Source organism: Azohydromonas australica DSM 1124, assembly GCF_000430725.1.
Lineage (GTDB): Bacteria > Pseudomonadota > Gammaproteobacteria > Burkholderiales > Burkholderiaceae_C > Azohydromonas > Azohydromonas australica.
This window is the reverse complement of record NZ_KE387205.1, coordinates 28436-85529: the sequence shown is the minus strand read 5'-3', so window position 1 is coordinate 85529 and position 57094 is coordinate 28436. Positions and strand designations below refer to the sequence as shown.

Here is a 57094-nt window from a genome sequence, read left to right as displayed (position 1 = left end):
GGCGCCGGATGGCGCCGCTGCTGGCGCAGCAGCACCGCGCCGGCGGCCAGGCAGGTCAGCACCAGCGCCACGCTGGTGGCCGACAGCCAGTGGAAGCGGTGCCCCGCCAGGCTGAACCACAACAGCGCCGTCACGGCGGTGAGCACGAACAGCAGCACGCCCCAGGGGTCGGTGGGCGCGCCGCGCAGCGCCCCGTGCGGGCCGGACGGCAGCCGCCACACGCGCCAGGCCGCCAGCGCGCACAGCGGCACGTTGGCCAGGAACAGCCAGCGCCAGTCAGCGTGGTGCACCACCAGCCCGCCGATCACCGGCCCGCCGACGCTGGACGCGGTGAAGACGATGGCGAAGTAGGCCTGGTAGCGCGGGCGCAGGCGCGGCGGCACCAGCTCGCCGATGAGCGCCTGCGACAGCACCATCAGCCCGCCACCACCCAGCCCCTGCAGCAGCCGCGCCGCCACCAGTGGGCCCATGCCCCGCGCCAGCCCGCAGGCCAGCGAGCCCAGCGCGAACACCGCCAGCGCGGCCAGCAGCATGTTGCGGCGCCCGAAGCGGTCGCCCAGCCGGCCGTACACCGGCGCCATCACGGTGGCGGCGATGAGGTAGCCGATGGCGATCCAGGCCGAGTCGCCCAGGTCCCGGAAATCCGCGGCGATGCGCGGCGTGGCCGTGGCCAGCAGCGTCTGGTCCACCGCGGCGAGGAACATGGGCAGCATCACCGCGCTGAACAGCGCCAGCACCGCCTGCCGCGACGGCGCCCCGGCGGGCGCCGCGGGCGCAGAGGGGTCCAGGGCGGGCGGCTGCGGCGGGTCCAGCGTGCGGGGCATGCGGGCGCGGCTGCAAGCCACATGCCGGCCTTGCGGGCATAGGCTATTTCCTGTCACACCGCCGTCATTCAAATGTCCGCAGCTCCTGAAGCCGGGTTGTCCAGGCGTGGTGGCCAAGACAAACCAGCTGCCCGGGCATTTAGCACACAGTTTTCCACTGCACGTGCCGCGATTCGAAAAGGCCCGGGAATGCTTGACGTGCATCAAGAGTGCCGCCCCTGCCGCACTCCAGCATGGAACCGGCCGCACTCCGAGCGGTCGCACGCCTCGCGAGGCCGGCTGCGCAAGCAACCGAATATTCCCGCCGGTGCATATGCCAAGTATTGCACTGCAACATGAAATTGGCGGTATTTGGCGGGCATTTTGACTTTTTGGCCTCCCGCGATGCATTCATAGTGCCGCCACCGACCCTTCGATATTGATCGATGTCCAGACAGCGAAGAACGATGCCCGAACAACAGCTTTCCCCCGGCAGCCATGCCGCCGCGATCGTGCCCAAGGTCCAGGCACCGGCTCCGGTGTCCCTCCCGGCGGCCAAGGCCGCGCCCGCGGTGCAGCCGGCCGGCGCAAGCCCCGGCAAGAGCCAGCTGGCCGCGCAGCAGCTCGACGAGGCGGCACACGCGCTGCTGTCGCGGGCAGCGATGGGCCTGTCGCCCATCAGCTTGGCACTGGCCTGGGCCGACTGGACGATGCACCTGGCCGTCTCGCCGGGCCGGCAGTCCACGCTGGCCCAGCAGGCGATGCAGCTGGCGGCCGACCTGTTGCCGGCGCAACCCGGCACCGCGCAGCCGCCCGAGCGCGACGACCGCTTCCGCGACCCGGCCTGGCAGCAGTGGCCGTTCCAGCAGCTCAAGGCTGGCTACCAGGCCAGCTGCGCGTGGTGGGAGCAGGCGGTGAAGGTCGAGGGCGTGGCGAGCCACCACGCGCATCTGGTGAACTTCTTCACCCGCCAGGCGCTGGACGCGCTGTCGCCGTCCAACTTCGCCCTGACCAACCCGCTGGTGCTGCAGGCCGCGCGCGCGACCGCCGGCGGCAACCTGGCGCAGGGCGCGCAGCGGCTGGCGCAGGACCTCGCGCAGCAGGCCGCCAAGGGCGCGCAGGCCGACGCGCCGCTGCAGCCGCTGCCCTACGGCGTGGGCACAGACGTGGCCGTGACGCCGGGCAAGGTGGTCTACCGCAACCACCTCATCGAGCTCATCCGCTACGAGCCCACCACCGCCACGGTGCATCCGGAGCCGGTGCTGATCGTGCCCTCGTGCATCATGAAGTACTACATCCTGGACCTCTCGCCCGGGAACTCCATGGTGCGCTACCTGGTAGGCCAGGGGCACACGGTCTACATCATTTCCTGGCGCAACCCCGACGCCACCGACCGTGACCTGGGCATGCGCGACTACCTGCGCAGCGGCGTGATGGACGCCATGGCCGCGGTGGCGCACACCAGCGGCGCGCGCCGCGTGCATGCCGCGGGCTACTGCCTGGGCGGCACCTTCCTGGCGATCGTGGCGGCGGCGCTGGCCGGCCACACGGCCGCCGCGCCGGCCGAGGCGCACCCGCTGCGCCGCCAGGGCGACATCGCCGACCTGCCCACGCTGGCCAGCGTCACGCTGCTGACCACGCTCACCGACTTCAGCGAGCCCGGCGAGCTGGGCGTGTTCATCGACGACGACCAGCTGCGCACGCTGCGCGAGGAGATGGCGCGCACGGGCTTCCTCAGCGGACGCCAGATGGCCGGCACCTTCCAGTTCATCGGCTCGCGCGACCTGATCTGGGCGCGCAACGTGCGCCGCTACCTGCTGGGCGAGGAAGACCATCCCAACGACCTCATGAGCTGGAACGCCGACGCCACGCGGCTGCCCGAGCGCATGCACTCGGAGTACCTGCAGTCGCTGTACCTGGGCAACGCACTGGCCACGGGCCGCTACCGCGTGGGCGACGTGGCGGTGGCGCTGTCGGACATCCACGCCCCGCTGTTCGTGGTGGGCACGGCGCGCGACCACGTGGCGCCGTGGAAGTCGGTCTACAAGATCCACCTGCTCACCGACACCGACACGACCTTCGTGCTGGCCAGCGGCGGGCACAACGCGGGCGTCGTCTCCGAGCCCGGGCATGCGCGGCGCAGCTACCAGATGGCCCAGCGCGCCCGCGGCCAGGGCTACGTCACGCCCGAGGACTACGCCGCCACGGCACCCACGCACGAGGGATCGTGGTGGGAGGCGTGGAGCGCCTGGCTGGCCGAGCATTCCGGTCCGCGCGTGGCCGCCAAGCCCATCCCGGCCGACATGGCGCTGGAAGACGCCCCGGGCCAGTACGTGCACCAGCGCTATGCGGACTGAGGCCCACACCGCCCTGCTGGGCGAGCGCCCCGACACCGACCTCGTGCACCGGCTGGAGTCCGAGCTGCGCACGCTGCAGGGGCGCATCCAGCAGCTGGCCCTCGCGCTGCGCGCACCGCTGCAGACCGAGGCCGACGTGGAACGCATCCTGCAACGCCCGCCCACGCCGCCGGTGGCGGTGGAGCGGCGCAGCGAAGGTGGCGGGCACAACTACCGCGGCCCCGAGCGCCGCGCGGCCCACCTGTGGGACGAGCTGCGCGCGCTGCTGGTGCTGCGCTACCAGCTGTGCAGCCGCCTCGCCGTCGCGGTGGGCGCGCCCGCCGTGCGCGACCTGCTGGCCGCCGCCGACGCCCAGCTCCAGCGCGAAGGTTTCAGCGGCACCCCGGCGGGCATGGCGCTGTAGCGCCGGGCCTGCCCCCAACGACCCGGGAACGCCGGCCGCGCGCCGCGCGGGGGCGTTCCTTGTCCGAATACACCGTTTCCTACCAGAAACACTCAACCCAATCTTCAAGAGGACACCATGGACCAAGCCGTCAACACCGCCTCCCTCACCAACGAAGTGACCCAGCGCCTGTCGCGCCTGGGCCTCGCCGGCAAGAAGGGCCTCGTCGTGGGCGTCGCCAACGAGCACAGCATCGCCTGGGGCTGCGCCGAGCTGGCCAAGCTGCAGGGCGCCGAGGTGGTAGTTTCCTGCCTCAACGAAAAGGCCACGCGCTTCGTGTCGCCGCTGACCGAGCCCGCGGGCATCCCGCTCAAGCCCTGCAACGTCGAGAACCCCGGCGAGCTGCAGGCGCTGGTGGACTTCGCCATCGAGAAGCTGGGCCGGCTGGACTTCATCGTCCACTCCATCGCCTGGGCGCCGCTGGAAGACCTGCACGGCCGCGTCATCGACAGCTCCTCCACCGGCTTCGCGCGCGCGATGGAAGTGTCCTGCCACTCGCTGGCCGAGCTGGCCAAGCTGTGCGCGCCGCACATGACGCAGGGCGGCGCCATCGTGACCATGAGCTACCTGGGCGCCGACGAGGCCGTGCCGCACTACGGGCTGATGGGCCCGGTCAAGGCCGCGCTGGAGTCGCTGGTGCGCTACATGGCGGTGGAACTGGGCCCGCAGGGCATCCGCGTGCACGCGGTCTCGCCCGGCCCGATCCACACCCGCGCCGCCTCGGGCATCGCCGGCTTCGACGAGCTGATGGCCGGCGCCGTGGCCAAGTCGCCGCTGGCCCGCGCCGTGACGCTGGACGAGATCGCGCAGCTCACGAGCTTCCTGTGCAGCGACGCGGCCTCCGGCATGACGGGCCAGACCATCTACGTGGACGCCGGCTGCCACGCGGTGGCTTGATCGCCCTCACCGACAACACGAACAGAGAATACCAAGTCATGAACGCCCTGCCCGGAACCGAATACATCGAGAACGTCACCTACGACGAGATCAGCGTCGGCCAGACCGCCAGCCTCACGCGCACCATCACCGGCGAGGACATCCAGGCCTTCGCCGCCGTCTCCGGCGACACCAACCCCGCGCACCTCAACGCCGAGTACGCCGCCGACACCCTGTTCCACGGCGTCATCGCCCACGGCATGTGGGGCGGCTCGCTGATCTCCGCGCTGCTGGGCACGGTCTTCCCCGGCCCGGGCACCATCTACCTGGAACAGGACCTGCACTTCACCAAGCCCGTGCGCATCGCCGACACGCTCACCGTCACGGTGAAGGTCGCGTCCAAGGACGATGCCAAGAAGCGCGTGGAGCTGGACTGCGAGGTCGTGAACCAGAAGGGCGCCTGCGTGCTCTACGGCAAGGCGCGCGTGCTCGCGCCCACCGCCAAGGTGAAGCTGCCGCGCGACAAGGCGCCCAAGATCCACCTCTTCGACGCCCAGGCGCGGCTGCGCGCGCTGCTGGCGCTGGGCGCGGACATGCCCGCGGCCAAGTGCGCGGTGGTGCACCCCTGCGACGCCGACTCGCTCTCCGGCGCCATGGACGCGGCCAAGCTCGACCTGATCGACCCGGTGCTCATCGGCCCGGAGCTGCGCATCCGCCACGTGGCGCAGGAAGCCGGCATCGAGCTGGGCGACGTGCGCATCATCGACACGCCCTACTCCGAGGCCGCGGCCGAGGTGGCCGCCGAAATGGCGGCCAAGGGCGAGGTGGAGATGCTGATGAAGGGCAGCCTGCACACCGACGAGCTCATCCACGCCGTGCTGGGTCAGAAGGCGCTGCGCACGGGCCGGCGCATGTCGCACGTGTTCCGCTTCGACGTGCCGCTGTACCGCAAGCCCATCCTCATCACCGATGCGGCGCTCAACATCCAGCCGTCGCTGATGGAGAAGAAGGACATCATCCAGAACGCCATCGACTTCGCGCGCACCATGGGCGTGGACAAGCCCAAGGTGGCGATCCTGGCGGCGGTGGAGACGGTCAACCCGTCCATGCCCTCCACGCTGGACGCCGCGGCGTTGTGCAAGATGGCCGACCGCGGCCAGATCAACGGCGGCCTGCTCGACGGCCCGCTGGCCTTCGACAACGCGATCTCGGCGCAGGCCGCGTCGATCAAGCACATCGCCTCGCCCGTGGCCGGCGACGTGGACATCCTGGCCGTGCCCGACCTGGAGGCCGGCAACATGCTCGCCAAGCAGCTGGAGTACCTGGCCGGCGCCAGCGGCTCCGGCGTGGTGCTGGGCGCGCGCGTGCCCATCGCGCTGACCAGCCGCGCCGACGGCCCGGACGCGCGCGTGGCCTCGGCGCTGCTGGCCAAGCTGGTGGCGCACAACGCGCGGCGCGACCACTCGCGCCAGAACTGGCACCAGGAGGGCTGAAGCGATGGGTGTCCTTTCCGTCAACGCCGGCTCCTCGACGCTGAAGTTCGCCGTCTACCCGCTGAGCGACGGCGAGGTGCAGCCGGCCCTGATGAGCGGCAGCTTCGAGGGGCTGGAGCCCCAGGGGCAGCTGCGGCTGAGCTGGAGCGTGGGCCCACGGCGCCAGCAGCGTGAACTCTCCGCCGGCGCCGACCCGTTCGCGCAGGCGCTGGTCAGCCTGAGCGAGCTGCTGGAGACCGAGACCCGCGACGGCTCCAAGCTGCGCATCGAGGCCGTGGCGCACCGCGTGGTGCACGGCGGCGCGCTCTACCGCGACAGCGTGCTGGTCGATGACAAGGTGATCAAGGCGCTGGAGCCGCTGTGCCCGCTGGCGCCGCTGCACCAGCCGCACAACCTGGCGGGCATCCGCAACTTCATGCGCGTGCTGCCCGGGCTGCCGCAGGTGGCGTGCTTCGACACCGCCTTCCACGCCCACCTGCCCGAGGTCGAGTACAGCTTCGCGCTGCCCGGGGCGCTGCGCGAGCAGGGCGTGCGCCGCTACGGCTTCCACGGCCTGTCGTACCAGTTCATCCTGGGCGAGCTGCTGCGCCACGGCGCACCGGCGCAGGGCCGGCTGCTGATGGCGCACCTGGGCAACGGCGCGAGCCTGTGCGCCGCGCGCGAGGGCCGCAGCATCGCCACCACCATGGGCTTCTCCGCGGTGGAGGGCCTGATGATGGGCACGCGCTGCGGCACGCTGGACCCGGGCGTGCTGCTGTACCTGATGGAGCAGGGCTGGACGCACGACCGCATCCAGAAGCTGCTCTACAAGGAAAGCGGCCTGCTGGGCGTCTCGGGGCTGACGGCCGACATGCGCCGGCTGCACGACAGCGACAGCGCCGACGCGCAGCTGGCCGTCGACATGTTCACCTACCACGTGGTGCGCGAGTCCGGCGCGCTCACGGCCTGCCTGGGCGGGCTGGACGTGCTGGCCTTCAGCGGCGGCATCGGCGAGCACGACGTGCGGCTGCGCGCCAACGTGGCCGACAAGCTGGCCTACCTGGGCGTGAAGCTGGACGCGCAGGCCAACGCCCGCGCCACGGGCGAGGAGGCCATGGCCATCCACGCCGAGGACAGCCCGGTGCAGGTGTGGGTGGTGCCCACCGACGAGGGCCGCGTCGCCGCGCAGGACGCGGCACGGCTGGTGGCGCTGCCGGCCAACGGCTGAGCCGGCGCGGCGCCGGGCCCGGACCAGGGCCCGGCCCACTCCTTCGTCAGGCCTCCACCCCCGCCGCCGTACCCTTTTCCACCTTCACCCCGGCCAGCACGAACTCCAGCATCCCGCGGTCCACGGTCTCCTTTTCCAGCAGCAGCTGCGCCAGGGCTTCGAGCCGGGGCCGGTGCTCGGCCAGCGTGGCCCGGACGCGGGCGCGCGACTCCTCCAGCAGCCGCCGCACCTCCGCGTCGATGGCCTCTGCCGTGCGCTCGCTGCAGTCGCGCTGCTCCGGCGCGCCCGGCAGGCCCAGGAAGGCCGCGCGCGGCGAGGCGTCCCAGGTCGCCAGCCCCAGCGCCTCGCTCATGCCGTACTGCGTCACCATGTGCCGCGCCATGTCGGTGGCGCGCTGCAAGTCGTTGGCGGCGCCGGTGGAGATGTCGTTGAACACCAGCTCCTCCGCCACCCGCCCGCCCAGCAGCACGTCCAGCCGGTCCAGCAGCTCGCTGCGGCGCAGCAGGTAGCGGTCCTCGGTGGGCGACTGCTGGGTGTAGCCCAGCGCGCCGATGCCGCGCGGGATGATCGACACCTTCGCCACCCGGTCGGCGCTGGCGCGGTACTCGGCCACCAGCGCGTGGCCGGCCTCGTGGTAGGCCACGAAGCGGCGTTCCTCGGGGTTCATGACGCGGTTGCGCTTCTCCAGGCCGGCCACGATGCGGTCCAGCGCCTGCTCGAAGTCCTGCATGTCCACGGCCTCCTTGCCCTGGCGCGCGGCGTGCAGCGTGGCCTCGTTGACCAGGTTGGCCAGGTCCGCGCCGGCGAAGCCGGGGGTGCGCGCGGCCATGGAGTCCAGGTCCACCGCGGGCGCGAGCTTCACGTTCTTCACGTGCACGTCCAGGATCTGGCGCCGGCCCTTCATGTCGGGCTTGTCGATGGCCACGTGCCTATCGAAGCGCCCCGGACGCAGCAGCGCCGGGTCCAGGATCTCGGGACGGTTGGTGGCGCCCATGATGATGACGCCGCGGTGGCTGGTGTCGAAGCCGTCCATCTCCACCAGCAGCTGGTTGAGCGTCTGCTCGTGCTCCTGGTGCCCGCCGCCCATCAGCCCCGGGCTGCGCGCCCGGCCCAGCGCGTCGAGCTCGTCGATGAACACGATGCACGGTGCCTTGGCTGCGGCCTGCTCGAAGAGGTCGCGCACGCGCGCGGCGCCCACGCCCACGAACATCTCCACGAACTCCGAGCCGCTGAGCGAAAGGAAGGGCACGCCGGCCTCCCCCGCCACCGCCTTGGCCAGCAGCGTCTTGCCGGTGCCCGGCGCGCCCACGATCAGCACGCCCTTGGGGATCTTGCCGCCCAGGCGCCGGTAGCGGTCGGGCGTCCTGAGGAACTCCACCACCTCCATCAGCTCGTCGCGCGCCTCGTCGATGCCCGCGACGTCCTTGAAGGTGACGCCGGTCTCCTGCTGCAGGTAGACCTTGGCCTTGCTCTTGCCGATGGACATCAGCCCGCCCGCGCCGCCGGGGCCGCCGATGCGTTTCATCAGCAACCACCAGATGCCGAAGAACACCAGCGCCGGCGCCACCCACGACAGCAGCAGCGGCAGGAAGGTGCTGCGGCGCACGCTGCCGTAATGCACCTTGGCCGCGTCGAGCTGCGGCACCAGCGTCGGGTCGTCGACCAGCACGGTGACGAAGCGCTGCTCGCTGCCCGGGGTGCGCAGGTGTTCGAGCCGGTCCGGCGGCAGCACCTTCTCCAGCGCGTCGGGCTTGAGCGTGCCCTCCGCCATGCCCTCGGCCAGCACCAGGTCCTGCACGCCGCCGGCCACCACGGCCTGCTTGAACTCGCTGTAGGTCAGCGTGAGCGTGTGGCGCGCGCTGATCACGTCCTGCAGCAGGCTGATGAGGAACAGGGCGCCAAGCAGATACCAGATGGAAAAGGTCTGCTTCTTGTCCAGGACAGGAGTGGGCATGCCGGGCCTCCGGGCGGTGCGGGACGCGGCCTGATTGTGCAAGCCGCGCCCGGCCCCGGCCGGTGTGGCGGCTTGACCGGCGTCAGCGGGCGCTCACCCCACGCACCGGCTCAGCGGCGCGCCGGGTGCCCTCCCCGCCGGTGCGTCACGCCGCCACGCTGTCGGCGTCCGCCGGTGCCAGCAGCGCCGGGTAGTCGATGTAGCCCACCGGGCCCGGGGTGTAGAAGGTCTGCGGATTGGGTGCGTTCAGCGGCGCGCCGGTCTTCAGCCGCGTCACCAGGTCGGGGTTGGCGATGAAGGCGCGGCCGAAGGACACGGCGTCCGCGCGGCCCGTCTCCACGGCCTCGACGGCCAGTTCGCGGCCGTAGCCGTTGTTGGCGATGTACACGCCCCTGAAGGCCTGCCGCGCCCAGGCGAAGTCGAAGCCCGCCAGGTCGCGCGCGCCGCCCGTGGCGCCCTCGACGAAGTGGATGAAGGCGATGCCGCGCCGGTCCAGCTCGCGCACCAGGTGCCCGAACACGGCCTGCGGCGCGCTGTCGGCGATGCCGTTGGACGGCGTCACCGGCGACAGCCGGATGCCCACCCGGCCCGTGCCGATCTCGGCCACCACGGCGTCCACCACCTCCAGCGCGAAGCGCACGCGGTTCTCGACCGAGCCGCCGTAGGCGTCGGTGCGGCGGTTGGCGCCGTCGCGCAGGAACTGGTCGATCAGGTAGCCGTTGGCGCCGTGGATCTCCACGCCGTCGAAGCCGGCGCGGATCGCGTTGCGCGCGCCGCGGCGGAACTGCTCCACCACCTCAGCGATCTCCTCGACGCTCAGCGCGTGCGGCACCGGCATCTCGACCTTGCCCGCCTGCGTGTAGGCCACGCCGCCGGGCGAGACGGCGGAAGGTGCCACCGGCTGCGCGCCGCCGATCAGCCCCGGGTGCGTGACGCGGCCCACGTGCCAGATCTGGGCCACGATCTTCGAGCCCGCCTCGTGCACGGCGCGCGTGATGGGCTTCCAGCCCTCGACCTGCGCGTCGGAGTAGATGCCCGGCGTGGCCTGGTAGCCCTTGCCCACGGGCGACACCTGCGTGCCCTCGCTGATGATCAGCCCGGCACCGCTGCGCTGGCGGTAGTACTCGATGTTCATCGCGCTGCCCGGGACGTCGCCCGCGGCCTCGTCGGCGCGGCCGCGCGTGAGCGGCGCCATCACCACCCGGTTGGCGACGGTGATGTCGCCGATGCGCAGGGGCTGGAACAGCATCGCCTCGCCGGCGGCAAGTTCGTCGAGAGCGGCTTGGGGCAGGGGAGCATTCATGGCTTGCGGGGTCCTGTGCTTATTGGGGAATCGGCTCGGGGGCCGGTGAACGCATTCTGGATATGCCTGCCGCGCAGAAAAAGCAGCTCGCGGAGATAGCATTTATTCCTTTGGAGAACAAATCAGCCCATGGACCGTCTGCGCCTGCTGGAAACCTTCGTGCGTGTCGTGGAGAGCGGCAGCTTCTCGGCCGTGGCGCGCGAGGAGCGCACCACGCAGTCGGCCATCAGCAAGCAGGTGCAGGCGCTGGAGGCGCAGCTGGGCACCCGGCTGCTGGTGCGCTCGACGCGGCGACAGGCGCTGACCGAGGCCGGGCAGCTCTACTACGAGCGCTGCCGCTAGGTGCTGGACACGCTGGAGGAGGCGCGCGCCGAGGTGCACCGCACCGAGCACGAGATCAGCGGCTCGCTGCGCGTGGCGGCACCGGTGGCCTTCGGGCGGCTGCACATCGTGCGCCGCCTGCCCGCGTTCTATGCGCGCCATCCACGGCTGCGCGTGGAGCTGCAGCTGGACGACGGCTTCGTGGACCTGGTGTCCGCCGGCATCGACGTCGCTTTCCGCGTGGGCGAGCTCAAGGACAGCGGGCTGATCGCGCGGCGCATCGGCACGGCGCACCGCGCCACGCTGGCCTCGCCGGCCTACCTGGAGCGGCACGGCGAGCCGCAGCACCCTGAGGAGCTGGCGCGGCACAACTGCCTCATCTACACCGGGCTGGTGAAGCTCAACGAATGGAGCTACGAGGACGCGCAGGGCCGGCAGCTGTCGGTGCGCGTGGGCGGCAACTTCGAATCCAACAGCTCCGAGGCGATACGGCAGGCCACGCTGGAGGGCATCGGCATCAACTACGCCCCGGTGTGGAACCTGGCGGAGGACCTGCGCGCCGGCCTCGTGCGCCAGGTGCTCCCGGGCTTCCGCCCGCCGCCGCTGCCGCTGCACGTGGTGTTCCAGCCCACGCGCCGGCCCTCGCTGAAGGTCAACAGCTTCGTGTCCTTCTTCGCCGAGGCTTTTGACCGCGACCCGAACTTCGCGCAGCTGGAGGCGGATGCAGCCTGAAATCCGGCGCCGCCCAGGCTGATCCCGGGATTTCTCTCCGCCCACGGCCCGGGCCGCACGACACTGCGGCCCATGCAGGCCGCCTCCACCGACATCCGGGACACCGAGGGACGGGACATCCGCCACGCGGACGCCGCCGCGCTGGCATTGGCGCTGAAGGCCAGCCGCCGCGACACGCTGGCGACTTTCACCCTGCACGAGGCGGCGGGCCGGCTGCGGGCCCAGCCGGACGACCCCGACCACAACCCGCCGCTGTGGGAGCTGGGGCATGTGGGCTGGTTCCAGGAGCTTTGGACCGTGCGCAACCCCGAGCGCGGGCGCGGCGTGGCGGCCGATCCCGCCGGGCCGCGGACGCCGCCGCTGCGCCCCGGCGCCGATGCGCTGTACGACTCCAGCCGCGTGCCGCACGCGGCGCGCGCCACGCTGCCGCTGCCCGACGCCAACGCCACGCGCGCCGACCTGGCAGCGCAGCTAGAGGCCAGCCTGCACCGGCTGCGCGAGGCCGCGCCGGACGACGCCGGCCTCTACTTCTTCCGCCTGGCACTGCTGCACGAGGACATGCACCACGAGGCCGCGCTGTGGCTGGCCCAGGCGCAGGGCCTGGCGATCGAAGACCCGCGCTGGCAGCCGGTGCCGCTGATCGGCAGCCGTGAGCCGCTGCACGTCGAGGCCGGCACCCGGCGGCTGGGCAGCGCGGCGGGCGACGGCTTCGCCTTCGACAACGAGCTGCAGGCGCATGCCGTGGCGGTGGCCGCCTTCGTCATCGACCGCCGCGCCGTGAGCTGGGACGAGTTCCTGCCCTTCGCCGACGCCGGGGGCTACCGCGACACGCGCTGGTGGCGCGGCGAGGGCGAGCGCTGGTGGCGCGCCGCGCGGCCGCAGGGCCCGCGCTACCTGCGGCGCGACGGCGGCGCGTGGCGGGAATGGCGCTGGGGCCGCTGGCAAGAGCTGGACGGCCGGCTGCCGGCCTGCCACCTCAACCGCCACGAGGCGCGGGCCTGGTGCGCCTGGGCCGGGCGGCGGCTGCCCACCGAGGCCGAATGGGAATCGGCGGCGCTGGCGTTTCCGGCCGCCTTCGACTGGGGCGCGGTGTGGGAGTGGACCGACAGCGACTTCGCGCCCTACCCCGGCTTCGAGCCGCACCCGTACCGCGACTACTCCGCGCCGTGGTTCGGCAGCCATGCCGTGCTGCGCGGCGGCTCCTTCGGCACGCAGCCCCGGCTGCGCCACGTGCGCTATCGCAACTTCTTCGTCCCGGCGCGGCGGGACGTGTTCGCCGGCTTCCGCAGCTGCGCGGCGTAGCGGCCGATGCAGGATGCGCGGGTGCGCACAATGGCGCCCCATCGTGCCGGCCTGCCGCCGGCGCCGCCACGACGAAGGAAACGGCATGAGCACGGACACCGGCACCACCACGGCATTGCTGAACATCGGCGAGGCCGCCGAGCGCTCCGGCGTGTCGGCCAAGATGGTGCGGCACTACGAGTCGCTGGGCCTGCTGCCGCACGTGCGGCGCACCGAGGCCGGCTACCGCCAGTACGGCGAGACCGAGGTCAACACGCTGCGCTTCATCCGCCGCGCGCGCGACCTGGGCTTCAGCATGGCCGAGATCGCCGAGCTGCTGCGGCTGTGGCAGAACCGCCGGCGCAGCAGCGCGGAGGTCAAGCGCATCGCGCAGGCGCACGTGGCGGACCTGGAGCGGCGCATCGCGGAGATGGCGGCCATGAAGCAGACGCTGCAGCAGCTCGTGAGCTGCTGCCACGGCGACCACCGGCCGGAGTGCCCGATCCTGGACGACCTGGGGCAGTGAGGAGACGACGCCCCGGTAAAGACGGACTGCTGCCGCCTTTGGCTGGGACGCTCGCACCCTGATTCGTCACTCCCGCGCAGGCGGGAGTCCAGGCGGCCCCCCAGCTGCCGCAAGCCGATCGGTTTGAACACCGGGGCTTGGGTCGGGGTTGGCAGCACCCAGGCTTCGCGCAGACGTGGGGCCGCCTGGATTCCCGCCTGCGCGGGAATGACGGAGCAGGCAGCGGATCGGGTTTGCTTTCGCTCAGCACCCAACAAGCAACGGCAAGCCATTTGTGCGCCAGCAAGCCCTTGCCGACCTGCGCGATCTCCGGCCGCTGGTCGAGGGCAGGCCGCGTCAGGCCCCGTCGGCCACGCTGAACACCGGCCAAGCCTCCAGGTACTGCCGGGCGTAGTCCAGCTCGCCGCGCGCCTGCGCGTGCAGCGTCAGCAGCGGCTGCCCCGGCGCCACGCGCTGGCCCAGCTTCACGTGCAGCTCCAGCCCGGCCTCGGCCACGTTGGGCGCGCCGGCCAGCGCGGCCAGGCGCGCCAGGCGGCGGCTGTCGATGGCCGTGACCACGCCCTCGCAGCGCGCCAGCGCCGGCTCGCGCAGCAGCGCGCGCGGCGGCGCCCGCAGTCCGCCCTGCGCCTCGCAGATGGCCTGGAACTTCGACCACGCCGCGCCGCTCGCCGCCTGCTGCCGCGCGGTCGCCTCACCCTCGCCTTGCGGCACCCGGCCGCAGAACTCCAGCAGCGCGCCGGCCAGCCGCAGCGACTTGTCGCGCAGGTCCGCCGGGGCGTCGGCCGCGCCCTGCAGCACCGCCAGCACGTCGTGCGCCTCCAGCGCCGGGCCGATGCCCCGGCCCACCGGCTGCGTGCCGTCGCTGCGCAGCACCCGCAGCCGCAGGCCGTGCGCCTGCGCCACCGCCTCCAGCAGCGCGCGCAGCTGCTGGAAATCCAGCTCGCTGCGCACCTTGGCGGTAGGGCCCACGGGCACGTCGATGAGCGCGTGGGTGGCGCCGGCGGCGATCTTCTTGGACAGCACCGAGGCCACGAGCTGCGCGTCGCTGTCCAGGTCCAGCGGGCGCTCCACGCGGATCAGCACATCGTCCGCGGGGCTCAGCGCCAGCGCGCCGCCCCACACCAGGCAGGCGCCCTCGCGCGCGACCACGCGGCGCATCGCGGGCAGGTCCAGTGCCACGGTGGTCAGCGTCTCCATCACGTCGGCCGTGCCCGCGGGCGAGGTGATGGCGCGCGAGGAGGTCTTGGGCACCACCAGCCCGGCCGCCGCGGCGATCGCGACCACGATGGGCGTGGTGCGGTTGCCCGGCAGCCCGCCCACGCAGTGCTTGTCGCCGACGGGCGCGGCGTCCCACGCCAGGCGCTCGCCCACGTCCACCATCGCGCCGGTGAGCGCGACCGTTTCCTGCACGTCCATGCGCCCGCCCCCGCAGGCGGCGAGGAAGGCGGCGATGTGCGTGTCCGGGTAGCGGCCCGCGGCCATGTCGCGCACGATGGCCTGCAGTGCGTCCGCGTCCAGCCGGTGGCCGTAGATCTTGGCACGCACGCGGCTCATGGACTCCAGCACCGGCGCGTGCGAGACGGCCACGTGGTCCCCGGGCCGCGCCCCCAGCACCTGCCAGGCGCTGTTGCTCAGCCCCGCCTCGCCGGGCTGCAGCAGGCCCGGGTCCACCACGTTGAGCGTGGCCACCAGCGAGCGCCCGTTGAGCCGCAGCTGCACGCGCGTGCGCGCCGTGAAGCCCTCGGCGCGGCACACCGGGCAGTCGCGGTGCATGTAGACCACGAACTCCTGCGAGGTGTCGATGCCGATGCGCGCGGCGCGCAGCAGCGGTGCCGGGGCGGCGGTGCCTTCGAGGGTGCAGCTCACGCGTCCAGCTCCACCGTGCGCCCCATCAGCGGCACCGTCGCGGGCCAGCCCAGCTCGCGCTCGATGCGCTGGCGCAGCGCGTCGGCCGCGGCGGGCTCGCCGTGGGTGACGAACACGCGTCGCGGCTGCGAGGTGGTGCGCAGCCACTGCAGCAGCTGTGCCGCGTCGGCGTGCGCCGACAGCCCGCCCAGCGACACCACCTCGGCCTTGACCGGCACGTCCTGGCCGAACATGCGCAAGCTGCGCTCGCCGGCCTGCAGCCGCGCGCCGCGCGTGCCGCCGGCCTGGAAGCCCACCAGCACCACGGTGCTGCGGTGGTCGGGCAGCCGCGCCGCGAGGTGGTGCAGCACGCGCCCGCCGGTGGCCATGCCGCTGGCCGAGACCACCACCGAGGGATAGCGCGCCGAGGACAGCGCGCGCGACTCCTGCGGCGTGCGCGCCATGCGCGCCACCGTGCACATGCCCACGCACTCCTGCGCCGAGAGCCGGTGCTCCTGCGGGTAGCGCTGGTAGAGCGCCGTCATGTCGATGGCCATGGGGCTGTCCAGGAACACGGGCAGCTCCGGGATGGCGCCCTGCTGCCGCAGGCGGTGGACCATGAGCAGCAGCAGCTGCGCCCGGCCCACGGCGAAGGCCGGCACCAGCACCGTGCCGCCGCGCGCCGCGGTGCGGGTGATGACCTCGGCCAGCGCGGCCATCGGGTCTTCCTGCGAGTGCAGCCGGTCGCCGTAGGTGGACTCGATGACGATCCAGTCCGCGCGCGGCGCGCTTTCGGGGGCGCGCATGAGCGGGTCGTCCGGCCGGCCCAGGTCGCCCGAGAACAGCAGGGTGCGGCCATCGGCCTCCAGCGCCAGCGAGGAGGCGCCCAGGATGTGCCCGGCGCGGCGCAGCTCGGCCGTGAGGCCGGGAAGCACCTCGGTGCGCGTGTGCAGCGGCAGCGGCTCGAAGTGGTTGAGCGCCCGCTGCGCGTCGTCCATGGTGTAGAGCGGCTCGGCGGGGTGGTGTCTGGAGGTGTGGTGGCGGTTGGCGAAGGCCGCGTCCTCCTCCTGGATGTGGGCGCTGTCGGGCAGCAGCAGCCGGCACACGTCGGCGGTGGCGGGCGTCGCCAGCACCGGCCCGGTGAAGCCCTGGCGCACCAGCAGCGGCAGCGCACCGGAGTGGTCCAGGTGGGCGTGGGTGAGCAGCACGGCGTCGATGTCGCGCGCCTGGAAGGGCAGCGGCTCCCAGTTGAGCTCGCGCAGCGCCTTCCAGCCCTGGAACAGCCCGCAATCGACCAGCAGCTTCCGGCCCCGGTACTCGACGAGGTACTTGGAGCCGGTGACGGTGCCGGCGGCGCCGAGAAAGCTGAGCTTCATGACAGGCCTCCGCAGACCGCGGGCGCGGCGCCTCGCGGAGTGCCGTCAGGCCGGCTGCACCGGCCGACGGCCGGATCGAGGGCGTACTGCATGGCTGCGCCTCCTGGGTTCTGTCCCGCGGCGCCCGGCGGACGGCGGCTGCCGTCCGCTCTTCGCTTCGGCTGCCGGGACTGTCAGAGCCAGCATAGGCGCGGGCGCTGCCGCGGGCTTGAGTGACATCAAGCCGCGGCGCCGCGCCGGCACGGGGCTCAGCCCCTGGCCGTCACTTCAATGCAGCGGTCGCGGCCTTGGGTTGGCTCACGTCGTTGGGATCCACCTCGACGTCTTGGGTTTCGGGCGGGCAAGCCAGCTCCGCCGGCCGCGTCCAGGGCTTGTCCACGTAGACCTGCCACAGCACCCGGTTGGCGGGGTAGCTCTCCTGGCCGGCGGCATCGCCGCAGGTCTGGGCCGACACCGACTGGCCCGGACCCACCGCCACCACCGAGCCGCGGCGCAGCGTGCAGCTCGCCCGCCAAGTGAGCTGGTTCCAGGTGCTGCAGACCTCATAGTCGCGCCGGTACTGCGCCACCGGGCCACTGGGCATGTCGGCCGACCACCAGCCGCCCAGCCGGTTGGTAGTGCCGCCGGCCGGCGCGGAGCCCGGGCCGTTCCACAGCCGGTACACGAGCACGTCCTCCTTGAGCCGCACCACCGCAACGCCCAGCACGCCGCCGGCGCCGGGCGCCTTGAGCGCGTTCCAGGGCACGGCCTGTTCGTACGCCGGATCGTCGAGCTTCAGCAGCTCGGCGCGGCCCTGCAGGGAGGCTGGCAGGCCCAGCGGATTCGGCGGCGTCGTGGCGCAGCCCGCCAGCACAGCCAGTGCCAGCAGGGCCGGCGCCGCGCGCAGGCCGGCAACGGCCCAAGAAGTTGGTTGCTTGTTCATGGATTCCCTCTGCGGATCGTTGTTGGTTGTGGCGGCCGTACGAGACCGCCTCCTGTCGGTCCGGACCTCCTCGCCGGTCCGGATCACGCTGCTTCATCGCAGCGACGCCACGCCGTCGCAGGGATGTTCCCGGGCGCTTGGGCATGCCGCTCGCTGCGGGGCACGGTACCGCTCTTGCCGCTGCCGCCCGGCATGCTGCCGGCACCGCCCTACGCCACCCTGTCACGACGGCACGGCGACTTGGCCGTGCCACGGGTCCAAAACGGGCCGCGCCGGCGCAGACAATCCCAAGTTACAAAACACACTGAAATAGGACACGTCCCATGAGCCAGGACCGCTTCCACAGCCTCTACACCCATGGCTTCGCCCGCGTGGCCGTGTGCGTGCCCAAGCTCAAGCTCGCCGATCCGCGCCACAACGCGCAGGAGACGCTGGCGCTGCTGCGCGCCGCGCACGAGCAGCGTGCGGCGGTGGCGCTGTTCACGGAGCTGGGCCTGGCGGGCTACACCTGCGACGACCTGTTCCACCAGCGCGTGCTGCTGGACGACTGCGAGGCCGCGCTGGCGCAGCTGCTGCGCGACTCCGAGGACCTGCCCATCCTGGGCGTGGTGGGCCTGCCGCTGCGCGTGGACGACCGGCTCTTCAACTGCGCCGTGGTGTTCCAGCGCGGTCGCCTGCTGGGCGTGGTGCCCAAGACCTACCTGCCCAACTACGGCGAGTTCTACGAGGCGCGGCAGTTCAACGCCGGCTTCAACGCCGTCTCCGACGAGGTGACGCTGGCCGGGCAGACGGTGCCCTTCGGCTCGGAGCTGATCTTCCAGGCCGAGGAGCAGCCGCTGCTGAAGCTGCACGTGGAGATCTGCGAGGACGGCTGGGTGCCGATCCCGCCCTCGACCTACGCCGCGCTGGCCGGCGCCACGGTGCTGCTGAACCTCTCGGCTTCCAACATCACCATCGGCAAGGCCAGCTACCGGCACGACCTGGTGGGCCTGCACTCGGCGCGCTGCCTGGCGGCCTACCTCTACAGCGCGGCGGGCCCGGGCGAGTCCAGCAACGACATGGCCTGGGACGGCCACGGCATGGTGTACGAGAACGGCACCCTGCTGGCCGAGACCGAGCGCTTCGCGCAGGACCATCAGCTCATCTACGCGGACCTGGACCTGGAACGGCTGCAGCACGAGCGCATGCGCATGACCACCTTCGGCCAGACCGTGGGCCGGCACCGCGACGCGCTGGCCGGCTGGCGCGTCGTGAGCTACCGCGCCGAGCTGCCGGCAGAGGAGAAGCTGCCGCTGCGGCGCTACGTGCCGCGCATGCCCTACGTGCCGGCCAACCCGGCGCAGCGCGACGAGCGCTGCCGCGAGGTGTTCAACATCCAGGTGCAGGCGCTGGTGCAGCGGCTGCGCGCCGCAGGCATCACCAAGCTCGTCATCGGCGTCTCCGGCGGGCTGGACTCCACGCACGCGCTGCTGGTGTGCGCCCGGGCGGTGGACCTGATGGGGCTGCCGCGCTCGAACATCCTGGGCTACACGATGCCGGGCTTCGCCACCAGCGGCCGCACGCTGGACCAGGCGCTGCGGCTGATGGCGGCCATCGGCTGCTCCTCGCAGCAGATCGACATCCGGCCGAGCTGCCTGCAGATGCTCAAGGACCTGGGCCACCCGGCGGGCGACGGCGAGGCCGTGTACGACGTGACCTTCGAGAACGTGCAGGCCGGCGAGCGCACCAGCCACCTGTTCCGGCTGGCGAACCTGCATGGCGGCATCGTGATCGGCACCGGCGACCTGAGCGAGCTGGCGCTGGGCTGGTGCACCTACGGCGTGGGCGACCACATGTCGCACTACGGCGTGAACGCCAGCGTGCCCAAGACCCTCATGCAGTACCTGGTGCGCTGGGTGGCCGAGACGGGCCAGGTGGGCGAAGCCGGCAGCCAGGTGCTGCTGGACATCCTGAACACCGAGATCAGCCCCGAGCTGGTGCCCGGCGGCGCAGAGGGGCAGCAGCCGGCGCAATCCACCGAAAGCGCCGTGGGCCCCTACGAGCTGCAGGATTTCAACCTCTTCCACCTGCTGCGCTACGGCTACGACCCGTCGAAGATCGCCTTCCTGGCGCACCACGCCTGGGCCACGGGCGACGACGCCAAATACACGCTGGCGGAAATCCGCAAGCACCTGCAGACCTTCCTGCGGCGATTCTTCCCCAACCAGTTCAAGCGCACCTGCGTACCGAATTCGCCCAAGGTCGGCTCGGGCGGCTCGCTGTCGCCGCGGGGGGATTGGCGGGCGCCTTCGGACGCTTCGTCTGCGGCCTGGCTGGCGGAACTGGAGAGGAATGTGCCGGAGGAGTGAAGCAGCAACTGACCACCAGCGGCTGATCACTTGTTCGGTCTTTTGACACAGGCTTTGGCTCGAACAAAGCCGCTACGCACACCGCTGTACAGGCCGAAGAGAAAACGCGTCATCCCGGCGAAAGCCGGGATCCGCGAGCGCTGCCCTGCCGCCCTCGCCAAAGGCCTGCGTGCCTACACCGTTTAGGCCACGGCCTTGGTGCGCGTGGATTCCGGCTTTCGCCGGAATGACGACGTTATTCTTCTGCGCCGTCAAGGTGGAATTCATGCTGAAAGCCGCCTGATTTCCATCCACACCTGAAATCCACCAACCTCATGCACATCACCATCCTTACCGCCCAGGGCTTCAACGAACTCGACTCCTTCATCGCCCTGGGCATTCTCAACCGCGTCAAGCGGCCCGGCTGGCGGGTTTCCATCTGCGGGCCGGATGAACAATTGACCTCCATGAACGGCGTGGTGGTGCAGGCCCAGGCCACCTTGGTCGAGGCCAATTCGGCCGACGTGGTGCTGGTGGGAAGCGGGATGAAGACGCGTGAATTCGTCAATGACCCAGCGCTGATCGGCCAATTAGAGCTCGATCCCGCGCGGCAATTGATCGGCGCCCAGTGCTCCGGCACTTTGATATTGGCCAAGCTCGGCCTGCTGCAGGGCGTTCCCGCCTGCACCGACCTCCTCACCAAGCCTTGGGTGCAGGAGGCGGGCGTCGAGGTGCTGAATCAGCCCTTCTTTGCCCGCGGCAACGTCGCCACGGCCGGCGGCTGCCTGGCTTCGCAATACCTCGCGGCCTGGGTGATCGCCCGGACCGAGGGCGAGGCGGCCGCGCGCGAGGCCATGCACTACGTGGCACCGGTGGGCGAAAAGGAGGCTTGCGTGGAACGGGCTCTGGCCGCGATCAAGCCTTTTCTGCCCTCCGCGACGGAAGGCCACCCGGTGGCCTGAAAACGGACAGGAACCGCCCGCTTTCGGACATCCGTTATTAATTCACGGCCGCACATCGGCCCCGCGTGAGCAAATGAATGCTTCGCGGTGCCAGGGGGGTTTCGCGGTGTCTTTCCTGATCACTGGAAAGGCATTTTCCGCATGCCCGCATCAAGCATCAAATCTCTCGGGCTCGGCCGTGGACTCCAGAAACCACGACAAAATAGATGGGGCGCAACCCGAAAAGCCACAAGAGTAGGGAATATAAAGTCAGACAGGTGGAATCATCATGAGTGAGCAACTGGTGGGTGGTTGGACGTCGTTCGGCCCGGTGACGCCGGAAGAGCAAGTGATTTTCAAGACCGCGCTCGCGGGCCTGGTGGGCGTGGATTACGTGCCCGAGTCGGTCTCGACCCAGGTCGTGGCCGGGACGAACTACCGTTTCCTGAGCAAGGCCACGCCGGTGTACCCCGGCGCCCAGTCCTATCAAGCCCTCGTCACGATCTTCCAGCCGCTGAGCGGCCAGCCCCACGTGACCAGCATCACCAAGCTCTGACCCTGAATCAGGCTTGACCCGGCTGCGGCGGCTTTCCACGAAAGCCGCCGCTTTTCTTTTTTCAAGGCCGCCTGAAAATCGGCGGCGGCAGGCCCGAAACCCTGTGCGGGCCGACGCTGCGCCATCATGGATGTCTCACGTTCCCCAGGGTGACGGCATGTCCGACCTCCGCTTCAACGTTTTCGGCCAGCTGGTCCAGATCACCGGCTCGCCGGGCCACTGGACGGCCTGGCTCCTTGGTGTCGACGGCAAGCGCCGGCCCGCGAATTTCATCGTCCCGGACTTCGTGCAGGAAGATGAGCTGGAGCAATACCTGGCCGACCTGTTCCACGAATCGGCCACGCCCACCAACGGATCCGTGTTCAGGCTGAAATAAGCACGCCAATCCATGGAAAACTGCTTGCCGAGCCGGCTGCACAGCGGCCCGGCAAACACGGCTTGAATTCGCCGCAAAACAGGCCTCAAGACAGCAGCCATCGAGGGAAAAGCCCGCATGAAATTCGCCATCCGCGCCAGCGCCACCACCTTGTCCTTCCTGTTCCTGCTGAGCGCCTGCGGGGGCGGCGGCGGCGGCAGTGGCGAGAACAGCGGCACCACGATCTTTGCATCGCTGCGGGACATCGCCGAGCCCGTGGCGCCGGCCGTGGCCGACGGCCCGCAGGCCGCGGCGCTGGCCGACTGCACCTTCAACACCGCCCGGGCACAGTCCTGCACCCTCGGCCAGTTGCCCTTCATCGGCACGACCACCGCCACCGTGACCGTGGATGCCGTGATGGCCCGCGTCGTCACCTCGCGCCCCTGGATGGCCCAGCGCCTGCGCGAGCTGCTGCAGACGCTGCCGCCGCCACTGCTGCAGATGATGAAACCCGTCACCGCGATCGTGGTCGGCAGCAAGGTTCGGCCCGCCTTCTACTGGTCCGCCACCGGCGCGCTGTACATCGACCCGCAATACCTCTGGACCACGCCCGAAGAGTTGGCCGAGGTCGACAAGACGCCCGATTACCGCACCGACTTCGGCCAGGCGCTGCAATTCGCCACCCTGTGGCGCTACGTCAAGAACGACCAGCGTGCCTACCAAGCGTATTCGCTCTACGAAGCCAATCCGCGCGGCATCGACGACATCAAGATTCAATTCGCGCACTTGATCCTGCATGAGCTGACGCACGCGGGCGATTTCGCGCCGCCGCGGCTGCTGTCCAGCTTGCCCACCGACAAACCCCTGCTGGAGGTTTTGAACCAGGTGGCGTCCCAGCGGATTTCTTCCCGGCTGTATCTCACGAGCCCCCTGCGCTCCACGGTCCTGAAAGACTTGGGCGATTCGCTGTTCCGCACCGGCCAAACCACGGTACAGCAACAGGCCCTGACCGCCGCCGACGTCGCCCGCGAATTCAGCGCGGACCGCGCCTCGGACGACTATGCCTATTCCTCGCAATACGAGGACGCGGCCATGCTGGCCGAGGAGGCGCTGATGCGCGTCTATTACGGCGTGTCGCGCGATATCGCCGTCACGCCGAAGCCCACGGTCCAGAACCCGACAGGGGCCGATTACATCGTCACCTGGGGCATGCGCGGACGCATCGGCCAGGAAGGCGTCAAGCAGGCCGCGGCACAAGTGGTGGGTGAGCTGCTGCCCGATGCCAACCTCGTGCCGGCCGTTCTCGGCCTGCCCGCGCCGACGCCGATGCGCGTGGGCGCGTCGTGGTGGGACAACCTGGTGCTGGGTTCGCAACCCGCCACGGCGGCCACCGAACGCTCGCAGAGCCTGGGCACCGCCCAGCCGGTGGCGGGGGATTTGCTGAAGCCTTACTGAGCTCATCGAGTTTCAAGACGGCCTGAAATCCGCAGCAAATATTCGCCATGCCCGCCGCAGCGCTGAGCCCGTTCACCACCCTGGTCCTGGAACAAATGTCATCTTTCGGCCCCGTCCAGGCCAAAAGGATGTTCGGCGGCTGCGGCATTTTCAGAATGGGCCTGATGTTCGCCGTCGTCATCGGCGACGAGCTGTATTTCAAGGCCGATGAACAGAACGTCGGGCGGTTCCTGGCGCGAGGCCTGAAACCTTTCACTTATGAAGCCGGGGGCCGCAGCGTGTCGCTGCGCTACTACCAGGCGCCGCCGGAGACGCTGGAGGAGCCGCCGGCCATGGCCGAGTGGGCCGGTGAGGCCTATGCCTGCGCGCTGCGCAACCAGAAGCCGCCCAGGCGCCCCAAGGCCCGCCCCTAAGGCAGGCCCGCCGTGCCTGCAAGCCCTCCGGCACCAACCCCACGCTTCTTGAGGGCGCTTCCAAGGCGCTTGGGGCATGCGGCCATCGGCCCCAGAATCGCGCCCCGATGAACGCAGCACCCACCCTCCGCAAGCCCCTGTTCAAGCGTTTCATGGCCGGCGCGGCCCTGCTGGGCGCCGCGTTGCTGGCACAGGCCGCCACGGCCGGGCCGGCGCCCGCACCGGTCGAGGTGCAGCGGCTGAGCGTGGTGGACGCCAAGTGGCGCTCGTCCTTCGACGCCTTCGAGGCGGCGGACAAGGCCCAACCCGTGCAGCCCGGCGGTGTGCTGTTCGTGGGCAGCTCGTCGATCCGGCTGTGGGAGAACCTGGAAGCGCAATTCCAGGACCAGCCGCTGCTGGTGAAGCGCGGCTTCGGCGGCTCGCAGCTCTCGGACTGCGCCGCGTACCTGGACCGCCTGGTGGTGGCCTACAAGCCGCGCCTGGTGGTGCTGTACGCGGGCGACAACGACCTCAACGCCGGCCGCACGCCGCAGCAGGTGTTCGACAGCTACGTGGAGTTCGTGCAGGGCGTGCAGCGAGCGCTGCCCGACACGCGCATCGCCTACCTCTCCATCAAGCCCAGCCCGGCGCGCGCGTCGCTGCTGCCGCAGATCCAGCAGGCCAACGCGCTGATCCACGAGTACGCCCGGGGCCGGCCAGGCCTGGACTACATCGACATCTACGCGCCCATGCTCGGCGCCGACGGCCAGCCGCGCGCGGAGCTGTTCGGCGCGGACCGGCTGCACATGAACGCCCAGGGCTACGCGCTGTGGCACGAGGTCATCGCGGCGCACCTGCGCTGAGGGCACAGGGCGGCCGGGTTCAGCGCTGCACCTCGGCGCGCGCCTGGCGCCGGCGCTCCCGCCGGACCTTGAGCCGCGCCTTCACCTCGGCGCCGTGCCGGTCGATGGCGGCGCTGGCCTGCGCCACGGCGTAGAGCACGGCGAAGGCGCCGGCCAGCAGGCCGCTGTCCACCCACCACGAGCGCCCGTCGTGCGCGGTGCCGAAGAAGGCCAGCGCCAGCAGCACCAGCAGCAGGTGCGCGACGAACACCGGCAGCGAGGCGCGCCCAAGCAGCTCCAGCACGTGCGGACGCGGCATGCGCGCCGCCAGCGCCGGCCCGTAGCGCAACAGCAGCAACACCAGCGCCACCAGGTTCAGCAGGCGCAGCGGCCCCAGGTGCCACTTGTCGAAGGCGGCGTTCACAAGCGCCGGAAAGCCGCCCTGCGCGCCGGGCCAGGGCACCTGCCCGGCGGCATGGCGCCACAGCAGCGCGACCAGCGCAAAGCCCGCCGCGGCGCGGAACACCCACGGCGGCAGCGCCGGCAGCACGGGTTGGCCGTGCGCGGCGCGCGCGCCCATCCACAGGCCCAGCACCCACAGGAACTGCCAGCCCAGCAGCTCGAAGGCGCCGGTCTCGCGCGCCGGCACGGGGATGCGCGCCCAGTGCGCCGCGGCCTCGTACAGGTGCGTTCCCACGTCCGCCTGCGCCGCCGCCCACAGCGCGGCGCTGGCACCCAGCACCAGCACCCAGCCCCGCCGCCCGCCGCTGAGCAGCAGCAGCGGGCTGGCCAGCATGAACAGGATGTACAGGGGCAGGATGTCCAGCAGCGGCGGGTTGTAGATCAGCATCAGGCCGGCGACGAAGGCCACCAGCGGGCGCTCCAGGTAGAAGGACAGCAGGTCCGTCACGGCCGGCTGGTCCATGAGCAGCCCCAGCAGCGCGATGAGCGTGAACAGCGCCACCAGCAGCGCGCCCTGCACCGCCCAGAGCTTGAGTGCGCGGCCGTGGAAGCCGCGCGTCAGCGCCTCGTCCCCTTCGCGCCGCTGCCGCGCCGTGTACACCTTGGCTGCCACCAAGGCCGACAGGAACACGAAGCCCTCCGCCGCCGAGACGAAGCCGAAGGGCTGGCTCATGGGCGTGGCGTAGCGCGTGGGCAGGTGCGTGAGCGTCATCAGCACCAGCATCAGCCCGCGCAGCGCGTCGATTTCCCACTGGCGCCCGGAAATGGTGGCCGGCGGGGCGAGGACTGAAGGAGCGTTCATTCCGGGCCGACACGGCAACGGGGGTGCCCGGGAAAGGCCCGGGACACTCATGGCGGCGCGCCGCTCAGTGCGCGCGGCCCGGCGCCAGGTTCAATCGCCGCTCGTACTCCTCCAGCGTGCGCTGCCAGGCCGCTCGCGTCTCGCAGCGGCGCCGGTATTCCACCAGCCTCGGAAACGGCGCCACCACGCCGGCGTCCACGCCGCGCAGCACCGTGGTCAGCAGGATGTCGGCCACGGTGAAATCCTCGCCCGCCAGGTACGGGTGCCCGAACAGCTGCCGCTCCATGCCGCCCAGCCAGCGGCCGGCCCGCTCGACGTAGACGCTGCGCCGCTGCGGCGCGTCCGCATCCGTTTCGACGCCGGCGTCGATGAAGGCGATCTGCATCAGCGTCGGCTCCAGCGTCGTGAGCGCCGCGAAGCACCAGCGCGTGACCTCGGCCCGGCCGCGCGTTTCGGCCGGGATCAGCCGCCCCGCCTTCTCCGCCAGGTACAGCACGATCGCGCCGGACTCGGTCAGCACGAAGCCGTCGTCGTCGATGGCCGGCACCTGCTGGAAGGGGCTGATGCGCGTGTACGCCTCGCTGCGCAGCTCGCCGCCCTGCAGGTCCAGGGCGCGCACCCGGTAGGGCAGCCCCAGCTCCTCCAGCGCCCACGACACGCGCAGATCGCGGGTGTGGCCGATCGCGAGCTCGGGAAGCTGGCGGCCGAAGCCGTAGAGGGTGATCACGGGCGGCTCTCCTCCCGGGCGCGGCGCCCGGCACCGTGCGGGCGGGCAAGCAACGTTCCGCAAGGTTGCATCCCGGCAAGTCAGCAGGCGCGCGCGTCACACTCCATGGGACCGCCCATTGCTCTCGCGCCGATCCGCCTTTTCCCACCACCGGAGACCCCGCCTTGAACGAAGCCGAAGCCCGCACCGTGCTGCTGATCCAGGCCATCGAAACCGCTGATGGCGAGGGGCGGCTGCTCACGCCGGCGCAGGGGCGCGAGGCTTCGGAGGTGGTGCGCGCCGGGCTGCCCAAACCCGGGCGCACGCTGCGGCACCAGGCGTGGTCGGAGCGCTTCCTCACGCAGCGCGCGCAGCGGCTGTTCCAGGAGGTGGTGGCGCGCCGCCCCGCGCTGCGCGGCTTCGTCGAAGGCGCCGCGCCCTGGGGCGTGCTGGCGTTGCTGGTGGCGATCGCGGGCTTCGCGGCCGGCTTCGCCTCGGACGCGCTGGCCAACCCGCAGCGCATCAACCTGCTGTCCGCGCCGCTGCTGGCCGTGGTGCTGTGGAACCTGCTGCTGGCGCTGGCCTGGCTGCTGTCGCGGCTGTTCCTGCGGCGCCGGCACGCACCGCGCTCGCTGTCGGGGCTGCTGGCGGGGCTGGCGGCGTGGCCGGGGCGCTGGCGGCGCGGGGGCCTGGCGGTGGCCAGCCGCTTCGGACGCACCTGGGCCCGCGCCGCGGCGCCGCTGTGGCAGGCGCGGGCCCGCGCCGCGCTGCACCTGGGCGCCGCGATGGTGGCGCTGGGGCTGCTGGCCTACGTCGGCGCGCGGGCGCTGACGCACGAGTTCAACGTGGGCTGGGAAAGCCAGCTCATCAAGACGCCGGAGGGCGCGCACCAGGTGCTGGGGCTGCTGTTCCTGCCGGTGAGCGCGCTGCCCGGCCTGGGCGGCGTGGCGCCCTTCACGCTGGACGAGGTGGCGCGCATGCACCACTGGGCCCAGGGCGACCCCGAGCTGGCGGACCGCTGGCTGGCGCTGGTGACGCTGCTGCTGGGCCTGTGCGTGGTGCTGCCGCGGCTGCTGCTGTGCCTGGTGCAGTGGGGCCGGGCGCGGCGGCTGAGCCGGCATTTCCCGCTGGACTTGGCCGACCCGTATTTCGCGCGCCTGATCGCCGACGGCAGTGGCCAGCGCTGGCGCCTGGTGGTGTGGCCCTACGCGCTGAACCTGGACGCCACGCGCACGTCGGCGCTGACGCATCAGGCGCGGGAGCTGCTGGGCGGCGAGACGGCGCTGCAGGTGCAGCCCGCGCTGGCCTACGGCGCGGCGCCGCAGGCGCTGGCCGCCAAGCCGGCCTCGGCCGAGGGCGAGGTGCAGGAGAGCGCCGCGCTGCTGTCGCTGGCCGCCACCCCGGAAGCCGAGACGCACGGCGCCTTCCTGCAGCGGCTGGCGCAGGTGGCGGGCACGCAGGCGCTGGTGCTGCTGGACGCCGGCAGCTTCGCCGCGCGGCTCGGCCAAGGCGAACGGCTCAAGGAACGCGAGAGCCTGTGGCGCGAGTTCCTGCGGCCCTACGGCTTCTCGCGCATCCACGTGGTGGACCTGGGGGCCTGACATGACGGTGCAACCGAAGGACACCGACGCCGCGCGCATCGAGCTGGTGCTCGTCTCCCACACCAACGTGGGCAAGACCACGCTGGCGCGCACGCTGCTGGGCCAGGACGTGGGCGAGGTGCGCGACGCGGCACACGTGACCTTGACGGCCGACCCGCACCGGCTGCTGACCACGGCCGAGGGCGACGAGCTGGTCCTGTGGGACACGCCCGGCCTGGGCGACTCGGCGCGGCTCTACCAGCGGCTGAGCCGCGCCTCCAACCCCATCGTCTGGTTCCTGTCGCAGGTGTGGGACCGCTGGACCGACCGCGCCTTCTTCCTCAGCCAGGAGGCGATGCGCGCCACGCGCGACCACGCCGACCTGCTGCTCTACCCCGTCAACGCCACCGAGGCGCCGGCCGACGCGGGCTACCTGGAGCCGGAGCTGAAGCTGCTGGCCTGGATGGACAAGCCGGTGCTGGTGCTGCTGAACCAGACCGGGCTGCCCGGCGCCACCGGCAGCGACGCGGCGAAGGCCGAGCTGCGCCGCTGGCAGCAGCACCTGCAGGGCGCGCCCGCCGTGCGCGGCGTGCTGCCGCTGGACGCCTTCACGCGCTGCTGGGTGCACGAGCAGGCGCTGTTCGATGCGCTGGGCGCGCAGCTGCCCCCGGCCAAGCAGCCGGGCTTCCGCCGGCTGCAGCGGGACTGGCAGCGGCGCAACGTCGAGCGTTTCCAGGCGTCGATGTCGGCCATCGCAGCGCAGCTGGCGGCGGCAACGCCCATGGAGCAGGTGGTGGAACCCGGCACGGCGAACCAGGGCAAGGTGCTGGCTCGCCTGGCCGGATCAGACGCCGAGGCGCGGCGCGAGCGCAGCCAGCAGGCGCTGCAGCGGCAGGTAAGGCTGGGCCGCGAGGACACCACGCGCGAGCTGCTGCGGCTGCACGGGCTGCTGGGCCGGGCGGAAGACCCGTTCCTCAAGGGGCTGGACCGTGCGGACCTGGTCTCGCGCGCGCCGATGGACCGGGTGCGTGCCGGCCTGGGCGGCGCCATCGCCTCGGGCGCGGTCTCCGGCCTGGCCGCCGATGCCGCCGCAGGCGGGCTGACCCTGGGCGCCGGTGCGCTGCTGGGCGCGCTGGCCGGGGCCGTGGCCTTCGTCGCCGGCGCGGAAGGGCTCAACCGCGCGCGGGGCGTGACGGACGAGCGCCTGCGCCTGAGCGACGCCGCCCTGCGCGGCCTGCTGCAGGAGGCGCTGCTGAAATACCTGGCGGTGGCGCACTTTGGCCGTGGCCGCGGCGAGTTCGAGCACGACCGGCTGCCCGAGGCCTGGGTGGAGCAGGCGCGCTCGCGGGTGGAAGGCGCCGCCGCGGAGCTGGACGCCGTGTTCGCGGCGCAGCGCATCGGCGACCTCGGCGCCGACACCGCCCGGGCGCAGCTGCAGGCGCTGGCGACGCGGCTGGCGCTGGAGCTGCTGGAGTGGCTGTACCCGGAAGCGGCGCTGGACGGGCTGGACCCGGGCGCCGCTGCCGGCGCCGCGCCGGCAGCGGCTCAGTAAGTCTTGTAGGGCAGGAATTTTCCGGACATCGTGATGCTCACGCGGTCCCCGGCCGGGTTGGGCTCGCGCTGCAGGTCCATCTTGAAGTCGATGGCGCTCATGATCCCGTCGCCGAACTCCTCGTGGATCAGCTCCTTGAAGGTGGTGCCGTACACACTGACGAGCTCGTGGAAGCGGTAGATCAGCGGGTCGGTGGGCACGCTGGTGGGCAGCGAGCCCTTGTAGGGCACCACCATCAGCCACTTCTTCTCCTCGTCGCAGAGGCCGAAGATGCCGGCGATCACCTCGGCCTGCTCGGCGTTGAGCGTCATCTGGCCCAGGCACGCGGCCGTGACCCATTCCTTGCTCAGCCCGACCTTCTCGGCCACGTCGGCCCACTTGAGGCCCTTGGACACCTTGGTGGCGATGATCTTCTCGGTGACGTCCAGACGGCTCATGCCCTGTCTCCTTGCGTGCGGCGCTCGCGCCTGCCGCGCGGGACCGGGCACCGCTTGAGTGCGTTCAAGCGGGCACGCGGGCCGCGCGGCGGTTGATGAAGGTGCGCCGGCCCGCGCGGGCGGCCGGCGCGGGGCGCCAGTCCGCAAGGGGCGTGCCACGCGCGGCAGGAAGCGAAGGCGGCTCAGTACTCGCCCTTGAGCAGCCCTTCGATGGCATGTGCCTGCTCGATGTACTCCAGCTTCTCCACCACGCGCCCGCCCAGGTGGCGGCGCACTTCGTCGGGCAGCGAGGCGGCGTAGGCGGGCGTGAGCTGGATGTCGTGGCGCTCGCCGTTGCGCGCGTCGGGCCCGTCCACGCCCACCACCAGCACCGGGCGCGAGCGGTCGGAGCGGTTGGCGGTGCCACGGTGGACGGTCAGCGCCGAGCGCGCGGAGATGTCGCCCATCTGCGCCAGGCGCACCTGGCGCCGCGCCTCGTAGCGCGGGAACAGCTCGCGCGGCGGGAACATGCCCAGCTCGCGCCGCTCGGTGCTCTCGGCATCGAGCCCGAACTCGTCCCACTGCGTGCCCGGGGCGATCTCGAAGGGGCCCATCTCCGGCGTGGTGTCCACGGCCGTGAGGTTGAAGGCCAGCGAGTTCAGCCGCCGGCCCAGCCGCGTCTCGTCGGGCATGGGGAAGTCGCGGTGCCAGGGCTGGTCCTGCGCGCCGGGGCCGGGCATGTCGAAGCCGACCTCGATCACCTTGTAGTCCGGCCCCAGCACGGCGCGGCACACGGCCACGAACCACGGGTGCGAGACGATGTCCACGAAGCCGCGCAGCCGCTCGGGATGCACCTCCACGTACCAGCGCTCGGGCCCGCGCGGCAGCGCGCCGCGCGGACGCTTCTTCGCCTCCTCGAACAGCGCCTCGATGTCCTCGCGCAGCCGCTCCACCCAGGCGCGCTCGAAGGCGCCGCGCAGGGCGATGATGCCGTCGCCATAGAGGCCGCCCATGATCCGGGCGACGTCGTGGTCGGCGGACACGGCGGCGGTGTCGGGGGTGCTCATGGATGGGTCTCCTGCCGGTTCGTGAGAGCTTGACGGGGCTGGCGCGCACCGGGCGCGCGGTCCTCGGGGCGGGGCAGGAAGCGCGCCCGCGCCGGGCCGGCCGGCTACCTCGTGCGGGCAATGCGCGCCAGCGAGCGTTGCGCGGCCGAGAGCACCTCGAAGCGCTCGCGCAGGTAGCGGCTCAGGCGCACGTGCTGGGCATGGACCACGTTGAAGCGGATGCTGCTCGCGTGCTCGTCCAGCACGCTGAAGACCGGCCCGCCGGCCAGCAGGATGCCGCGCTGCCGTGCGTCCTTCACCAGCGGCTCCAGCTCGACGTCCGCGGGCAGCCGCCCCCACAGGAACAGCCCGCCCTGGCCCGGCGACTCGAAGGAGAGGCCCACGTCCTGCAGCACGCGCAGGCTCGCCTGGCGCGCGGCAGCCAGGCGCTGCTGCAGCCGCTCCATGTGCTTGCGCACCCGGCCGCTGGCCAGCAGCTCGGCCATCACGCTCTCGTTGAGCGTGGCGCCGCTGAGCGAGGCGAAGATCTTCTGGCGCAGCAGCGGCTGCAGCAGCGCCGCGTCGGCCGCCAGGTAGCCCACGCGCAGCGCCGGGCTGAGCACCTTGCAGAAACTGGAGTAATGGATCACGCGCGACAGCCCCGAGAGCTGCGCCAGCGTGGTGGTGCTGCCCGGCAGCAGCTGGCCGTACACGTCGTCCTCCGCGATCACGACGCCATGGCGCTCCGCCAGCGACAGCAGCCGGTACAGGTTGCCCGGCGCGGCGGTCCAGCCCGTGGGGTTGTGCAGCCGGGTCTGGATGAAGGCCAGCCGCGGCTGGTGCTCGACCAGCGCCGCCTCGAAGCGCGCCAGGTCGATGCCTTCCGGCCCCCGCAGCACCGGCACGATGCGCGCGCCGCTGTCGGCCAGTCGGGCCCGCAGCAGGTGGTAGCCCGGGTCCTCGATCACCACGGCATCGCCGCGCTGCACGAAGGCGCGGCAGATGAGGTCGATGGCCTGCGTGGCGCCGCTGGCGGTCAGCACGCAGCCCGCGTCGGCGGCAATGCCCTGCGTGCACAGCATGGACGCCAGCCGCTCGCGCAGCGGCAGCCAGCCTTGCGGCGGACAGCGCGCGGCCATGCCGCCGGGCAAGGCATCGAAGGCGCGCTGCAGCACGCTGCGCGGCACCGCGTCCTGCAGCCAGGCCGTGGGCAGCGAACCGCTGCTGGCCTGGAGCAGCCCCGCGGGCTGGTCGTTGGCCTGCTGCACCAGCCACACCGCGTCCTGCTCCACCCCCGCCTCGATCAGCGTCGCCTCGTCGGCCGGCCTGCCAGCCGGCAGGGCGGCGAAGTAGCCGGCCGTGCCGCGCGGCTCCAGCCAGCCCTCGCCCACCAGCCGGTCGTAGGCGATCACGACCGTGTTGGGGCTCACGCCCAGCTGCGCGGCCAGCTGCCGGATGGAGGGCAAGCGCATGCCCGGCGCGAACCGCCCCTGCTGCAGCAGCGCCAGCAGCTGGCGCTCGATCTGTGCCGCCAGCGGCAGCGGCGAGTCGCGGTCCAGGGCAAACATGGGATGTGGGATTCAGGCAGGGCGGGTTCAGCTCAGCCAGGCGCCGGGAGCACGCAGGCCATCGCGCTCCAGCCGGCGCTGCCGCCGCTCCAGCTCTTCCAGGTTGCCCGCGGCAACCAGGTAGCGCTCATCGTCGTCCTGGCCCCAGCGGGCCACGCACCGGCGCAGCGGGGCGGCCCAGGCAGCCAGGCCCCGTGCCGGGGCGAGGCATCGTACTGCGCGGACTTGCGGCATCCAGGGAAGCGGACCGGCTCGTTGCATGACATTTGTCCTTGTTGGTGAAGTCATGCAAACCGTATCCGCCGGGGCTTTCGTCTTGAAGGCACAGCCCGGCTCGATCGAAGTGAGGCTGTATCAGCGCGCAGGCTGATACACGGCCCGGCACCAGGCTGGGCGCCCTGGCGCTCACGCCGCCCCGTAGCCCCCGCCCCCCGGCGTCTCGATCACGAAGCAGTCCCCCGCCTCCATCTGCACCGAGCCGATGTGCGCCAGCTCTTCCACCCGCCCGTCGGCGCGCAGCACCGCGTTGCGCCCCGGCGCGCCGCTCTGGCCGCCGGCCAGGCCGAAAGCGGGATGGACGCGGCCGTTGGACAGGATCGACGCCGTCATCGGCTCCAGGAAGCGCAGCACCCGCGTGCCGCCGTCGCCGCCGCGCCAGCGCCCGGCGCCACCGGACTCCGCGCGGATGGCGTAGCTCTCCAGCCGCACCGGGAAGCGCAGCTCCAGCACCTCCGGGTCCGTCAGCCGCGAGTTGGTCATGTGCGTCTGCACGACCGAGGTGCCGTCGAAGCCCTCCTCGCCACCGCCCTCGCCGCCCAGCGCCACGCCGGCGCCCGAGCCGCCAGAGACGGTCTCGTAGTACTGGTACCTGGCGTTACCGAAGGTGAAGTTGTTCATGGTCGGCTGCGCCCCGGCGAGCACGCCAAGCGCGCCGTAGAGGGCGTTGGTGACGCAGGTGGACACCTCCACGTTGCCCGCCACCACCGCCGCGGGCGGCTGCGGGTTGAGCATCGAGCCCTCGGGCACGATCACCTCGATGGGCTTCAGGCAGCCGGCGTTGAGCGGGATGTCGTCCTCCACCAGCGTGCGGAACACGTACAGCACGGCCGCCATCGCCACGGCCTTGGGCGCGTTGAAGTTGTCGTCGCGCTGCGCCGAGGTGCCGGTGAAGTCCACCACCGCCGAGCGCGCCTCGCGGTCGATGCGCAGCGCCACCTCGATGCGCGCGCCGTTGTCCAGCGGCAGGCTGAAACGGCCGTCGCGCGTGAGCGCCGGGTCCAGCCGCGCGATGGCCAGGCGCACGCTCTCCTCGGCGTTGTCCTGCACGTGGCGCATGTAGGCCTGCACCGTCTCCAGCCCGAACTGCGCCACCATCGCATGCAGCTCCTGCACGCCCTTCTCGTTGGCGGCGATCTGCGCGCGCAGGTCGGCCAGGTTCTGCGCCGCGTTGCGCGCGGGGTACGGGCCGCCGTTCAGCAGCGCCAGCATCTCGTCCTCGCGCAGCCGGCCGCCTTCCACCAGCCGGACGTTGTCGATGAGCACGCCCTCCTCCTCGATGCGGCGCGAGAAGGGCGGCATCGAGCCCGGCGTGATGCCGCCGATGTCGGCATGGTGGCCGCGCGAGGCGACGTAGAACAGCACGCCCGATTCGTCCTGCGTCCACACCGGCGTCACCACCGTCACGTCGGGCAGGTGCGTGCCGCCGTGGTAGGGATCGTTGAGCACGAACACGTCGCCCGGGCGCATGCCGGGGTTGCGGGCGATGACGGTCTTGATCGACTCGCTCATCGAGCCCAGGTGCACGGGCATGTGCGGCGCGTTGGCGATGAGGTTGCCCTCGCCGTCGAAGAGCGCGCAGGAGAAGTCCAGCCGCTCCTTGATGTTCACCGAGTAGGCCGTGTTCTGCAGCCGCAGCCCCATCTGCTCGGCGATGTTCATGAACAGGTTGTTGAACACCTCCAGCATCACCGGATCGACCTCGGTACCCACGGCGCGGGCCGCGGCGCGCGGCTGTACGCGCGTGAGCAGCAGGTCCTCTAGCCCGGTCAGCCGCGCCTGCCAGCCGGGCTCGACCACGGTGGTGGCGTTGGCCTCGGCAATGATGGCCGGGCCGTCGACCAGCGCGCCAGGCTGCAGCTGCTCGCGCTGGTAGAGCTTGGCGTCGCACCACTGCCCTTGCGCGTGCACGCGCACCTGCGCCAGTGCCAGCGGGCGGTGCGGGTGCTCGGCCTGCGCCTGCTGCGCCGGCACCGCGCCCGGGCCCACGGCCTCCACCGCGGCGCTCTCGATCACCAGCGCCCGGCCCGGCATCAGGAAGGCGAAGCGCGTGCGGTACGCACTTTCAAAGGCGGCGCGCACGGCGGCTTCGTCGCCAAAGGGCACCTCCAGCGCCGTGTCCGTGCCCAGGTAGCGCACGTGCAGCCGGCGCAGCAGCCGGATGTCCGGCGGCGCGAAGCCCTGGGCCTCGATCTCGGCGGCCGCGTCGGCGCCCAGGCGCTGCAGCGTGGCCTCGGCCGCGGCCAGCCCGTCGGCATCAAGCACGTGTTCGACCGTGGCCTCGCGCAGCGCGAGCTGGTCCGCCAGGCCCATGCCGTAGGCCGAGAGCACGCCGGCCAGCGGGTGCACGAACACGCGCGTCATGCCCAGCGCGTCGGCCACTGCGCAGGCATGCTGCCCGCCCGCGCCGCCGAAGCACTGCAGCGTGTACTGCGTGACGTCGTAGCCGCGGGCCACGGAGATCTTCTTCACCGCGTTGGCCATGTTGGCCACGGCGATCTGCAGAAAGCCCTCGGCCAGCGCCTCGGGCGTGACGGCGCGGCCGGTCCGGCGCGCCACCTCCACCGCCAGCGCCGCGAAGCGCCGTTGCACGCTCACCCGGTCCAGCGGCTCGTCGGCCTGGGGGCCGAACACGGCCGGGAAGTGCGCCGGCTGCAGCCGGCCCAGCATCACGTTGGCGTCGGTGGTGGTGAGCGGGCCGCCGCGGCGGTAGCAGGCCGGGCCGGGGTTCGCGCCGGCGCTGTCCGGGCCCACGCGCAGCCGCGCGCCGTCGAAGTGCAGGATCGAGCCGCCGCCGGCCGCGACGGTGTGGATGCTCATCATCGGCGCGCGCATGCGCACGCCCGCCACCTGCGTCTCGAAGGCGCGCTCGAACTCGCCGGCGAAGTGCGACACGTCGGTGCTGGTGCCGCCCATGTCGAAGCCGATGACCCGCTGCTGCCCGCCGGCCTGCGCCGTGCGCGCCATGCCCACAATGCCGCCGGCCGGGCCGGAGAGGATGGCGTCCTTGCCGTTGAAGCGCTCCGCGCGCGTGAGCCCGCCCGAGGACTGCATGAAGTACAGCGGCACGCCGGGCATCTCGGCCGCGACCTGCTCCACGTAGCGGCGCAGGATGGGCGACAGGTAGGCGTCCACCACCGTGGTGTCGCCGCGCGAGACGAACTTCATCAGCGGGCTGACCTCGTGGGAGGCCGACACCTGCGTGAAGCCGATCTCCCGCGCCAGCGCCGCGGCCTGCTGCTCGTGCGCCGGGTGGCGCCACGCGTGCATGAAGACGATGGCGCAGGCGCGCAGGCCGTCGTCGAAGGCCGCCTGCAGCGCCGGGCGCAGCGCGTCCAGCGCCAGCGGCGACACCACGGCGCCCTGCGCGTCCAGCCGTTCCTGCGCTTCCACCACGCGCTCGTACAGCAGCTCGGGCAGCACGATGCGGCGGTCGAACAGGCGCGGGCGGTTCTGGTAGGCGATGCGCAGCGCGTCGCGGAAGCCGCGCGTGGTGACGAGCAGCGTGCGCTCACCCTTGCGCTCCAGCAGCGCGTTGGTCGCCACGGTGGTGCCCATCTTCACGCCCGCCACCTGCTGCGCCGGGATGAGCGCGCCGGGCGCCAGGCCCAGCAGCCGGCGGATGCCTTCCACGGCCGCGTCGCGGTACTGCTCGGGGTTGTCGGAGAGGAGCTTGGCGGTGGCCAGGCTGCCGTCGGGGCGCCGCGCCACGATGTCGGTGAAGGTGCCCCCGCGATCGATCCAGAACTCCCAGCGCTGTGCTTCCATGCTGTGTTGCGCCCTCGCCGGCACGCCGATGTGAAGAGGTGAAAGCCAGCATAGCTTCAATCGCGACCCCCTCAGGCAGGCGGTCCGCTGCGGCGGATGAGGGCTTTTGCCTCCGCAGAATCCCTGATCGAACCCACAGCAACCACAAGGAGCCTCGATGTTCAAATCCCTGCTGGCCATGCTGGCCCTGGGCGCCGCGTCGCTGGGCGCGCCGGCGCAGGCCGCCGCCACGGCCAACGCCACCGCAGCCACGGCCGCCAAACCCGCTTCCGCCGCGAGCGCCGCCACGGCCAACGCCATCACGTGGCAGGTCGCCACGCCCACCCCCGACACCAGCCTCCACGCCGAGAACCTGGCGCAGTTCGCCAAGGAGGTTGAGAGCGCATCGGAAGGCAAGCTCAAGATCAGCCTCAAGCCCGACCCGGCGCTCAAGGCCCCAGCGGTGCGGCGCGCGGTAGCGGACGGCAAGTCGGCCCTCGGGGAGCTGCAGCTGGCGGACCTGCAGACGGAGTGGCAGACCTTCGGCCTGGACAGCATTCCCTTCCTCGCCAGCGGCTACCCCAGGGCGCACAAGCTCTACCAGGCGCAGCGCGTGGCGCTGGGCAAGAAGCTCGCGTCGCAGGGACTGGTGATGCTCTATTCCGTGCCCTCGCCGCCGCTGGGGCTGTTCCTGAAGAAGCCGGTGGACAAGCTCACCGATCTGCGCGGCCTGGGCTGGGCCGCCTACAGCCCCGCGACCGAGCGCATGGCCAAGCTGCTGGGCGCCAAGCCGGTGGCGGTGCCCGAAACGCAGCTGGTGCAGACGGTGGCGCACGGGAAGGTGGACGCGGCGCTGGTGTCGGCCGACGGCTTCAGCGCCGACGCCATCGAGGGCATGGAAGTGTTCGTGGACCTGCAGGCCTGGCTGCCGCGCCATGCGGTGCTGATGAACCTGAAGGCCTTCGAGCAGCTGGACCCGGCCACGCGCAAGGCGGTGGTCAAGGCCGCCATCACGGCGGAGCAGCGCGGCTGGAAGCAGTCCGAGGCCCGGCACCAGCGCTTCCTGGCCGCGATCAAGGACATGGGCCTGACCGTGGCGCCGCCCTCCGAGGCGCTGCGCACCGGGCTGCAAAAGACCGTGGGCGAGCCCATGCTCGACGAGTGGCTGCAGCGCACCGGGCCCGAGGGCAGGCTGCTCGTCGACGACTACCGGCGCTGAGCGCGCCCTGGGCGGCCAGCGCCAGCCGCATGGGACCAGCGCCAACGTGAGGATTTCACGCCCCGTGGCGCCGGACCCCGGGCTGAACCCTGGTTTTTCCGGGTGTCCGGCCCGGTCCCTCAAGCCTGCGGCGCGGCTGCCGAACATCGGTCAGCAAGAAACCAGAGGTTGGTAAGGGATCCGGATCGTGACGGGCACATCGCAAGGAGGGCACAGCCACGCCGTGGCGGGCACGGGCACGGGCACGGGCACGAAGACCGGCGCGGGCGCGGCGCTGCGCCGGCTGGCCGACGAGATCATGGTGCTGGTGTGGGCCGTGGACGAGCAGGGCCGCTGCGTGCAGCTCAACCGCCAGGCGCGCGCCTACTTCGCCTCGCACAGCGAGTTCTCCCTGGCCGGGTGGTACGGCTGCATCCACCCGGAGGACCGGCCGCTGGTGGAGGACGCCGTGGGCCGGGCCACGGCGCAGCGCGAGGACTACCAGCTCGAATACCGCATCGTGCGCAGCGACGGCGGCGTGCGCTGGATGCTGGGCGTGGGCGCGGCCTGCTTCGACGCGCAGGGCCGCTACAGCGGCTATGCGGGCAGCGTCACCGACGTCTCGGCCCAGCACGGCCTGCAGCAGCGGCTCGCGCGCAGCGAGGCCGAGCACCGGCTGCTGACCGAGAACGCCAGCGACCTGATCTCGCGCCACGACGCCAACGGCCGCTACATCTACGCCTCGCCCGCGTGCGAACACCTGCTGGGCTACCGGCAGGAGGAGCTGCTTGGGCGCAACGCCAACGAGCTCATCCACCCCGAGGACGTGGCGGCGGTACGCGCCGAGGTCGAGATGCAGCTGCGCCGCGGGCGGCGGCCGGCGCAGCTGGAGCTGCGGCTGCGCCACCGCGACGGCGGCTTCCGCTGGGTGGCCACGGCCACGCGCGCGATGGCCGATCCGCGCACCGGCGCGCTGGCGGGCACCGTGGCGGTGTCGCGCGACATCTCCGCCGAAAAGGCCATGCGCCAGGAGCTGCAAGAGCGCGAGGAGCGCTACCGCAGCCTCACCGCGCTGCTGTCGGACTGCTACTGGGAGACCGACGCCCAGGGCCGCTTCACCGTCCTCGGCCCCGAGGCCGAGGCCTGGCTGGGCGTGGAGTCGAGCTTCCTGCTGGGCAAGACGCGCCCCGAGATCGCCATGGACCCGCAGGAGCCCGCGCTGCTGGAGTACCTGGCCCGCTTCGAGCGCCGGGAGCCCTTCCGCGACCTGGAGTACGGCGTGAAGGCGCTGCTGGGCCGCGCGCCCTTCTACCTCTCCATCGCCGGCGAGCCGATGCTGCGCGACGGCGTCTTCGTCGGCTACCGCGGCATGTCGCGCAACGTCACCGAGCAGCGCCGCATCCAGCAGCAGCTGCGCGCCCTGAGCGACGAGAACCGCAACCTGATCCAGAACTCGCTGGACATGGTGTGCGCGCTCGACAGCCGGGGCTGCTTCACGCGCGTGAACCCGGCGGGCTGCCGCATCACCGGCTACGCCGAGGAGGAGATGGTGGGGCGCACCTGGCACGGCTTCGTGCACCCGGACGACTACGCGTCCACGCTGCTGCGCTACAGCGAGGCCTTCCTGTACGGCCACGGCGAGATCCACGACCTGGAGAACCGCTGGCGCACCAAGGGCGGCGACGTGGTGCACCTGTCGTGGTCGGCGAAGTGGGTGCCCGAGCAGCAGGTGATGTACCTCACGGCGCGCGACATCACGCAGCGCAAGCAGGCCGAGTGGCGGCTGCGCCAGCTCGCCACCAGCGACTCCCTCACGCAGCTGCCCAACCGCGCGCGGCTCAACGAGCACACCGACCACATGATCGCCCACGCGGCGCGCGACGGCGGCGCGCTGGCGGTGATGTTCGTGGACCTCAACCGCTTCAAGGAGGTCAACGACTCCATGGGCCACGAGGCCGGCGACCTGCTGCTGCAGGAGGTGGCGCGGCGGCTGCGCGCGAACCTGCGGCCCGACGACCTGGTGGCGCGGCTGGGCGGCGACGAGTTCGTGGTGGTGCTGCCCTGCGCGCACGGCGAGCGCTCGGCCACGGCGGTGGCGAGGAAGCTGCTGGCGCAGTTCGACGAGCCGATGCTGGTGAAGTCGCAGGAGGTGTTCGTGGGCGCCTCCATCGGCATCGCGCTGTACCCGCGCGACGCCCAGACCAAGGAGGCGCTGTTCCAGTGCGCCGACAGCGCGATGTACCGCGCCAAGCTCACGCGCAGCAACGGCTACCGCTTCTTCACGCCGGACATGCACGAGGAGGCGCGCACGCGGCTGACGCTGGAGAGCGCGCTGCGCCGCGCGCTGGAGCGCCAGGAGTTCGAGGTGCACTACCAGCCGCGGCTGGACGTCACGACGCTGGAGGTGGTGGGCATGGAGGCGCTGCTGCGCTGGGACCATCCCACGCTGGGCCGCGTGCCGCCGGCGCAGTTCATTCCGCTGGCCGAGGAGACGGGGCTGATCGGCGACATCGGCACCTGGGTGCTGCGCGAGGCCTGCGCGCAGGCGCGGCAGTGGGTGCAGGCCTTCCAGCGGCCGCTGATGCTCTCGGTCAACCTCTCGCCGCGCCAGCTGCACGACCCGCAGCTCGTGACGACGGTGTGGCAGACGCTGCGCGAGACGCACCTGCCCGCGCACATGCTGGAGCTGGAGCTGACCGAGGGCACGCTGATGCAGGACCCGCACGTGGCCGCGCAGGTGCTGGGCGAGCTCAAGCAGCTGGGCCTGAGCCTGGCGGTGGACGACTTCGGCACGGGCCACTCCTCGCTGGCCTACCTGCGGCGCTTCCCGGTGGACGTGATCAAGCTCGACCGCACCTTCCTGCCCAGCCTCACGGAGGTGGCGCAGGAGGACAACGTGAACCGGCTGGCGCGCGCCATCCTGCACCTGGCGCGCACGCTGAACCTGCGCCTGGTGGCCGAGGGCGTGGAGACGCGCGAGGTGTTCGACTTCCTCAAGGACGCGGGCTGCGACGAGGTGCAGGGCTACCACTTCTGCCGCCCCATCCCGGCGCGCGAGTTCGAGCAGTACCTGCGGCTGAAGCTGGAGGCGACGGCGGAGGGCGCAGCGGCCTGAGGCGAGGGCGCGGCGCCGGCGGGTTCACAATCACTTCCCGCGCCAGCCGGCCGGGACGAACCGCTTTCGAAGATTCCCGCTCATGCCACTGCTGCCACCTCCCAGCGTCGAGTCGCTGGACGTCATCCTTCCCCAGGAACCGCTGCTGATGATGGGCGCCGGCCCGGTGCCGATCCCGCACAAGGTTGCCCACGCCAACTCCATCGTCATCAACCACCTGGGCGAGACGATGAACAAGGTCATCGAGCAGGTGAAGGCCATGGGCCGCTACGTGTTCCAGACCGATTCCGGCCACGTGCTGGGCGTGGCCGGCCCGGGCTCGGCGGCCATGGAGATGGCCATCGCCAACCTGGTGGCGCCGGGCGAGAAGGTGCTGGCGATCTGCAACGGCTACTTCAGCCGCCGCATGGCCGAGATGGCCACGCGCGTGGGCGGCCAGGTGACGGTGCTGGAAGTGCCCAACTTCGAGGTCGCCAGCGCCGCGCGCGTGGAGGAGGTGCTCAGGGGCGGCGGCTACAAGGTCGTCACCATCGTGCAGGGCGAGACCTCCAACACCGTGTTCAACCGCGAGCTGGAGGCCATCACGCGGCTGGCCGACGCGCACGGCTGCGTGGCGATCGTGGACGCGGTGTGCACGCTCAGCACCATGCCGCTGGAGATGGACGCGTGGAAGGTGGACGCGGTGATCACGGGCGGGCAGAAGGGCCTGTCGTCGATCCCCGGCGTGTCGCTGCTGGCGCTGTCACGCAAGGCCTGGCGCAAGATCGAGCAGCGCAAGCACCAGATGGCGCACTGGTGCCTGGACGCGCTGCTGGCGGACAACTTCTGGAACAAGAAGTCCTACCACTACACCGCGCCGGTGTCGGGCGTGCTGGCGATCCACGAGGCGCTGCGCCTGGTGTGCGAGGAGACGCTGCCGCGGCGCTTCGAGCGCCACCTGGTGTGCTCCACGGCGCTGCAGCGCGGCATCGAGGCGATGGGGCTGGAGCTGCTGGTACCGCCGGCGGCGCGGCTGAATTCCGTGATCGGCATCAAGGTGCCCGAGGGCGTGTCGGCCGATGCAGTGCGCGACACCATGTCGCGCGTGCACCGGGTGGAGATCTCGGGCTCGTTCGGGCTGGAGATCGTGCGCATCGGCCAGATGGGCGAACAGAGCCGCGCCCACAACCTGTTCCGCACGCTGCACGCGCTGGGATCGAGCATCCAGGGCGCCGGCGCCCCGCTGGACCTGCCCGCGGGCATCGCCGAGCTGGAGAAGGGGCTGGCGCAGGAGACGGTGACGGTGGCGTGAGCCCCGGCCCGCGGGCCGTGCAGCGGGGCCAGCCCCCTCAGTGGTTGTCCCCTTCCGCCTCCAGCAGCAGCCGCTGCGGCACGCGCGGACCACAGCGGCGCACGCACACCATCGGCTCGGCCTCGTCCGCCGCCGCGGGGCCGTGCGCCGTGTCGCGGGCGTAGACCACGCCGCCCAGGGGGCCGGGCAGCCCTTCGGCGCACTCGATGCGGTTGCGGCCGGGCGCCTGGGCGTCGAAGTGGTACACGCAGTCCTCGCCCTGCCGCACCAGCCGGCCCTTGCGCAGCTGGTGCACCGTGACCCGGATCGACTGCAACGACCCGCTGCGGCCCAGGAACTCGCCGCCGTCCAGGTACAGCCGGAACTCGTCGCGCTCCCGGCTGGTGCCGTGGTAATGGGCGCCGAACGAGGCCAAGGCGCTGCCGCAGGCGAGCAGCAGGCCGAGGGCGGCGAGCCCGGCGCTGTGCCCGCGCCGCATGACGGAGGTGCTCGGCATGCCGGCGCCCGCGCTCAAACCTGCGCCACGGTCAGCTTGTAGCTGCTGGTGGAGCTGCCGTCCGGCGACACCACGTCGATCGTGACCACGCTGCCCGGCGCCACCGCCACGGTGGTGCTGGCGCCCTGGGCCAGCGCCGTGCCGTTGACCTTCATGGAGCTGACCAGGTTCGACATCGCCGTCGGCTTGACCACGAGGCTGGTCGTGCCGGCCGGGACGGTGACGGCGTAGGCGTAGGTCCAGGGATCGAACTTGTTGCTGACCTTGTTGGGCACGCCGTTGGCGGGCGGCGCCCAGTACACGTCCACGCCCACCAGCGTGCCGCCGACGAGCTCGATGTTGCTCAGCACCGAGTACTTCCTGAAGCCGTCGGCGGCGTTGTAGTTGACGGTCGCGCCGCAAGGGTAGGCGGTGGTGGGCGCCGTGAAGTAGTCCACCGGCTGGTCCAGGCCGGAGCCCAGCGGGTTGCCGATCGCCATCCAGTTCTTGTCCCGCCACATGTCGCCCACCATGGTCATGCGCGAGTTGCGGGTCGTCGGGCTGGTGGGGTTGCCGAAGCGGCCGCCGCGGATCGACGGCCGGGTGACCGCGTCGCCCTGGTCGATGAGCTGCTGGAAGCACTTCACGAAGTTGTTGACGCCCTCCATGCCCACCGGCACCTCCTGGTGCGCGTTGGTGACCTCCGTGATCTGGCCCGTGAGGCTGCTGCGGCGGTAGTTGGCGATGAGCTGCTGCGTCAGCGACAGGAACAGGTCCACCTTCACCAGGTTGTACTGCGTGGTGTCGGCCGTGTAGGCGCGGTTGCAGGCGAACATGTCCGAGCTGAAGACCCAGCCCGTCTGGTTGACGATGACCGTCATCAAGCCGTTGGTGTGGCCGGGCTGCATGAAGGCCGTGAGCTGGACGTTGCCCAGGTTGAACACGTGGCCGTCGCCGATGGCCACCGCCGCGGCGCCGGCGGCCTGGAAGTCCGGCCGGGTCGAGGCCATGATGGCCGCCTTCTCGATGGCCGAGGCGTGCAGCGTGATGCCGGCCGAGGTGAAGTTGTAGATCTGCTCGGCGTGGTCGGGGTGGTTGTGGCCGACAACGAGGTCGTAGGGCTTGGTGGCCAGCGTGTCGATGTAGGCCTTGAGGTTGGCCTTCTGGTAGCCGTACTCGCCGGCGTCGAAGACCAGGCCGCGCTCCGAGCCCTCGATGTAGAACACGAAGGCCTGAAAGTACTCGGCCGGGTTGTGGATCTTCCACACCCGCGGCGAGCTCTCGCTGCCCGCGTGGATGAGCCGGGCCTGGAACGCGCCCGTCTGCGGGCGCACGATGTTCCAGGTGAAGGACTGCACGGCGCTGGGTTTCATGCCCTCCTTCACCGCCACGGCCTTGAGGCGGTAGAGCCGGTAGTCGGTGGTCGAGGTCAGCGGGTTGACGAACTGCAGCACGCCGTTGTTCTCGAAGTTGTATTCGATGCCGGCGGCGGTGGTCGGATCGGCGGGCTCGCTGCCGTCGAAGGTGTAGGTGTAGAAGATGCGCGCGCCGGGCGTGGGCGTGGAGATCTGCACGTAGCGCCGCGGCGCCGTCGTACCCGACTTGCACATCACCTGCGGCGGCGAGACCTGCTGCGTGGTGATGCTGGCCAGGATCGCCTTGGCCTCGCCGGCCGTGAGCGTGGCCGCCGGCGCGAACTGTGTGGCGCTGGCGCCCTTCATGTGGCCCGCGGCTACCATCGCGTTGACGCTGGCGCGGCGGCTGGCGGTGATGGCGCCGGCATCGCTGAAGCCGGCCAGCGCATCGGTGCTGGCGGCCGGGACCTTGAACGCCTTGACGTACATCTCCGCCGCCTCTTCGCGCGTCACCGGCTGGTCGGGCAGGAAGCTGCCCTGCGCGTTGCTGACCACGCCCTCCTCGGCCGCCGTCTCGATCTCCTTGGCCCGCGGCGTCACGCCCAGCTTCACGTCGGTGAAGGTGGGCTGCGGCAGCTTGTACGGGTCGTTGTATTCCGAGGAATGGACCCAGTTGAAGTAGGACGAGATCGTGGCCACGAACTCGGCGCGCGACAGCGTCGCCGCGTCAGGATTCGGCGCGGGCGCAGGGTCGTCGTCGCCGCCGCCGCAGCCCGTCACCGCGGTGACGGTGGCCGCCGAGGCCAGCAGCGTCGGCAGCCCGAGCAGCTGGCCGAAGAGGCGGCGCGAAATCCGCTGGTCCGGCGCCTGCCCTTGCGCCAAAACCGATGAATCTTGTGAAGTAGTTTTGGAATGCTTCGTCTTGCCGGTCATGCCAGTCTCCGGGGCAGGATGGGGAAAAAAAGCCCATGCCACAGTCATTTTGGTGCCATGGGCTGCAGGCAGCCTTGCCGCATCAGCCTGTGATGCGAGCAAATGAACTGTCTAGATACTTAATAAATTTAATGATGAAAATCAAAGCGGGCATCAGGGCAAACACCTGTTGCCCGGCTCGGGCGCCGCATCGGGGCGCGGGCGTTTCAGCCGGCGCGCGCGTCCTGCACCAGCTCGACCAGGGCACGCAGGCCGGCGAGGTAGGAGCGCCAGCCCAGGCCCATGACCGTCCCGCGCACGGCCGGGGAAATGATCGAGTGGTGGCGCCAGGGCTCGCGCGTGGCGAGGTTGGAGAGGTGGATCTCCAGCACCGGGAAGGGCATGGCCTTGATGGCGTCGTGCAGCGGCACGCCGTGCTGCGTCAGCCCGGCCGGGTTGATCAGCGCGCCGTCAACGCTGTCGATGCGCTCGTGCAGCTTGTCCACCAGCACGCCTTCGTGGTTGGACTGCAGCGTCTCCAGCTCGACGCCCAGCTCCTGCGCCAGCAGGCCCAGGCGCTCGTTGATCTGGGCCAGCGTGGTGGTGCCGTAGATGTGCGGCTCGCGACGCCCGAACAGGTTCAGGTTGGGGCCGTGCAAAACGAGGATCTTCATGGTCGGCTCGGGGTGTCAGTGGGTGTCTTGCTTGCGCACGCGGGCCAGCTCGTCGTTGTAGAGCTTGACCATCGCGGGGTCGTAGCCGGCGGCCAGGCGCTCGGTGACGGGCTTGGCGATCTGCTGCATGCGCGCGCGCTCGGCCGCGGAGATCTCGTTGAACTGCATGCCCCGGGCCTGCAGCTCGCCCACCGCCTTCTGCGCCGACGCGCGGCTGACCTGGCGCTGGTAGAGGCGCGACTCGTCGGCGGCCTCCTGCATCAGGCGCTGCTCGGTGGGGCTGAGCCGGTCCCAGAAGCGCTTGCTGACCAGCAGGATGTTGGCGGCGTAGACGTGGTTCGTCGCGCTGACGTACTTCTGTACCTCGTAGAACTTGTTGGACAGGATCACCGAGAAGGGGTTCTCCTGACCGTCCACGGCGCGCGCCTCCAGCGCGCCGTACAGCTCGGCGAAGGGCATGGGCACCGGGTTGGCCTTGAAGGCCTTGAAGGTGTCCAGGAACACCGGGTTGGGGATCACGCGCAGCTTGAGCCCGTCCAGGTCCTCGGCGCGCGTGATGGGGCGCTTGCTGTTGGTGACGTTGCGGAAGCCCAGGTCCCAGTAGCCCAGCGCCACCAGCCCCTTCTCAGGCAGCTTGGCCAGCAGCGCGCGCCCGAAGGGCCCGTCCAGCAGCGCGTCGGCCTGCCCAAAGTTCGCCACCGCGAATGGGAAGTCGATGAGCCCGAAGTCCTTGACGATGCCGGCCAGCGAGGTGGTGGCGGGCGCCGACATCTCCTGCACGCCGCCCTGCAGCGCCGACTGCTGCTGCATCTCGTTGCCCAGTGTCGAGGCCGGGAACTCCTGCACCTTGAGCTTGCCGCCGGACTTCTTCGCCAGCGCTTCCGCGAAGCGCTTGACGCCGAAGCTCACCGGGTGGTCGGCGTTGTTGAGGTGGCCGAACTTGATCGTGCGTTCCTGGATGTCCTGTGCGGCGGCCGGCCCGGCACAGGCCAGGGCCAGCAAGGGCGCCAGTGCGGCGTGAAGCAGCGTCTTCAAGCTTGTCTCCTTCTCGTGGGGTGGCGCAATCCTACGTTTTTGGAAAGATTTTCCAAAACTGAATTTGCTTCCAGACGCGCTACAGTGGCGTAAACCACTACGCACGGTGTCGCACGATGAGCACAGCCCTGGAGCGCAGCTTTCAGATCCTGGAGAAGCTGGCCGCGGCGCCCGAGGGGCGCTCGCTGTCGTCGCTGGCGCAGGAGCTGGAGCTGCCGCTGAGCGCCACGCACCGGCTGCTCACGGACCTCTGCCGCATCGGCTACGTGCGCCAGCTCCAGGAGCAGGGCCTGTACGCGCTGACGATCAAGCTGGTGGCGCTGGGGCTGGGCTTCCTGAGCAGCTCCGGCGTGGTGGACGTGGCGCAGCCGCTGCTGGATCGGCTGGCCAAGGAGGCGGGCGAGCTGGTGCGCCTGGCGGTGGTGGACGGCGACGAGCTAGTGTTCGTGGCCAAGGCGCAGGGCGCCACGCGCGGGCTGCGCTATGACCCCGACATGGGGCTGTCGGTGCAGCTCTCGTGCAGCGCCGCGGGCCATGCCTGGCTGTCCACCATGAGCGAGGAGCAGGCGCTGGAGCTGGTGGCCCGGCAGGGCTTCGGCAAGCCGCAGGACTTCGGGCCCAAGGCGCCCACGACCGTCAAGGGCGTGCTGTCCTTCGTGAAGGCCGCGCGCCAGCGCGGCTTCAGCATGATCGTGGAGGTGTTCGCGCCGGGCATGACGGCCATGGGCGCGCCGGTGCTGGGCCGGGACGGCAAGGCCATCGGGGTGGTGACGATCGCCGGGCCGCTGGTGCGGCTCACCGAGCAGCGGATGCTGGAGCTCGGCCCGGTGCTGATGGCCACCGCCGCCGAGGTCGCCGAGGCCAGCCATGCCTCGGCGCTGTTCAAGCGGCGCGCGGCCTGAAGGCGCGCGCCCGCAGCGGCTTACTTGCGCCGCACCGGCGCGTCCACCTGCTGCGAGGCCGGCGTGCTGCCGCCGGAGACGCCCAGCGCGCCGCCCGTGCCCAGGCCGCCGCGCACGGTCTGCGCGCGGTAGTTGCGAACCGCGCGCACGAGCTGGTTGTAGCTGTCGGCGAAGGCGGTGAGGATGATCTGCCCCTCGGGCGTGCTGCCGTAGCCGCCGACGCTGCCGGCGCCGCTGCTGCCCACCAGGCCGCCCAGCACGTTGAAGTCCATGTTGCGCGCGCTGCCCTCGGCGGCGGCGAGCTGGACGCCGGAGCGGTTGTCGATCATCACCAGCATGGTCGAGGCCTCGTTGGTCTTCATGCCGCCGGCCACCGAGCTCAGCACGCCCAGGTTGCGGTGCAGGCCCGCCAGCCCGGCGTTGAGGCCGCCCGTGTTCTGGCTGAAGGTGACGCTGGGGCTCATGGTGTAGTCGGCCGCCACCATCTGCCCGCGCTGGAAGTTGCTGCCGGCACGCATCTCGCCGGACTGCTGCAGCTGCCGCTCGTAGTTCATGTTCGCCATCCCGGCGCCGCGCTCCACGATCACGAAGCAGTTGCTCTGCTGGATCATCATGCGCAGCACCGGCACCGTGGAGCCCAGCTTGTAGTTGCGCAGGCTCTGGTACCAGCTGGAGTTCTGGTCCTCGACGATGCCCAGCGTGCCCAGCGACTGGTCGCAGCGTTCGAGCTGGCTGTTGGCGTTCTCCGCCGTGGCGCCGCCGGCCGCGCCGGTGATGGCGCCCTTGGAGCCGCCCCCCATCGTCGGCGTCGTGGCCAGGCAGCCGCTCAGCGCCAGGGCCGTGCCGGCCAGCGCACCCAGGCCGAAGAGTCGCGGGATCACGGATTGCTTCTTTTGCATGCTGGTTCCTTTGGGACACATCGGGCTGTGCAAGCGCCGCTGCCGATCGGCAGGCACGACGGGCGTGCGAACACCTCGCCCGACAGGAGGTGAAACGCGGATGCGACTCCAGGCCGCGCGCGGGCGTCGCCCGCGTCATACCGCGCAAGTCCCCCATTCCCGCGTCCGGTCCCCGCGAACGCGGCGGGTCCAAAGACATTTGACCGGCCACGCCGGCGTCGGCGGCCCAAGCGCCGGGAGGGTCGAAGCGGGCCGCTAGCATCGCCGCCCATGTCCGAAGCCCCTTCCCGTCTCCCGACCGCCCCCTCGCTGAAATACCTCGCCGGCTATCCCGAGCCGCTGCTGGCGCAGGTGCACACGCTCATCGAGCAGGACAAGCTCGCCGCCCTGCTGGCGCGGCGCTATCCGGAGGCGCACACCGTGCGCACCGACCGTGCGCTGTGGGACTACGTGCAGGAATTGAAAGCCCGCCACCTGCGCAGCAGCGAGCCACTGTCGAAAGTGCAGTACGACCCGCGGATCCGCCTGCTGCAGCAGGCGCTGGGCACGCACCGTATGGTGTCGCGGGTGCAGGGCGGGCGGCTCAAGGCCAAGCGCGAGATCCGCATCGCCAGCCTGTTCCGCGACGCGCCCGAGGCCTTCCTGAGGATGATTGCCGTGCACGAGCTGGCCCACCTGCGCCACCAGGACCACGACAAGGCCTTCTACCAGCTGTGCACCTACATGGAGCCCGACTACCACCAGCTGGAATTCGACCTGCGGCTGTACCTGACGCAGCTGGAGCTGGAGGGCAGGCTGGCGGGATAGACCAGCGGGCCGGGCCGGGCGCCATCGGCCCGAAGGAAAGCACCGCCGCCGGCCACGGGAAGCCGGCGGCGGTGCCGTGATGGAAGAGCGTCGGGTGCGGTCCCCGCTCAGGGCCTCTTCGTGTTGGAGCTCTTCGGTGCGGAGCCCTGGTTGCTGCGGTCACTCACGTGCGCATCGCGCTCGGCGGTGCGCGCGCCGCGGCTGTAGTTGCCGTCCTCGTCCTCGGGCGTGCTCATTTCCTCCAGTTCCTCGCGCTCGGTCGCGGCTTCGCGCCGCTCGGTGGTGGACTTGCCGGGACCGGCAGGGCTTTTTGCGTCAGGCATGTAGCGTCCTTTGCTGTAGGTCGGCGCGGACCAGCGCGTCCGCCGGCCGGTCGCGGCAACCGTCGTGCCGTCAAGCCCCGGGTCACGGCATGCGCACCCGCCAGAATGAGCCGGCCGGCCTTCGGACACCCGGCCGACAAGACACAGGAGACGCCCCGTGACCACTACCCCGCCCGCCCCCGGCCCGCTCGCCGGCCTGCGCATCGTCGAATTCGCCGGCCTGGGCCCCTGCCCCCTGGCCGGCATGCTGCTGGCCGACATGGGCGCCGACGTCATCGTCGTCGAGCGCGCCGCCGCCGCCGGAGCGGGGTTGGAGCGCACGGCCACCGATCGCGGCAAGCGCTCCGTGGTGCTGGACCTCAAGCAGCCCGCGGGGCTGGAGGCGGCGTGGCGGCTGCTGGAGTCGGCGGACGCGCTGATCGAAGGTTTCAGGCCCGGCGTGATGGAGCGCCTGGGCCTGGGCCCCGAGGCCGTGGCGGCGCGCAACCCGCGCCTGGTGTTCGGGCGCGTCACCGGCTGGGGCCAGGACGGCCCGCTGGCGCAGGCGGCCGGGCACGATCTCAACTACGTCGCGCTCACCGGCGTGCTCTCGCTCTCGCGCCGCGACGGCGCGCCGCCCGTGATCCCGCCCACCATCGTGGGCGACATGGCCGGCGGCGCCATGTTCCTGGCCTTCGGCGTGGTGTGCGCGCTGCTGGAGGCCCGCCGCTCCGGCCGCGGCCAGGTGGTGGACGCGGCCATGGTGGACGGCGTGGCCGCGCTCTCGGCCCTGGTACGCCACATGCGCGGCAGCCCCTGGTGGCCCGAGGAGCGCGCGCACAACCTGCTGCTGGGCAGCGCGCCCTTCTACGACGTGTACGAGTGCGCCGACGGCCAGCACGTGACGCTGGGTGCCATCGAGCCGCCCTTCTACGCCGAACTGCTGCGCCGCCTGGAGCTGCACGACGAGGACCCGGCGCGCCAGCACGAGCACGCGCGCTGGCCGGCACTCAAGGCGCGCATCGCGGCGCTGATCCGCACGCAGCCGCGCGACCACTGGTGTGCGCTGCTGGAAGGCACCGACGTGTGCTTCGCCCCGGTGCTCGACCTCGACGAGGCCGCCGCCCATCCCCACCACGCCGCACGCGGCACCTACGTGCAGGTGGACGGCCGCACCCAGCCCGCGCCCGCGCCGCGCCTGTCGCGCACCCCGGCGCGCACGCCTGGCTCCGCGCCGCGCCGCGGCCAGCACACCCTGGAGGTGCTGCGCGAGCTGGGACTGGAGGACAGCGGCGGCGCGTGAAGAATTTCCGGGGCCGGGCCACTCGGTCGCCGCACCGGTGCGCCGTCCCCTGCGCAGCGCCTTAGCATCCAAGTAAACAAACGCTTACTAACAAATGAACCACGCTCCCCCCGCCGCGCGGGAGGAGCCGTGCCGGCCGGGGGTGTAGGGGCCCGCCCGTTGGGGAGGGGACTCGCGTTCCAGCCGCGTCCCTCCATGAACTTCCCCCGAAACCCCGTCCTTCCCGAGCACCCGGCTGCGGTGCCGGTGTGGCGCCCCTGCGGCTGGGTCGCGCTGGTGGTGCTGGTCACGCCGCTGCTGTACGTGCTGGCCTGGCCCGGCAACGCGCTGGACTTCGTGCTGCCGCGCTCGGCGTTCCTGTCGATGCACACGCTGCTGGAGATGGTGGCGGTGGTGGTGGGCATGCTGGTGGCGCTGACCGCGCGCTACGTGCTCGACGAGCGGGAGCGGCGGCTGCACGGCGTGGTGGCCACGGGCTTCCTGGTGGTGGCCGGCATGGACGTGCTGCACCTGCTCTCCTACGCCGGCATGCCGGATTTCGTCACGCCGAACTCCGCCCAGAAGTCGATCGTGCTGTGGCTGCTTGGGCGCGTGGTGGCGACGGCGGCGCTGATCGTGTGGTGCGTGCCCTGGCCCCCGGCGCTGGCCCGCAGCCGGGCCCTGGGGCGGCTCACCGGCGCGAGCCTGCTGCTGTGCGCGCTGCTGGGCACGCTGGCGGTGCTGCAGCCGCAGGCCTTCCCGAGCACCTTCGATGCCGAGGCGGGGCTCACGCCGCTGAAGCTCGGCGTCGAGGCCGCCATCATGGCCAGCCTGGCCCTGGCGCTGGCCGGGCAGCTGCGGCGCATGGGCGCGATGGACGCCGAGGAGCGCGCCGACGAGGCGCCGGTGCGCGACGCCCTGCTGCTGATGCTGCTGGGCGAGTTCTTCCTGCTGATCTACGGCAAGGAGGTCACCACCGGCGCCAACCTGCTGGGCCACCTCTACAAGGTGCTGGCCTACGCCTGCCTGTACCGCAGCGTGTTCCTGCGCCGCGTGCGGCGCCCGTACCTGCGGCTGCAGCAGGCACGGCGCGAGGTGGAGCAGCACAACGCCGAGTACCAGGAGCTGCTGCAGCTCGCGCCCGTAGGCGTGGTGGTGACGGACGCCGACGGCCGCATGCTGCTGGTGAACCGGGCGCTGGAGGAGATGTTCGGCTGGGGGCACGGCGAGCTCATCGGCCGCCCGGTGGAGGCGCTGCTGCCTCCGGCGCTGCGGGAGCGCCACGGCGAGCTGCGCACGCGCTGGGTCGATGGCGGCCTGCCGCTGGAGCGCAAGCGCACCGGGCTGCAGGGCCTGCGCCGCGACGGCACGCTGCTGGACGTGGAAGTGGCCATCGAGAAGACGCGCTTTGCCGGCGGTTGGCGCATGACGGCCTGCGTGACCGACGTGTCGCACCGGCGCAAGTACGAGGCCCAGATCGAGCACCGCGCCGCGCACGACCTGCTCACCGGGCTGCCCAACCGCTGGCGCTTCGTGGACGAGCTGGCGCGGGTGGTGCAGGCGGCCACGCCGGGCAGCGAGCCGGTGGCGCTGGCGCTGGCGGACCTGGCGGGCTTCAAGCAGGTCAATGCGCGCCACGGCGGCGCGGTGGCCGACGCGCTGCTGCGCAAGGTGGCGCAGGCGCTGGACGGCGCCGCGGCGCCGGTGGACTTCGTGGCGCGGCTGGAGGGCGACGTGTTCGGCGTCATCGCGCGCGGCGTGCAGGCGGGCGAGCCGCTGGCGGCGCTGCAGCGCCAGATCGCGGCCCTGCTGGCACCGGGCGTGAGCGTGGGCACGGTCGAGTGGCCCGTGGCCGCGGCCATGGGCCTGGCGGCGTTCCCGGCGGACGCGGCGGACGCCGAGGGGCTGCTGCGCTGCGCGGAGGCGGCGCTGGACGAGTCCAAGCGCCAGGGCCGCGCGCAGGCCACGCGCTACGACCCGGCGCTGGGCCGGCGCACGCAGCAGGAGCAGCGCGTGCACGCGCGGCTGCAGGCCGCGTTGCGCGAGGGCGCGCTCACGCTGCACTACCAGCCGCAGGTGGAGGTGGCCAGCGGCCGGGTGCATGGCTTCGAAGCGCTGGTGCGCTGGACCGATGCCGAGCTGGGCGTGGTGTCGCCGGTGACGTTCATCCCCATCGCGGAGAGCAGCGGGCTCATCGGCGCCGTGGGCGAGGCGGTGCTGGGCATGGCGTGCCGGCAGCTGCAGTCGTGGCGCGAGCAGGGGCTGCACACGCGCGTGGCGATCAACCTCTCGCCGCGCGAGTTCCGGCATCCGGGGCTGGTGGGGCGCATCGCGCAGGCGCTGGCGCACCACGGCCTGCCCGGCGGCAGCCTGGCGGTGGAGATCACAGAATCGGCGGTGATCGACGAGTTCGAGGCCGTGGCCGAGCAGCTGCAGGCGCTGGTGAAGCTGGGCGTGGAGGTGCACCTGGACGACTTCGGCACCGGCCACTCCTCGCTGGCGTGGCTGCGCGCGTTCCCGATCGCGACCATCAAGATCGACCGCTCCTTCGTGCGCGATATGGTGCAGGACGCCAGCGACGAGGCGATCGTGCGCGCGGTGATCGGGCTGGGGCACACGCTGGGCTGCCAGATCGTGGCCGAGGGCGTGGAGCGCGAGGACCAGCTGCAGCGGCTGCGCGCGCTGCGCTGCGAGGCCTACCAGGGCTGGCTGTTCAGCCCCGCGCTGCCGGCGGCCGAGGCCACGGCGCTGCTGCGGCGGGAGTGCGAGGAGGCGCAGGCAGCGGGGTGATTCAGCCCACCGCGTGCAACTCCTCGCCCGCCAGCACCTTCTTGCCCACGTCCCGCAGCACCGCGCGCACCTCGCGCGTGGCTTTCAGGTCCAGGCCGTTGTCGAGCTGTTCGATGGCCAGGCCGGGCCAGTCGGTGGGCGGCAGCAGCGCGCGGCCGCGCGTGTCCAGCGACCACAGCACATTGCCATGGCCGTGGTCGGTGCCGCTGCTGCCGTTGGCGCGCAGCCGGCGGCCGAACTCGCTCATCACCAGCACCGTCGCCGGCCGGCCGCCCGCCTGCAGGTCGTCGAACAGCGCCCGCAGGTTGCGCGCCCACTGCCGCACCAGCGGCGCCAGACGCGCGGGCTGGCCCTCGTGCGTGTCCCAGCCACCCAGGTCCACGCAGGCCACGCGCAGGCCCACGTCCATGCGGATGAGCTGCGCCACGGTCTGGAGGTCGTGCATCCAGCGCCGGTTGCCGGCGTCGTACTGCACGCCCGCGGGCGGCGCGTAGGGCGCCAGGCGGGCGCCGCCTTCCACGCGCGGCATCCGGGCCTCCAGCAGCGCGAGCTGGTGCAGCGTCTGGCGGCCCAGCGGCGCCAGGGGGTCCTCGCCAGGCATGGCGGCGTACAGCGCCTCCAGCGCCGCGCGCCCGGGCGCCCCGCCGGGCAGTGCCAGGGCGTCGCGCAGCTCGCCCGCCAGGTTCAGCGAGAAGCCCGCGCCCAGCAGCGCGCGCGCGGGGCGCGCGGTGGTGCTCACGCAGGCCACGCCCGGTTTCGCGGGGGCGGCGGCGTCTCGCAGCAGCGGCGCGATCCAGCCCTGCACCTCGGGGCGTGGCTCGCGGGCCGGCGACGGCGGCGGCAGCGCCGCCTCCAGCCGCTCCTGCGCCGCGAAGTGGCTGCGCGTGCCGCCCTCCAGCGCGCAGGCGTGCAGCAGCTGCGCGTGGCCGCTCCCGAACAGCTCCAGCAGCGGCGCGGCGGCCGGGTGCAGCCGGCAGTCGCGGCCGGGCGCGAAGGCGGCGGGCAGCCGCAGGCCCGGCGCGCTGCCGCCCTCGGCCACGCGCAGGTCGGCCGGGCGCGCGGCCACGTAGTCGGGGTCGTCCACCGGCGCCGCCAGGTGCAGCCCGTCGGCGCCGCCGCGCAGGAACACCACCACCAGCGAGCCGGCGTCCGGCGCCGGCTCGGCCGCGAAGGCCATGTGGTGCAGGCCGCCGCCGGCCGCGGCCACGCCGCTGCAGCCCAGCGCCTTGAGCAGCTCGCGGCGGCGCAGGCGCGGCATCGGCTCGGACATCGAGGCGTTCATCTCCACTGGAACTCCGGGCTCATGGCGACATAGGCGAGGCTGCGCCGCACGGCGCGCCAGGCCTGCGCGTCTTGCGGCGGCGGCGCGTCCGCGGCGGGCAGCACCCCGGCGGGCGCCAGCCGCGCCAGCACCGCGGCAGCGCGGGGCGGGCCCAGCAGCCGCGCCGCGTGCCGGGCCACCAGCGCGGCGGCATCGGGCACGTCCGGGCCGCTCGCCAGGTGTTCAGGGCCGACGGCGCCGGTGTCCCAGCTGTTCTCGGCCAGGCCCATCACCAGGGCCCAGCGCCGGCGCAGCCCGTGGCTGGTGAGCCAGAAGGCGGACACGTCGGGCATGCCATCGGGCGTGGGCCAGCGGTACAGCGGCTGGCCGGCGTCGGCCAGCACGTTGAACAGGTGCGGCGAGGACGGCGCGAAGGGCAGCTCCAGCTTGCGCACGAAGCTCATCGCCACCTCCAGCGGGCGCTTGAGCTTGGCGCGGCGCGGATCGGCCAGCGCGCGGGCGAACTCGGCCGAGTCGAGGATGTGCGCCAGCACCCGCGCCACCTGGCGCGGATGGCGGCGGTTGAGCGTCCACACCCGCGCCGCAGAGGCCACCAGCGAGGCCGGCGGGTCGTCGGCGACGAAGCGGCGGCAGAGCTTCTCGCACAGGTGCTCGGCCGTGCCCGGGTGCTCGGCCACCAGCGCCAGCACCTGGCGCCCATCGGCCTGGGCGGGGGCGAAGGCGTCGAGCTCCTGGGCCAGCACGCGCTTCTGGTAGGGGTCGTGCATGGACTCCACGTAGCGGAAGCGCCCGCTGGCGGGCAGCTTGCGGCCGGGGCCGGGGCCGCGCCCGTCCTCGACGGTCCAGCCGGTGAAGGCGCGCGCGGCCTCGTAGACGTCCTGGTCGATGTAGCCCTGGGGGGCGCCCTGCGCGGCGCCGGGCACGTCGCGCCAGCGATGGAACGCCTCGTTGAGGTAGCGCGCGCGGCCCAGCGTGTGCAGCTCGAACAGCTCGCGGGCAAAGTTCTCGTTGGGCGCGCCGGTGCGCGAGCTGCGGTTGTTGAGGTAGACGAGCATGGGCGTGCTCGTGGCCACGGCCTCCAGCATCTGGGCGAAGTTGCCCAGCGCGTGGCGGCGGATCACCTCGCGCTCGAATTCGGGCATGCCCGCGGCGGCCTCGGGCACGTCGGCGTAGACGTTGAAGTGGTTGAGCCAGAAGTCCACCAGCAGCTCCTGGAGCTGCCAGCGGCTGTAGGCGGCGCGCAGCAGCCGGGCGGCGGTGAGCTCGTGCAGCGGGCGCAGGCGCTCCTCGCGGGCCAGCGCGGCCTTGCGGTCGGTGAGCGGCCACAGTGCCTGCACGGGCTGGTCCAGCAGCGACAGCGGGCGCAGCTCGTCGACGGGCGGCGCGTCGGTGCCGGGCGTGTAGCTGATGCGCAGCCGCGCCTGGCGCAGCGCCTGGGCCAGGAGGGGATCGTCATCGGAAGGCTGGAGCTGCTCCTCGATCCAGCCACGGGCGCCGACCTTGGCGGCGTGGTCCAGCTCGGCGGGCCTGGCGCCGAAACTCAAGCGTTCAAGCAGTGCGGGGAGCATGGGCGGGATTATGGTGAGGGCCCATGAGGCGCCTGAAGACCCTTCCGTCCTTGCCCGCGCGCGGCGTGAAGCCTTGCATGCGAGGCGTGCGCCGGCGGACGCCGCACGCGCGGTGCGGAGGCACCGCATGACGGCCTGGCCCTACGCGCTGGCGGCCGAGGCGGTGGTACTGCTGCACCTGCTGTTCATCGGCTTCGTGGTGTTCGGCGCGGCGCTGCTGCCGCGCTGGCCGCGCCTGGTGTGGCTGCACGTGCCGGCGCTGCTGTGGGGCGTGTACGTGGAGCTGTCGGGCAGCCTGTGCCCGCTCACGCCGCTGGAGAACGAACTGCGCACGCTGGCCGGCGCGCGCGGCTACGGCGGCGGCTTCATCGAGCACTACCTGCTGCCGCTGCTGTACCCGGTGGGGCTCACCCACAAGCTGCAGTGGGTGCTGGCGGTGGGCGTGGCGGTGGTGAACCTGGACCTGTACGGGCGGTGGCTGGTGCGCTCAAGGCGCAAGGATCGCCGCGACGGAAAATGACCCGCGACGGGTCAGCGGCCAAGCCCATGCACCACCCGGCACCGATCCTTAAAAACTTACTAAAAATCAAGACGACTTTTTGGTAGCTTCGGAGGAGGCCAAAAAGTTGTTTAAGATCAACCGGTTGGGAGAAGATTATTTCCCGCGTGAGCGGGGATGAACCGACGACCCGAGCTTGCCGGGCCGTTTCGTGCTCTTATTTCCCGCGTGAGCGGGGATGAACCGG

Annotated in this window: 47 protein-coding genes (1 of these 47 only partly in view); 26 read left to right on the top strand and 21 right to left on the bottom strand. The window is 71.8% G+C overall.

Features of this window, described 5'->3' with window-relative positions; all coding sequences use genetic code 11:
• Positions 1-824: the 5' portion of an MFS transporter gene (locus tag H537_RS0124380; protein ID WP_051243203.1), read on the bottom strand. Its footprint begins 688 nt before the window's first position; only the first 824 of its 1512 coding nucleotides appear in the window; the start codon lies at positions 822-824; its stop codon lies off the left edge, out of view.
• A 446-nt stretch (positions 825-1270) separates the two neighbouring features.
• Between H537_RS0124380 and H537_RS0124375 the strand changes: the two genes are divergently transcribed.
• The 5 genes from H537_RS0124375 to H537_RS0124355 all read left to right on the top strand — a co-directional run bounded on the left by H537_RS0124375 (position 1271) and on the right by H537_RS0124355 (position 7178).
• Complete coding sequence (locus H537_RS0124375) at positions 1271-3160, top strand: PHA/PHB synthase family protein (RefSeq protein WP_084150919.1); 1890 nt, start codon at positions 1271-1273, stop codon at positions 3158-3160.
• Positions 3150-3563 carry a hypothetical protein gene (locus H537_RS0124370; protein WP_028999931.1) on the top strand — a complete coding sequence of 138 codons (414 nt, stop codon included), beginning with the start codon at positions 3150-3152 and terminating at the stop codon, positions 3561-3563. The genes H537_RS0124375 and H537_RS0124370 overlap by 11 nt, the downstream gene beginning before the upstream one ends.
• A gap of 117 nt (positions 3564-3680) precedes the next feature.
• A complete protein-coding gene (gene fabI / locus H537_RS0124365; RefSeq protein ID WP_084150918.1) occupies positions 3681-4499 on the top strand; it encodes an enoyl-ACP reductase FabI in 819 nt (272 codons plus the stop codon).
• 38 nt (positions 4500-4537) lie between these two features.
• Positions 4538-5971, top strand: coding sequence for a bifunctional enoyl-CoA hydratase/phosphate acetyltransferase (locus H537_RS0124360; protein WP_028999929.1), 1434 nt, complete (start codon positions 4538-4540; stop codon positions 5969-5971).
• Positions 5972-5975: 4 nt separating this feature from the next.
• Entirely contained in the window at positions 5976-7178 is a 1203-nt protein-coding gene (locus H537_RS0124355) for an acetate/propionate family kinase (RefSeq protein ID WP_028999928.1), read from the top strand.
• Positions 7179-7224: 46 nt separating this feature from the next.
• On the opposite strand, the gene ftsH is transcribed toward H537_RS0124355, so the two are convergent.
• Complete coding sequence (gene ftsH / locus H537_RS45280) at positions 7225-9132, bottom strand: ATP-dependent zinc metalloprotease FtsH (RefSeq protein ID WP_043459939.1); 1908 nt, start codon at positions 9130-9132, stop codon at positions 7225-7227.
• Positions 9133-9277: 145 nt separating this feature from the next.
• Positions 9278-10435: an alkene reductase gene (locus H537_RS0124345; protein WP_028999927.1), complete on the bottom strand. Its 1158-nt coding sequence runs from the start codon at positions 10433-10435 to the stop codon at positions 9278-9280.
• Positions 10436-10564: 129 nt separating this feature from the next.
• On the opposite strand from H537_RS0124345, the gene H537_RS55085 reads away from it, so the two are divergent.
• The 4 genes from H537_RS55085 to cueR all read left to right on the top strand — a co-directional run bounded on the left by H537_RS55085 (position 10565) and on the right by cueR (position 13295).
• On the top strand, positions 10565-10777 hold the full coding sequence (locus H537_RS55085; protein WP_211235067.1) for a LysR family transcriptional regulator: 213 nt from the start codon (positions 10565-10567) through the stop codon (positions 10775-10777).
• A complete protein-coding gene (locus H537_RS45275; RefSeq protein ID WP_211235066.1) occupies positions 10778-11488 on the top strand; it encodes a substrate binding domain-containing protein in 711 nt (236 codons plus the stop codon). It begins immediately after the preceding gene.
• Between the two features lie 72 nt (positions 11489-11560).
• On the top strand, positions 11561-12790 hold the full coding sequence (gene senA / locus H537_RS0124335; RefSeq protein WP_028999926.1) for a selenoneine synthase SenA: 1230 nt from the start codon (positions 11561-11563) through the stop codon (positions 12788-12790).
• Positions 12791-12875: 85 nt separating this feature from the next.
• On the top strand, positions 12876-13295 hold the full coding sequence (cueR, locus tag H537_RS0124330; RefSeq protein ID WP_238446780.1) for a Cu(I)-responsive transcriptional regulator: 420 nt from the start codon (positions 12876-12878) through the stop codon (positions 13293-13295).
• A 336-nt stretch (positions 13296-13631) separates the two neighbouring features.
• On the opposite strand, the gene H537_RS0124325 is transcribed toward cueR, so the two are convergent.
• The 3 genes from H537_RS0124325 to H537_RS49655 form a co-directional block, all read right to left on the bottom strand.
• Positions 13632-15161, bottom strand: a complete 1530-nt coding sequence (locus H537_RS0124325) for a thymidine phosphorylase family protein (RefSeq protein ID WP_238446779.1) — start codon at positions 15159-15161, stop codon at positions 13632-13634.
• Entirely contained in the window at positions 15158-16516 is a 1359-nt protein-coding gene (locus H537_RS0124320) for an MBL fold metallo-hydrolase RNA specificity domain-containing protein (RefSeq protein ID WP_028999923.1), read from the bottom strand. Before H537_RS0124320 ends, H537_RS0124325 begins: the two co-directional genes overlap by 4 nt.
• Positions 16517-16778: 262 nt before the next feature.
• Positions 16779-17438 carry a hypothetical protein gene (locus H537_RS49655; RefSeq protein WP_028999922.1) on the bottom strand — a complete coding sequence of 220 codons (660 nt, stop codon included), beginning with the start codon at positions 17436-17438 and terminating at the stop codon, positions 16779-16781.
• 323 nt (positions 17439-17761) lie between these two features.
• Between H537_RS49655 and H537_RS0124310 the strand changes: the two genes are divergently transcribed.
• From H537_RS0124310 to H537_RS0124280, 7 genes are all read left to right on the top strand, one after another.
• Positions 17762-19786 (top strand): NAD(+) synthase, encoded by a 2025-nt coding sequence (locus tag H537_RS0124310; RefSeq protein ID WP_028999921.1) that lies wholly within the window; start codon positions 17762-17764, stop codon positions 19784-19786.
• Positions 19787-20100: 314 nt separating this feature from the next.
• A complete protein-coding gene (locus H537_RS0124305; RefSeq protein WP_028999920.1) occupies positions 20101-20727 on the top strand; it encodes a DJ-1/PfpI family protein in 627 nt (208 codons plus the stop codon).
• 268 nt (positions 20728-20995) lie between these two features.
• Positions 20996-21262 (top strand): cystatin family protein, encoded by a 267-nt coding sequence (locus tag H537_RS0124300; RefSeq protein WP_028999919.1) that lies wholly within the window; start codon positions 20996-20998, stop codon positions 21260-21262.
• A 157-nt stretch (positions 21263-21419) separates the two neighbouring features.
• Positions 21420-21638 carry a DUF7661 family protein gene (locus H537_RS0124295; protein ID WP_028999918.1) on the top strand — a complete coding sequence of 73 codons (219 nt, stop codon included), beginning with the start codon at positions 21420-21422 and terminating at the stop codon, positions 21636-21638.
• 117 nt (positions 21639-21755) lie between these two features.
• On the top strand, positions 21756-23072 hold the full coding sequence (locus tag H537_RS45265) for a hypothetical protein (RefSeq protein WP_051243202.1): 1317 nt from the start codon (positions 21756-21758) through the stop codon (positions 23070-23072).
• Positions 23073-23119: 47 nt separating this feature from the next.
• Positions 23120-23485, top strand: a complete 366-nt coding sequence (locus tag H537_RS0124285; RefSeq protein WP_051243201.1) for a TfoX/Sxy family protein — start codon at positions 23120-23122, stop codon at positions 23483-23485.
• Between the two features lie 107 nt (positions 23486-23592).
• Positions 23593-24327, top strand: a complete 735-nt coding sequence (locus H537_RS0124280) for an SGNH/GDSL hydrolase family protein (RefSeq protein ID WP_028999916.1) — start codon at positions 23593-23595, stop codon at positions 24325-24327.
• Positions 24328-24346: 19 nt separating this feature from the next.
• Here the strand turns inward: H537_RS0124280 and opgC are convergent, their stop codons facing one another.
• The gene (opgC, locus tag H537_RS0124275; RefSeq protein WP_043459938.1) at positions 24347-25570 is read right to left on the bottom strand and encodes an OpgC domain-containing protein; all 1224 of its coding nucleotides are present in this window, start codon (positions 25568-25570) and stop codon (positions 24347-24349) included.
• 64 nt (positions 25571-25634) lie between these two features.
• Positions 25635-26297 carry a glutathione S-transferase family protein gene (locus tag H537_RS0124270; protein ID WP_028999914.1) on the bottom strand — a complete coding sequence of 221 codons (663 nt, stop codon included), beginning with the start codon at positions 26295-26297 and terminating at the stop codon, positions 25635-25637.
• Positions 26298-26461: 164 nt separating this feature from the next.
• On the opposite strand from H537_RS0124270, the gene H537_RS45260 reads away from it, so the two are divergent.
• Positions 26462-27877 (top strand): DUF2868 domain-containing protein, encoded by a 1416-nt coding sequence (locus H537_RS45260; RefSeq protein WP_051243200.1) that lies wholly within the window; start codon positions 26462-26464, stop codon positions 27875-27877.
• Position 27878: 1 nt separating this feature from the next.
• Positions 27879-29408: a GTPase domain-containing protein gene (locus H537_RS45255; protein ID WP_051243199.1), complete on the top strand. Its 1530-nt coding sequence runs from the start codon at positions 27879-27881 to the stop codon at positions 29406-29408.
• Here the strand turns inward: H537_RS45255 and cynS are convergent.
• From cynS to H537_RS0124235, 5 genes are all read right to left on the bottom strand, one after another.
• Entirely contained in the window at positions 29402-29845 is a 444-nt protein-coding gene (gene cynS, locus H537_RS0124255; RefSeq protein WP_028999913.1) for a cyanase, read from the bottom strand. The two genes, H537_RS45255 and cynS, sit on opposite strands and share 7 nt — an antisense overlap.
• A gap of 182 nt (positions 29846-30027) precedes the next feature.
• Entirely contained in the window at positions 30028-30891 is an 864-nt protein-coding gene (locus H537_RS0124250) for a phytanoyl-CoA dioxygenase family protein (RefSeq protein ID WP_028999912.1), read from the bottom strand.
• 104 nt (positions 30892-30995) lie between these two features.
• A complete protein-coding gene (locus H537_RS0124245; RefSeq protein WP_028999911.1) occupies positions 30996-32438 on the bottom strand; it encodes an aminotransferase-like domain-containing protein in 1443 nt (480 codons plus the stop codon).
• Positions 32439-32465: 27 nt separating this feature from the next.
• A complete protein-coding gene (locus H537_RS53345) occupies positions 32466-32699 on the bottom strand; it encodes a hypothetical protein (RefSeq protein WP_156901913.1) in 234 nt (77 codons plus the stop codon).
• Between the two features lie 144 nt (positions 32700-32843).
• The gene (locus H537_RS0124235; protein ID WP_028999910.1) at positions 32844-36482 is read right to left on the bottom strand and encodes a hydantoinase B/oxoprolinase family protein; all 3639 of its coding nucleotides are present in this window, start codon (positions 36480-36482) and stop codon (positions 32844-32846) included.
• A 157-nt stretch (positions 36483-36639) separates the two neighbouring features.
• Here H537_RS0124235 and H537_RS45250 point away from each other — a divergent pair, with 157 nt between their 5' ends.
• From H537_RS45250 to H537_RS0124220, 3 genes are all read left to right on the top strand, one after another.
• Positions 36640-37680 carry a TRAP transporter substrate-binding protein gene (locus tag H537_RS45250; RefSeq protein WP_051243198.1) on the top strand — a complete coding sequence of 347 codons (1041 nt, stop codon included), beginning with the start codon at positions 36640-36642 and terminating at the stop codon, positions 37678-37680.
• 187 nt (positions 37681-37867) lie between these two features.
• Positions 37868-40774, top strand: coding sequence for a bifunctional diguanylate cyclase/phosphodiesterase (locus H537_RS0124225; RefSeq protein WP_156901912.1), 2907 nt, complete (start codon positions 37868-37870; stop codon positions 40772-40774).
• An 82-nt stretch (positions 40775-40856) separates the two neighbouring features.
• Entirely contained in the window at positions 40857-42065 is a 1209-nt protein-coding gene (locus tag H537_RS0124220; protein ID WP_028999908.1) for a pyridoxal-phosphate-dependent aminotransferase family protein, read from the top strand.
• 37 nt (positions 42066-42102) lie between these two features.
• On the opposite strand, the gene H537_RS0124215 is transcribed toward H537_RS0124220, so the two are convergent.
• The 4 genes from H537_RS0124215 to H537_RS0124200 form a co-directional block, all read right to left on the bottom strand.
• Positions 42103-42561: a hypothetical protein gene (locus H537_RS0124215; RefSeq protein ID WP_028999907.1), complete on the bottom strand. Its 459-nt coding sequence runs from the start codon at positions 42559-42561 to the stop codon at positions 42103-42105.
• A 14-nt stretch (positions 42562-42575) separates the two neighbouring features.
• Positions 42576-44828 (bottom strand): cadherin-like beta sandwich domain-containing protein, encoded by a 2253-nt coding sequence (locus tag H537_RS0124210; protein ID WP_169517083.1) that lies wholly within the window; start codon positions 44826-44828, stop codon positions 42576-42578.
• A gap of 206 nt (positions 44829-45034) precedes the next feature.
• Positions 45035-45481, bottom strand: coding sequence for a type II 3-dehydroquinate dehydratase (locus H537_RS0124205; RefSeq protein ID WP_028999905.1), 447 nt, complete (start codon positions 45479-45481; stop codon positions 45035-45037).
• A gap of 15 nt (positions 45482-45496) precedes the next feature.
• Positions 45497-46516: a TRAP transporter substrate-binding protein gene (locus tag H537_RS0124200; protein ID WP_028999904.1), complete on the bottom strand. Its 1020-nt coding sequence runs from the start codon at positions 46514-46516 to the stop codon at positions 45497-45499.
• Positions 46517-46632: 116 nt separating this feature from the next.
• Here H537_RS0124200 and H537_RS0124195 point away from each other — a divergent pair, with 116 nt between their 5' ends.
• Positions 46633-47418 (top strand): IclR family transcriptional regulator, encoded by a 786-nt coding sequence (locus H537_RS0124195; protein ID WP_028999903.1) that lies wholly within the window; start codon positions 46633-46635, stop codon positions 47416-47418.
• A 20-nt stretch (positions 47419-47438) separates the two neighbouring features.
• On the opposite strand, the gene H537_RS45245 is transcribed toward H537_RS0124195, so the two are convergent.
• Positions 47439-48317, bottom strand: coding sequence for a CsgG/HfaB family protein (locus H537_RS45245; protein ID WP_156901911.1), 879 nt, complete (start codon positions 48315-48317; stop codon positions 47439-47441).
• A 270-nt stretch (positions 48318-48587) separates the two neighbouring features.
• On the opposite strand from H537_RS45245, the gene H537_RS0124185 reads away from it, so the two are divergent.
• Positions 48588-49124, top strand: coding sequence for a M48 metallopeptidase family protein (locus tag H537_RS0124185; RefSeq protein ID WP_051243197.1), 537 nt, complete (start codon positions 48588-48590; stop codon positions 49122-49124).
• A 107-nt stretch (positions 49125-49231) separates the two neighbouring features.
• Here the strand turns inward: H537_RS0124185 and H537_RS0124180 are convergent, their stop codons facing one another.
• Complete coding sequence (locus tag H537_RS0124180; RefSeq protein WP_028999901.1) at positions 49232-49447, bottom strand: hypothetical protein; 216 nt, start codon at positions 49445-49447, stop codon at positions 49232-49234.
• 157 nt (positions 49448-49604) lie between these two features.
• On the opposite strand from H537_RS0124180, the gene H537_RS0124175 reads away from it, so the two are divergent.
• Together H537_RS0124175 and H537_RS0124170 are read left to right on the top strand one after the other, a co-directional pair.
• Complete coding sequence (locus H537_RS0124175; RefSeq protein ID WP_238446778.1) at positions 49605-50729, top strand: CaiB/BaiF CoA transferase family protein; 1125 nt, start codon at positions 49605-49607, stop codon at positions 50727-50729.
• Between the two features lie 195 nt (positions 50730-50924).
• The gene (locus H537_RS0124170) at positions 50925-53498 is read left to right on the top strand and encodes a bifunctional diguanylate cyclase/phosphodiesterase (RefSeq protein ID WP_084150915.1); all 2574 of its coding nucleotides are present in this window, start codon (positions 50925-50927) and stop codon (positions 53496-53498) included.
• A gap of 1 nt (position 53499) precedes the next feature.
• On the opposite strand, the gene H537_RS45240 is transcribed toward H537_RS0124170, so the two are convergent.
• Both H537_RS45240 and H537_RS0124160 read right to left on the bottom strand, forming a co-directional pair.
• Positions 53500-54780 (bottom strand): DUF1501 domain-containing protein, encoded by a 1281-nt coding sequence (locus H537_RS45240; RefSeq protein WP_051243196.1) that lies wholly within the window; start codon positions 54778-54780, stop codon positions 53500-53502.
• Positions 54777-56348 carry a DUF1800 domain-containing protein gene (locus H537_RS0124160; RefSeq protein WP_051243195.1) on the bottom strand — a complete coding sequence of 524 codons (1572 nt, stop codon included), beginning with the start codon at positions 56346-56348 and terminating at the stop codon, positions 54777-54779. The genes H537_RS45240 and H537_RS0124160 overlap by 4 nt, the downstream gene beginning before the upstream one ends.
• Before the next feature lie 127 nt (positions 56349-56475).
• Here H537_RS0124160 and H537_RS0124155 point away from each other — a divergent pair, with 127 nt between their 5' ends.
• On the top strand, positions 56476-56868 hold the full coding sequence (locus H537_RS0124155) for a DUF2784 domain-containing protein (protein ID WP_028999897.1): 393 nt from the start codon (positions 56476-56478) through the stop codon (positions 56866-56868).
• Positions 56869-57094: the final 226 nt, after the last annotated feature.

What these genes read in the sequence shown, in the direction of transcription:
- H537_RS45255 (WP_051243199.1), top strand. Translation starts at nt 27,879, where the DNA reads ATGACGGTGCAACCGAAGGACACCGACGCCGCGCGCATCGAGCTGGTG.
- H537_RS0124310 (WP_028999921.1), top strand. Translation starts at nt 17,762, where the DNA reads ATGAGCCAGGACCGCTTCCACAGCCTCTACACCCATGGCTTCGCCCGC.
- H537_RS0124215 (WP_028999907.1), bottom strand. Translation starts at nt 42,561, where the DNA reads ATGCCGAGCACCTCCGTCATGCGGCGCGGGCACAGCGCCGGGCTCGCC.
- H537_RS0124155 (WP_028999897.1), top strand. Translation starts at nt 56,476, where the DNA reads ATGACGGCCTGGCCCTACGCGCTGGCGGCCGAGGCGGTGGTACTGCTG.
- H537_RS0124295 (WP_028999918.1), top strand. Translation starts at nt 21,420, where the DNA reads ATGTCCGACCTCCGCTTCAACGTTTTCGGCCAGCTGGTCCAGATCACC.
- H537_RS0124355 (WP_028999928.1), top strand. Translation starts at nt 5,976, where the DNA reads ATGGGTGTCCTTTCCGTCAACGCCGGCTCCTCGACGCTGAAGTTCGCC.
- H537_RS55085 (WP_211235067.1), top strand. Translation starts at nt 10,565, where the DNA reads ATGGACCGTCTGCGCCTGCTGGAAACCTTCGTGCGTGTCGTGGAGAGC.
- H537_RS0124250 (WP_028999912.1), bottom strand. Translation starts at nt 30,891, where the DNA reads ATGAGCACCCCCGACACCGCCGCCGTGTCCGCCGACCACGACGTCGCC.
- H537_RS0124180 (WP_028999901.1), bottom strand. Translation starts at nt 49,447, where the DNA reads ATGCCTGACGCAAAAAGCCCTGCCGGTCCCGGCAAGTCCACCACCGAG.
- H537_RS0124245 (WP_028999911.1), bottom strand. Translation starts at nt 32,438, where the DNA reads ATGTTTGCCCTGGACCGCGACTCGCCGCTGCCGCTGGCGGCACAGATC.
- H537_RS0124205 (WP_028999905.1), bottom strand. Translation starts at nt 45,481, where the DNA reads ATGAAGATCCTCGTTTTGCACGGCCCCAACCTGAACCTGTTCGGGCGT.
- H537_RS0124360 (WP_028999929.1), top strand. Translation starts at nt 4,538, where the DNA reads ATGAACGCCCTGCCCGGAACCGAATACATCGAGAACGTCACCTACGAC.
- H537_RS45265 (WP_051243202.1), top strand. Translation starts at nt 21,756, where the DNA reads ATGAAATTCGCCATCCGCGCCAGCGCCACCACCTTGTCCTTCCTGTTC.
- H537_RS0124370 (WP_028999931.1), top strand. Translation starts at nt 3,150, where the DNA reads ATGCGGACTGAGGCCCACACCGCCCTGCTGGGCGAGCGCCCCGACACC.
- opgC (WP_043459938.1), bottom strand. Translation starts at nt 25,570, where the DNA reads ATGAACGCTCCTTCAGTCCTCGCCCCGCCGGCCACCATTTCCGGGCGC.
- H537_RS0124280 (WP_028999916.1), top strand. Translation starts at nt 23,593, where the DNA reads ATGAACGCAGCACCCACCCTCCGCAAGCCCCTGTTCAAGCGTTTCATG.
- H537_RS0124210 (WP_169517083.1), bottom strand. Translation starts at nt 44,828, where the DNA reads ATGACCGGCAAGACGAAGCATTCCAAAACTACTTCACAAGATTCATCG.
- cueR (WP_238446780.1), top strand. Translation starts at nt 12,876, where the DNA reads ATGAGCACGGACACCGGCACCACCACGGCATTGCTGAACATCGGCGAG.
- H537_RS0124170 (WP_084150915.1), top strand. Translation starts at nt 50,925, where the DNA reads ATGAACTTCCCCCGAAACCCCGTCCTTCCCGAGCACCCGGCTGCGGTG.
- fabI (WP_084150918.1), top strand. Translation starts at nt 3,681, where the DNA reads ATGGACCAAGCCGTCAACACCGCCTCCCTCACCAACGAAGTGACCCAG.
- H537_RS0124345 (WP_028999927.1), bottom strand. Translation starts at nt 10,435, where the DNA reads ATGAATGCTCCCCTGCCCCAAGCCGCTCTCGACGAACTTGCCGCCGGC.
- H537_RS0124305 (WP_028999920.1), top strand. Translation starts at nt 20,101, where the DNA reads ATGCACATCACCATCCTTACCGCCCAGGGCTTCAACGAACTCGACTCC.
- H537_RS0124375 (WP_084150919.1), top strand. Translation starts at nt 1,271, where the DNA reads ATGCCCGAACAACAGCTTTCCCCCGGCAGCCATGCCGCCGCGATCGTG.
- H537_RS49655 (WP_028999922.1), bottom strand. Translation starts at nt 17,438, where the DNA reads ATGAACAAGCAACCAACTTCTTGGGCCGTTGCCGGCCTGCGCGCGGCG.
- H537_RS45250 (WP_051243198.1), top strand. Translation starts at nt 36,640, where the DNA reads ATGTTCAAATCCCTGCTGGCCATGCTGGCCCTGGGCGCCGCGTCGCTG.
- H537_RS45240 (WP_051243196.1), bottom strand. Translation starts at nt 54,780, where the DNA reads ATGAACGCCTCGATGTCCGAGCCGATGCCGCGCCTGCGCCGCCGCGAG.
- H537_RS45245 (WP_156901911.1), bottom strand. Translation starts at nt 48,317, where the DNA reads ATGCAAAAGAAGCAATCCGTGATCCCGCGACTCTTCGGCCTGGGTGCG.
- H537_RS0124320 (WP_028999923.1), bottom strand. Translation starts at nt 16,516, where the DNA reads ATGAAGCTCAGCTTTCTCGGCGCCGCCGGCACCGTCACCGGCTCCAAG.
- H537_RS0124285 (WP_051243201.1), top strand. Translation starts at nt 23,120, where the DNA reads ATGCCCGCCGCAGCGCTGAGCCCGTTCACCACCCTGGTCCTGGAACAA.
- H537_RS0124220 (WP_028999908.1), top strand. Translation starts at nt 40,857, where the DNA reads ATGCCACTGCTGCCACCTCCCAGCGTCGAGTCGCTGGACGTCATCCTT.
- senA (WP_028999926.1), top strand. Translation starts at nt 11,561, where the DNA reads ATGCAGGCCGCCTCCACCGACATCCGGGACACCGAGGGACGGGACATC.
- H537_RS0124300 (WP_028999919.1), top strand. Translation starts at nt 20,996, where the DNA reads ATGAGTGAGCAACTGGTGGGTGGTTGGACGTCGTTCGGCCCGGTGACG.
- cynS (WP_028999913.1), bottom strand. Translation starts at nt 29,845, where the DNA reads ATGAGCCGTCTGGACGTCACCGAGAAGATCATCGCCACCAAGGTGTCC.
- H537_RS0124160 (WP_051243195.1), bottom strand. Translation starts at nt 56,348, where the DNA reads ATGCTCCCCGCACTGCTTGAACGCTTGAGTTTCGGCGCCAGGCCCGCC.
- H537_RS0124195 (WP_028999903.1), top strand. Translation starts at nt 46,633, where the DNA reads ATGAGCACAGCCCTGGAGCGCAGCTTTCAGATCCTGGAGAAGCTGGCC.
- H537_RS53345 (WP_156901913.1), bottom strand. Translation starts at nt 32,699, where the DNA reads ATGCAACGAGCCGGTCCGCTTCCCTGGATGCCGCAAGTCCGCGCAGTA.
- H537_RS0124235 (WP_028999910.1), bottom strand. Translation starts at nt 36,482, where the DNA reads ATGGAAGCACAGCGCTGGGAGTTCTGGATCGATCGCGGGGGCACCTTC.
- H537_RS0124185 (WP_051243197.1), top strand. Translation starts at nt 48,588, where the DNA reads ATGTCCGAAGCCCCTTCCCGTCTCCCGACCGCCCCCTCGCTGAAATAC.
- ftsH (WP_043459939.1), bottom strand. Translation starts at nt 9,132, where the DNA reads ATGCCCACTCCTGTCCTGGACAAGAAGCAGACCTTTTCCATCTGGTAT.